General features: G+C 71.6%; 45 protein-coding genes and 5 pseudogenes (2 of these 50 cut by a window edge). 21 read left to right on the top strand and 29 right to left on the bottom strand.

All coding sequences use genetic code 11. From position 1 onward, the window contains the following. Positions 1 to 922: the 5' portion of an MFS transporter gene (locus ABD369_RS18525; protein ID WP_344637537.1), read on the bottom strand. The gene continues 473 nt to the left of window position 1, outside the view; 922 of the gene's 1,395 nt are visible here — the first part of the coding sequence; it begins with the start codon at positions 920 to 922; its stop codon lies off the left edge, out of view. A 649-nt stretch (positions 923 to 1,571) separates the two neighbouring features. Here ABD369_RS18525 and ABD369_RS18520 point away from each other — a divergent pair. Next, complete coding sequence (locus tag ABD369_RS18520) at positions 1,572 to 2,615, top strand: alcohol dehydrogenase catalytic domain-containing protein (protein ID WP_344637536.1); 1,044 nt, start codon at positions 1,572 to 1,574, stop codon at positions 2,613 to 2,615. Between the two features lie 81 nt (positions 2,616 to 2,696). Here ABD369_RS18520 and ABD369_RS18515 read toward each other — a convergent pair whose 3' ends face one another. Together ABD369_RS18515 and ABD369_RS18510 are read right to left on the bottom strand one after the other, a co-directional pair. Further along, positions 2,697 to 4,406: a peptidase M16 family protein gene (locus ABD369_RS18515; protein WP_344637535.1), complete on the bottom strand. Its 1,710-nt coding sequence runs from the start codon at positions 4,404 to 4,406 to the stop codon at positions 2,697 to 2,699. A gap of 28 nt (positions 4,407 to 4,434) precedes the next feature. After that, a complete protein-coding gene (locus ABD369_RS18510) occupies positions 4,435 to 5,361 on the bottom strand; it encodes a hypothetical protein (protein ID WP_344637534.1) in 927 nt (308 codons plus the stop codon). A gap of 179 nt (positions 5,362 to 5,540) precedes the next feature. On the opposite strand from ABD369_RS18510, the gene ABD369_RS18505 reads away from it, so the two are divergent. Further along, positions 5,541 to 5,981: a hypothetical protein gene (locus ABD369_RS18505; RefSeq protein WP_344637533.1), complete on the top strand. Its 441-nt coding sequence runs from the start codon at positions 5,541 to 5,543 to the stop codon at positions 5,979 to 5,981. Between the two features lie 264 nt (positions 5,982 to 6,245). On the opposite strand, the gene ABD369_RS18500 is transcribed toward ABD369_RS18505, so the two are convergent. The 8 genes and pseudogenes from ABD369_RS18500 to ABD369_RS18465 all read right to left on the bottom strand — a co-directional run bounded on the left by ABD369_RS18500 (position 6,246) and on the right by ABD369_RS18465 (position 12,350). Beyond that, positions 6,246 to 7,196: a 3-hydroxyacyl-CoA dehydrogenase NAD-binding domain-containing protein gene (locus tag ABD369_RS18500; protein ID WP_344637532.1), complete on the bottom strand. Its 951-nt coding sequence runs from the start codon at positions 7,194 to 7,196 to the stop codon at positions 6,246 to 6,248. An 18-nt stretch (positions 7,197 to 7,214) separates the two neighbouring features. Beyond that, a pseudogene (locus tag ABD369_RS18495) lies at positions 7,215 to 7,951 on the bottom strand (acetoacetate decarboxylase). A gap of 184 nt (positions 7,952 to 8,135) precedes the next feature. Next, positions 8,136 to 8,354, bottom strand: a pseudogene (locus ABD369_RS18490) (enoyl-CoA hydratase-related protein); the annotation flags it as partial. Positions 8,355 to 8,383: 29 nt separating this feature from the next. Further along, positions 8,384 to 9,601, bottom strand: a complete 1,218-nt coding sequence (locus ABD369_RS18485; RefSeq protein ID WP_344637531.1) for a CaiB/BaiF CoA transferase family protein — start codon at positions 9,599 to 9,601, stop codon at positions 8,384 to 8,386. 84 nt (positions 9,602 to 9,685) lie between these two features. Beyond that, positions 9,686 to 9,838, bottom strand: a pseudogene (locus ABD369_RS18480) (hypothetical protein); the annotation flags it as partial. A 435-nt stretch (positions 9,839 to 10,273) separates the two neighbouring features. Further along, the gene (locus ABD369_RS18475) at positions 10,274 to 10,615 is read right to left on the bottom strand and encodes a hypothetical protein (RefSeq protein WP_344637530.1); all 342 of its coding nucleotides are present in this window, start codon (positions 10,613 to 10,615) and stop codon (positions 10,274 to 10,276) included. Between the two features lie 365 nt (positions 10,616 to 10,980). Then, entirely contained in the window at positions 10,981 to 11,958 is a 978-nt protein-coding gene (locus tag ABD369_RS18470; RefSeq protein ID WP_344637529.1) for a M56 family metallopeptidase, read from the bottom strand. 11 nt (positions 11,959 to 11,969) lie between these two features. Next, positions 11,970 to 12,350: a BlaI/MecI/CopY family transcriptional regulator gene (locus ABD369_RS18465; protein ID WP_344637528.1), complete on the bottom strand. Its 381-nt coding sequence runs from the start codon at positions 12,348 to 12,350 to the stop codon at positions 11,970 to 11,972. Positions 12,351 to 12,499: 149 nt separating this feature from the next. Here ABD369_RS18465 and ABD369_RS18460 point away from each other — a divergent pair, with 149 nt between their 5' ends. The 3 genes from ABD369_RS18460 (at position 12,500) to ABD369_RS18450 (ending at position 17,760) form a co-directional block, all read left to right on the top strand. Then, complete coding sequence (locus tag ABD369_RS18460) at positions 12,500 to 13,261, top strand: ABC transporter ATP-binding protein (RefSeq protein WP_344637590.1); 762 nt, start codon at positions 12,500 to 12,502, stop codon at positions 13,259 to 13,261. A 3-nt stretch (positions 13,262 to 13,264) separates the two neighbouring features. After that, positions 13,265 to 15,817, top strand: a complete 2,553-nt coding sequence (locus ABD369_RS18455) for an ABC transporter permease (RefSeq protein ID WP_344637527.1) — start codon at positions 13,265 to 13,267, stop codon at positions 15,815 to 15,817. 329 nt (positions 15,818 to 16,146) lie between these two features. Next, entirely contained in the window at positions 16,147 to 17,760 is a 1,614-nt protein-coding gene (locus ABD369_RS18450) for a peptide chain release factor 3 (RefSeq protein WP_344637526.1), read from the top strand. Between the two features lie 171 nt (positions 17,761 to 17,931). On the opposite strand, the gene ABD369_RS18445 is transcribed toward ABD369_RS18450, so the two are convergent. The 4 genes from ABD369_RS18445 to ABD369_RS18430 all read right to left on the bottom strand — a co-directional run bounded on the left by ABD369_RS18445 (position 17,932) and on the right by ABD369_RS18430 (position 23,320). Beyond that, complete coding sequence (locus ABD369_RS18445; RefSeq protein ID WP_344637525.1) at positions 17,932 to 19,443, bottom strand: tyrosinase family protein; 1,512 nt, start codon at positions 19,441 to 19,443, stop codon at positions 17,932 to 17,934. A gap of 109 nt (positions 19,444 to 19,552) precedes the next feature. Then, positions 19,553 to 20,302, bottom strand: a complete 750-nt coding sequence (locus ABD369_RS18440) for a ZIP family metal transporter (protein ID WP_344637524.1) — start codon at positions 20,300 to 20,302, stop codon at positions 19,553 to 19,555. Positions 20,303 to 20,505: 203 nt separating this feature from the next. Beyond that, the gene (locus ABD369_RS18435) at positions 20,506 to 22,362 is read right to left on the bottom strand and encodes an ABC transporter ATP-binding protein/permease (RefSeq protein WP_344637523.1); all 1,857 of its coding nucleotides are present in this window, start codon (positions 22,360 to 22,362) and stop codon (positions 20,506 to 20,508) included. 31 nt (positions 22,363 to 22,393) lie between these two features. Next, entirely contained in the window at positions 22,394 to 23,320 is a 927-nt protein-coding gene (locus tag ABD369_RS18430) for an extracellular solute-binding protein (protein ID WP_344637589.1), read from the bottom strand. 337 nt (positions 23,321 to 23,657) lie between these two features. Here ABD369_RS18430 and ABD369_RS18425 point away from each other — a divergent pair, with 337 nt between their 5' ends. Beyond that, the gene (locus ABD369_RS18425; protein WP_344637522.1) at positions 23,658 to 23,939 is read left to right on the top strand and encodes a class I SAM-dependent methyltransferase; all 282 of its coding nucleotides are present in this window, start codon (positions 23,658 to 23,660) and stop codon (positions 23,937 to 23,939) included. A gap of 160 nt (positions 23,940 to 24,099) precedes the next feature. On the opposite strand, the gene ABD369_RS18420 is transcribed toward ABD369_RS18425, so the two are convergent. Next, positions 24,100 to 24,999 carry a helix-turn-helix transcriptional regulator gene (locus ABD369_RS18420; RefSeq protein WP_344637521.1) on the bottom strand — a complete coding sequence of 300 codons (900 nt, stop codon included), beginning with the start codon at positions 24,997 to 24,999 and terminating at the stop codon, positions 24,100 to 24,102. 114 nt (positions 25,000 to 25,113) lie between these two features. Between ABD369_RS18420 and ABD369_RS18415 the strand changes: the two genes are divergently transcribed. Next, on the top strand, positions 25,114 to 26,709 hold the full coding sequence (locus ABD369_RS18415) for an MFS transporter (protein ID WP_344637520.1): 1,596 nt from the start codon (positions 25,114 to 25,116) through the stop codon (positions 26,707 to 26,709). A 155-nt stretch (positions 26,710 to 26,864) separates the two neighbouring features. Here ABD369_RS18415 and ABD369_RS18410 read toward each other — a convergent pair. Further along, positions 26,865 to 27,248, bottom strand: a pseudogene (locus tag ABD369_RS18410) (enoyl-[acyl-carrier-protein] reductase FabV); the annotation flags it as partial. Positions 27,249 to 28,097: 849 nt separating this feature from the next. On the opposite strand from ABD369_RS18410, the gene ABD369_RS18405 reads away from it, so the two are divergent. The 9 genes from ABD369_RS18405 (at position 28,098) to lanKC (ending at position 38,181) form a co-directional block, all read left to right on the top strand. Next, positions 28,098 to 29,045, top strand: a complete 948-nt coding sequence (locus tag ABD369_RS18405; RefSeq protein WP_344637519.1) for an LLM class flavin-dependent oxidoreductase — start codon at positions 28,098 to 28,100, stop codon at positions 29,043 to 29,045. Continuing rightward, positions 29,042 to 30,034 carry a daptide biosynthesis RiPP recognition protein gene (mpaB, locus tag ABD369_RS18400; RefSeq protein WP_344637518.1) on the top strand — a complete coding sequence of 331 codons (993 nt, stop codon included), beginning with the start codon at positions 29,042 to 29,044 and terminating at the stop codon, positions 30,032 to 30,034. Before ABD369_RS18405 ends, mpaB begins: the two co-directional genes overlap by 4 nt. Continuing rightward, entirely contained in the window at positions 30,031 to 30,846 is an 816-nt protein-coding gene (mpaM, locus tag ABD369_RS18395; RefSeq protein ID WP_344637517.1) for a daptide-type RiPP biosynthesis methyltransferase, read from the top strand. The genes mpaB and mpaM overlap by 4 nt, the downstream gene beginning before the upstream one ends. Next, positions 30,843 to 32,114, top strand: coding sequence for a daptide-type RiPP biosynthesis aminotransferase (mpaD, locus tag ABD369_RS18390; RefSeq protein ID WP_344637516.1), 1,272 nt, complete (start codon positions 30,843 to 30,845; stop codon positions 32,112 to 32,114). Before mpaM ends, mpaD begins: the two co-directional genes overlap by 4 nt. Further along, positions 32,111 to 33,295, top strand: a complete 1,185-nt coding sequence (gene mpaC / locus ABD369_RS18385) for a daptide-type RiPP biosynthesis dehydogenase (protein WP_344637515.1) — start codon at positions 32,111 to 32,113, stop codon at positions 33,293 to 33,295. The genes mpaD and mpaC overlap by 4 nt, the downstream gene beginning before the upstream one ends. 104 nt (positions 33,296 to 33,399) lie before the next feature. Further along, positions 33,400 to 33,567, top strand: a complete 168-nt coding sequence (locus ABD369_RS18380; RefSeq protein WP_344637514.1) for a daptide-type RiPP — start codon at positions 33,400 to 33,402, stop codon at positions 33,565 to 33,567. Positions 33,568 to 33,661: 94 nt separating this feature from the next. Continuing rightward, positions 33,662 to 33,829 carry a daptide-type RiPP gene (locus ABD369_RS18375; protein ID WP_344637514.1) on the top strand — a complete coding sequence of 56 codons (168 nt, stop codon included), beginning with the start codon at positions 33,662 to 33,664 and terminating at the stop codon, positions 33,827 to 33,829. A gap of 109 nt (positions 33,830 to 33,938) precedes the next feature. After that, entirely contained in the window at positions 33,939 to 35,603 is a 1,665-nt protein-coding gene (mpaP, locus tag ABD369_RS18370; protein WP_344637513.1) for a daptide biosynthesis intramembrane metalloprotease, read from the top strand. A gap of 37 nt (positions 35,604 to 35,640) precedes the next feature. Continuing rightward, positions 35,641 to 38,181, top strand: coding sequence for a class III lanthionine synthetase LanKC (gene lanKC, locus ABD369_RS18365; RefSeq protein ID WP_344637512.1), 2,541 nt, complete (start codon positions 35,641 to 35,643; stop codon positions 38,179 to 38,181). 30 nt (positions 38,182 to 38,211) lie between these two features. Here lanKC and ABD369_RS18360 read toward each other — a convergent pair whose 3' ends face one another. From ABD369_RS18360 to ABD369_RS18345, 6 genes and pseudogenes are all read right to left on the bottom strand, one after another. Then, a complete protein-coding gene (locus tag ABD369_RS18360; RefSeq protein ID WP_344637511.1) occupies positions 38,212 to 40,749 on the bottom strand; it encodes a SpoIIE family protein phosphatase in 2,538 nt (845 codons plus the stop codon). Positions 40,750 to 40,938: 189 nt separating this feature from the next. Beyond that, positions 40,939 to 42,921: a potassium transporter Kup gene (locus tag ABD369_RS18355; RefSeq protein ID WP_344637510.1), complete on the bottom strand. Its 1,983-nt coding sequence runs from the start codon at positions 42,919 to 42,921 to the stop codon at positions 40,939 to 40,941. 653 nt (positions 42,922 to 43,574) lie between these two features. Next, positions 43,575 to 45,521, bottom strand: a complete 1,947-nt coding sequence (locus ABD369_RS18350; RefSeq protein ID WP_344637509.1) for a potassium transporter Kup — start codon at positions 45,519 to 45,521, stop codon at positions 43,575 to 43,577. A gap of 157 nt (positions 45,522 to 45,678) precedes the next feature. Further along, positions 45,679 to 45,924, bottom strand: a pseudogene (locus ABD369_RS41170) (IS30 family transposase); the annotation flags it as partial. 118 nt (positions 45,925 to 46,042) lie between these two features. Further along, positions 46,043 to 46,117, bottom strand: coding sequence for a 50S ribosomal protein bL37 (locus tag ABD369_RS41540; protein WP_486327263.1), 75 nt, complete (start codon positions 46,115 to 46,117; stop codon positions 46,043 to 46,045). A gap of 23 nt (positions 46,118 to 46,140) precedes the next feature. After that, positions 46,141 to 46,959, bottom strand: coding sequence for an SDR family NAD(P)-dependent oxidoreductase (locus ABD369_RS18345; RefSeq protein ID WP_344637508.1), 819 nt, complete (start codon positions 46,957 to 46,959; stop codon positions 46,141 to 46,143). 576 nt (positions 46,960 to 47,535) lie between these two features. Between ABD369_RS18345 and ABD369_RS18340 the strand changes: the two genes are divergently transcribed. Next, on the top strand, positions 47,536 to 47,715 hold the full coding sequence (locus ABD369_RS18340; RefSeq protein WP_344637507.1) for a hypothetical protein: 180 nt from the start codon (positions 47,536 to 47,538) through the stop codon (positions 47,713 to 47,715). A 29-nt stretch (positions 47,716 to 47,744) separates the two neighbouring features. Here ABD369_RS18340 and ABD369_RS18335 read toward each other — a convergent pair whose 3' ends face one another. Next, complete coding sequence (locus ABD369_RS18335; protein WP_344637506.1) at positions 47,745 to 49,292, bottom strand: Na+/H+ antiporter; 1,548 nt, start codon at positions 49,290 to 49,292, stop codon at positions 47,745 to 47,747. Between the two features lie 687 nt (positions 49,293 to 49,979). Between ABD369_RS18335 and ABD369_RS18330 the strand changes: the two genes are divergently transcribed. Then, on the top strand, positions 49,980 to 50,465 hold the full coding sequence (locus ABD369_RS18330) for a hypothetical protein (RefSeq protein ID WP_344637505.1): 486 nt from the start codon (positions 49,980 to 49,982) through the stop codon (positions 50,463 to 50,465). A 194-nt stretch (positions 50,466 to 50,659) separates the two neighbouring features. Next, positions 50,660 to 50,926: a metal-sensitive transcriptional regulator gene (locus ABD369_RS18325; RefSeq protein ID WP_344637504.1), complete on the top strand. Its 267-nt coding sequence runs from the start codon at positions 50,660 to 50,662 to the stop codon at positions 50,924 to 50,926. A gap of 126 nt (positions 50,927 to 51,052) precedes the next feature. Here ABD369_RS18325 and ABD369_RS18320 read toward each other — a convergent pair whose 3' ends face one another. Continuing rightward, positions 51,053 to 51,964, bottom strand: a complete 912-nt coding sequence (locus tag ABD369_RS18320) for a C1 family peptidase (RefSeq protein WP_344637503.1) — start codon at positions 51,962 to 51,964, stop codon at positions 51,053 to 51,055. Positions 51,965 to 52,715: 751 nt separating this feature from the next. Here ABD369_RS18320 and ABD369_RS18315 point away from each other — a divergent pair. Continuing rightward, positions 52,716 to 53,576 (top strand): NAD(+)/NADH kinase, encoded by an 861-nt coding sequence (locus ABD369_RS18315; RefSeq protein WP_344637502.1) that lies wholly within the window; start codon positions 52,716 to 52,718, stop codon positions 53,574 to 53,576. Positions 53,577 to 53,814: 238 nt separating this feature from the next. Here ABD369_RS18315 and ABD369_RS18310 read toward each other — a convergent pair whose 3' ends face one another. The 3 genes from ABD369_RS18310 to ABD369_RS18300 are packed head-to-tail and all read right to left on the bottom strand — an operon-like array spanning position 53,815 to position 56,108. After that, positions 53,815 to 54,834, bottom strand: a complete 1,020-nt coding sequence (locus ABD369_RS18310) for a HEAT repeat domain-containing protein (protein WP_344637501.1) — start codon at positions 54,832 to 54,834, stop codon at positions 53,815 to 53,817. 14 nt (positions 54,835 to 54,848) lie between these two features. Further along, positions 54,849 to 55,454, bottom strand: a complete 606-nt coding sequence (locus ABD369_RS18305; RefSeq protein ID WP_344637500.1) for a hypothetical protein — start codon at positions 55,452 to 55,454, stop codon at positions 54,849 to 54,851. Positions 55,455 to 55,487: 33 nt separating this feature from the next. Continuing rightward, a complete protein-coding gene (locus ABD369_RS18300; RefSeq protein ID WP_344637499.1) occupies positions 55,488 to 56,108 on the bottom strand; it encodes a hypothetical protein in 621 nt (206 codons plus the stop codon). Between the two features lie 291 nt (positions 56,109 to 56,399). Here ABD369_RS18300 and ABD369_RS18295 point away from each other — a divergent pair, with 291 nt between their 5' ends. Further along, positions 56,400 to 56,804 carry a hypothetical protein gene (locus ABD369_RS18295; RefSeq protein ID WP_344637498.1) on the top strand — a complete coding sequence of 135 codons (405 nt, stop codon included), beginning with the start codon at positions 56,400 to 56,402 and terminating at the stop codon, positions 56,802 to 56,804. Between the two features lie 406 nt (positions 56,805 to 57,210). On the opposite strand, the gene ABD369_RS18290 is transcribed toward ABD369_RS18295, so the two are convergent. Next, positions 57,211 to 57,513, bottom strand: partial view of a plasmid stabilization protein gene (locus ABD369_RS18290; RefSeq protein ID WP_344637497.1) — the 3' portion only. Its footprint extends 21 nt past the window's final position; only the last 303 of its 324 coding nucleotides appear in the window; its start codon lies off the right edge, out of view; its stop codon occupies positions 57,211 to 57,213.

The following is a 57,513-nucleotide window of genomic DNA, read 5'->3' as shown; positions in this document are numbered from 1 at the left end:
GGCGGGCGAGTTCGACGGGCACGAGCACCAGCGGTCCGAACAGCACCAGGTATCCGCACAGTCCGCCGAGCAGACCGGATCCGACCGGGCCACGGCGCAGCAGGTCCAGGTCGATCAGCGGATCGCGGTGCCGGGCCTGACGGCGCAGGAAGGCCCAGCTCGCGACGGCCGCGGCGGCGCCCAGGGCGGCGGCGGTCCATGCCGGGGTGCCGAGTCCGGAGACGACGGACAGGGCGAGCAGGGCGGAGGTGGTGGCGCCGGCCAGCAGGGCGACGCCGGCGGCATCGGTACGACGGACGCGGGCGCGTTCGCGGGTGCGGGGCAGCAGGTAGTGCCCGGCGATCAGGGAGAGGACGCCGACCGGGACGTTGATCCAGAAAACCCAGCGCCAGCCGAGGGTGGCGACGATGGCGCCGCCGACGGTCGGTCCGAGGGCGAGGCCGATCGCCTGGCCGGCGGCCTGGATGCCGAGGGCGGCGCGCATCCTGCCCGGCGGGGCGCTGGTGGTGACCAGGGCGACGCTGTTGGCCTGCATGAGCGCGGCACCGACGGCCTGCACGAGGCGGAAACCGACCAGGGCCGCCAGAGTCGGAGCCAGGCCGCAGGCGGCGGAGGCGAGGGTGAAGACGGCGAACCCGTACAGGTACATGAGCTTGCGGCCGTGCATGTCCGAGAACCGGCCGATCGGTACCAGCAGGGCCACGAGCGTGAGCAGGTAGGCGAGCGAGACCCACTGCACGGCGGCGAGCGTGGTGTGGAACTCGTCGCGCAGCGCCTGGTAGGTGAGGGTGACGATGCTGGCGTCGAGCTGGCCCATGAAGGCGCCGAAGCAGACGGTGAGCACGGCGAACCGCCACGCTCCCGCATGGCTGCGGACGGCCTCGGGTCGCGGGCGTTCGACGGTGAGAAGCGTACGGATCATCGGTGCGGCCGGTCGGGTGTCGGGGCGGCGTGAGCGGACCGCCATCGGCGTTCCCCCCTCGGCGAGTGCCCTGCGGGTCGGAGGTCGGTGGGCCTCGACGGCAGCAGGCTACCCCAAGGCATCTCACATCCTGATATTACATCGCCATCAGACATAATCGGAAGGGGAGGTAGTGGGGCGGGATCGCTCGGGAGTGACGGGCGCCGGGCGGGCCCGCCGCCGGCGCCTGCCGTGGCGCGGCTGCGAGCGGTCTCCGAGCCGGTCCACGGCGGTGGTTCCGCGGTGGTTCCGCCGCGCGCGGGACGCACCACAGTACATCGGTCACCGATTGAATTGGTGACCGAACCTCGTCGGCGCGCCCTGTCCGCCGGGACGCGCCGACGCCCGCCGGACGGGCGTGACCACGCGGGGTGCGGCGGAGGCCGCCGGGCGGGCAACGGCGCGTGCTGAAGGGGCAGCTCGATGGTCGCCGGGAAGGGGAGCAGTGCGACGGCCGGGCTCAGGACACCGGTGGCGTGCTGTGCGCTGCGGGCGCGCCGGTTCAGTCCCGGAGTCGGCCGAGCCATGGCACGCATCGCCACCCGGGGGAACCCTGGAACTGAGGGGGCGATACGCCGCCTGCTCGATGGCCGACGGAGGTGATCGGGGCATGAAGGCGCTGACCTATCACGGACCTGGCTGTCGCATCTGGGGCGAGGTGCCCGACCCGGTGGTCCGGGTGCCGGAGGACGCCGTCGTCCGGGTGGACGCGGTCACCATCTGCGGCACCGACCTGCACATCCTCAAGGGCGACGTCCCCGAAGTGACCGACGGCCGGGTCCTCGGCCACGAAGCCGTCGGCACCGTCGTCGAGACCGGCCAGGGCGTACGGACCGTGGCCGACGGCGACCGCGTGCTGGTCTCCTGCATCTCCGCCTGCGGCCGCTGCGCCTACTGCCGACGCGCCGTCTACGGCCAGTGCACCGGCGGTGGAGGCTGGATCCTCGGCCACCGGGTCGACGGCACCCAGGCCGAGTACGTCCGCACCCCGTTCGCCGACAACTCGCTGTACCGGCTCCCCGACAGCGTGGCCGACGAGAGCGCACTGCTGCTCGCCGACATCCTGCCCACCGCCTTCGAAGTCGGCGTCCGCAACGGCGGCGTCGAGCCGGGCGACACGGTCGTGATCGTCGGAGCCGGGCCCATCGGGCTCGCCGCGATCACCACCGCCCGTCTCTACAGCCCGGCCCGGATCATCGCCGTCGACCTCGCCGCGAGCCGCCTCGCCGCCGCCAAACGGGCCGGCGCCGACGCGACCGTGGACGCCGCCAGGGCCGACGAACGCACCATCCGGGCCCTCACCCCCGACGGACTCGGCGCGGACGCCGCCATCGAGGCCGTCGGAACTCCGGAGACCTTCGAACTCTGCACCCGAGTGGTGCGCCCCGGCGGCCGGGTCGCCAACGTGGGCGTCCACGGCAGACCGGCCACGCTCCACCTCGAAGACCTGTGGGTCAGGAACATCACCATCACCACCGGACTCGTCGACACCAGCAGCACACCGCTGCTCCTCGACATGCTCGCGGGCCACCGGCTGGATGTGGCGGACCTGGTCACCCACCGCTTCGGGCTGGACGAGATACAGGACGCCTACGAGATGTTCGTCGAGGCCGGGCGGCACGACGCCCTGAAGGTCGCCCTGTTCCGGACCTGACCGAGCCCCTCCGCGGGCCGGTGCCGGCCCCGCGGAGGAGCTTCCGGACGGTCGGGACGGCCGCCTCCGCCGCGAGGAGGATCACCCCCCAGCGGCCTTCCTGAGCCGCCGTCGCCGCAGCACGGAGCGGATCAGCGCGGCCTCCACCGCGCCCATCACGCCGTAGAGGACGTACGTGGCCGGGTCGGTGAGCATCGAGGTGTCGCCGGCCGCCCCCGCCACCGCGAAAGCGAGGATGACGCCCCAGACCCAGGCGGCGGCGGTGAACACGGTCAGCATGAAGCGCTGCACCTTGGTGAAGGGCGGTCCGGCCGGTGCGGCTTTCGCGGCCTGCGCGGCGGCGGTTCTGGGGGCGGCCGGGCGCTGCTGACGGGGCGGCATGCGGACCAGGGCGTGGGCGGGGACGGCGGCGTCGACCATGGCGAGGGACTGCACGTCGACGTCGAAGCAGCCGGGTTCGAGCTGGATGGTGATGCCGTCCGTGCCGATCAGCCGGCGGCCGCCGTCGGGCCAGTTGAGCACGGCCGCGCAGGCGTCGTACCGCACGGTGGCGGCGCCCTCGTCGTCGACCAGGCTGACGCCCTCGGGGCCGAGCACGAGATCCGGGGCGTCCTTCTCCCGGGAGCGGTGGCGCTTGCCGGCGACGGCCACCGACGAGGTGGTCGGCGCGGCGGTGTACCCGGCCCAGTCCGCGCGGCGGCCGTTCGGCACCCGCAACAGCCCTGCGGCGTGGGCCTGTCGGGCGACGGCGTGGACCTCCTCCGCGGTGGTGGACCAGAGTTCGGCGCGCAACTCCTCGATGGTGCGCGGCGGCAGTCCGCTGAGCAGGTCGGCGGCGAGGCCGGAGAGCCGGCCGGCCTCGGCGTCGGGCTGGGTGTACTCCTCGTCGACCCGCCTGCGCAGCGCGTCGAGTTCGTGCTGCGGCACGCCCACGGCGGCGAGGCGGGCGAGCACGTCGACGAAGCCGCCGAGCACGGCGTCCTGCTGCTCGGGCAGTGCGTCGGCGAGCGCGACCACGGTGGACCAGCCGTCGCCGCGGTGGGCCTGGGCGGCGGTGGCGGTGTACGAGTAGCCGCCCTCCTGCCGCAGGACGCGGAAGAACTCGCGGTCGAGGCAGGCCGCGTACAGCGCGGTGGCGGTGGACCGCGGCAGGACGGTCTCGAAGAGCACCTGCCCCTTGCCGCCGGAGAAGTACGCGGGCGTGACGGGAAGCGCGGAGGTGGCGGCAGGGACCGGCATCCGCCGACCGGGCCGCAGCGGCAGGCGCAGCCCCTGGGGCAGCCGCTCGCCGGCCACCCAGAGCGCGGCGTTGCCCTGGGTGAACCAGGTGTCGGCCCACTGCTGCACGGCCCGCTCGTCGACGCCGTGCAGCCCCCACTCCGGGTAGCTGCACAGACCGTGGCTCTGCGCGCCGTACCGCCACTGGCCGGTGGCCTCGGCGGCGCCAGGCGAACGGCCGGCCTCCTCGGTGCGCAGGATGTCCTTCTCGGTCTCCAGCCGCTCCATCGGAAGGGCGGTCAGCGACTGGCAGACGCTGAGCAGGAAGGAGCTGACGTCCGCTTCGGTGCCCTCCAGGTGGAAGTGCGTGTGCAGCGGGCCGGTGGTGCCGTTGAGGTGGTGGTCGGCGACACCGCTGCGGTACAGCGCGAGGTGCTCCACGAGGTGGGTGACGCCGTGCCGGGCCAGGGTCTCGTCGGCCCAGCCGACCCGGAAGACCAGGCCGGCGGCGAACCGTCCGGGGCGCTGGACGAAGACGGCGGGAACGCCGTCGACCTCGAACTGGTGGATCACGGTGGAGCCTCCGGCAGTGGGGAGCACGTCAGCCCTGGGCCAGGGCGCGGTCGCGGTGTTCGGTGAAGACGGCCTCGGCGTCGCCGCCGAGGAGCGCCCAGGGGTAGGTGTGGCCGTACGGGCCCATGGCGCGGAAGTGCGCGGCGGCGGCCCGCTGGTCGTCGGCGAGCGAGGCGAGCATGGCGAACATGCTGTGGGCGGTGATGAAGCCGTAGCGGGCCCGGCAGGCGGGGTGCAGCACCGAGGCGGCGGCCTCGGCGAGCTCCTGGCGCACCTGGGGGCGCCGCAGGTACTCGGGCCGGTCCTGCGCGGCGAAGCTGCTCCACCGATCGACGTGGTACATCGCCACGATCGCGCCGCCCAGCCCGCCCGGCGGGGCCTCGCGCAGGCACGCCTGGGCGAAGGCGTGCGCCGCCTCCCAGCTGCCGCCCCACTTGGGTAGCAACTGCTGGAGGCGGTTGCGCTGGCCGCCGTACGGCGAGGGGCTCGCCTTGGCGAGGTTGCGGTAGCGGCGCTCGGACTCGCTCTGGCCGAGTGAGAGGCCCATCGCGGTGGTGATCCGCATCGTCCAGGCGAGGGCATGGCCGGGGTCGAGCGCGGTGGCCCGGATGAGCAGCTGCTCGGCCTGGTTGAGGTGGGCCCGGAAGCCCGCCCACCCCTCCGGGGTGACGCCCTTGGCGGGGGCGTCGGTGCGGGCGTCCCAGGCGAGGTGGGTGTGCCGGCCGGCGAGCAGGGCGGTGGCGAGCAGGTTGTGCGGCTGGTACTCCAACACCCGGCCGAGCAGCTGTTCGACGCCCGCGATCTCGCTGAGGGTGTCGGCGAGGACGACGATGCCGTAGGGGTCGGGTTCCTCGGCGAACAGGGTGTCGATGGCCTGCCAGTCACCGGCCACGGCGGCGTGGTGAAGCCGCGTGAGCTCGGGGACGACGGCAGCCGGGTCGAAGACGGGGCGCATGGCGGCGATCGTAGAGGCCTCGATCCGAAGAATAGTTCGGGTGAAATTCGGTCATAGTCGGGCAATGGCACCGTCTTGTGCCAAGTTTTTACGGAACCGTTCCCTCCGGTTGTGTTTGATCTGCCTACGCTTCCGACGCCTGATCGGACATCAGTGCGATCACCGACCCAAGGAACAACATGAACAACAAGCGTCGGCAGCAGCTGCTCGAGGTCGCCAACCCCCTGCTCACCGCCGGCGAGCAGGTCGAGCTGGCGACCCTCGTCAAGGTCGGCTCCGTCTCCGTGAAGCGCAAGATCGCGACCGCCGCGGTGGTCGGCGTCCTGACCGCCGGCACGGTGATCGCGACGGCGAGCCCGCGCCCGATGTACCTGGCGATGACCAATCAGCGCATCCTCTTCTTCGAGGTGGACGGACTGACCGGCAAGCCGAAGAAGCTGCTGATGGTCGTGCCGCGCGAGCTGGTCACCGCGACCCCGGTCGCCAAGGCGCTGCTCGGCCTCGGCCGGGTCACGCAGCTGGAGATCGACGGCCAGGAGCGGGGCCTGAAGGTGCTCTTCCCGCCGGCCACCAAGGCCGATGCCGCCGGTTTCGTCGCGGCGCTCGGCACTGCGGTCTGACCCCGTCCCGCCGCGCCGCCACCGGGCGGCGCGGCGGGTCCGCGGCCTGAGCGCCGCGGCAGGACGGAGACGTCCAGGACCGTGAAGTCCCGGTGGACGGCGCCCGATTCGCATCGATCGCCGCGAGCCGGCGCGATGCACGGGCGGACGGCGGGTGCCCGGTCGACGGCAGAGCACCGGATGGCGCGCCGGCCCGGTCCCGGCCTCGTAGTCCGGCCGGGCGCTGCCTGAGACGGCGCCCGGCTCGTTCGGGTGCGGTCCGGCTCAGGCCAGGCCGAGGGCGCGCATCACCTTGATCTGCGCCTCGTCCCGGGCGGACTCCAGCTCCTCGACCGACGCGCCGAAGTCGGCTTGTTCGGAAAGGAGTTGGACGGTTGCCTGGTCGGGTTTCGGGGTGCCGAGGTCACGCCACATGCCTTCGAGGCCGGGGCCGAGGTGTTGCAGGAAGTGCGGCAGGCCACCGGGGCCGCCGCCGAGATGGAAGCTGCGGAAGGGGCCGGCGACGGCCCAGCGCGGACCGATGGACGAGGTGACGATCTCGTCGAGCTCCTGCTCGGTCACCACGCCCTTGACGACGAGGTCGACCGCCTCGCGGAAGAGCGCGGCCTGCAGCCGGTTGGCGACGAACCCCGGCACCTCCCGGCGCAGGACCTGCGGCTTCTTGCCGAGCGCCGTGTAGAAGGCGACCGCGCGCCGCACGGTGTCCGGATCGGTCCGCTCACCGGGGACGACCTCGACCAGCGGAACGAGGTGCGGCGGGTTGAAGGGGTGGCCGATGACCAGCCGTCCGGGGTGCTTCATCGCCTGGGCGATCTCGGTGGCGCGGATGCCGGAGGTGGAGCTGAGCAGCAGGGTGTCCGGACGGGCGGCCTGCTCGATGCGGCCGAAGAGCTCCTGTTTGAAGTCCAGGCGCTCGGGTCCGTTCTCCTGGACGGCGTCCGCATCGGCGACCGCCCGGTCCAGGTCGGCCTCGAAGCGCAGGTTGCCCTCGAGGCCTGCGGTGGGGAGACCGAGCGCGCGCAGGCCGGGGACGGCCTGACGCAGCTGGTCGTGGACGACCCTCTCCACGTCGGGGAGCGGGTCGTTGACGGTGACGGTCAGGCCCCTGGCGAGGAACAGGGCGGTCCACGAGGCACCGATGACCCCGGCGCCGATGACGGTGACGCGCCGGACGGTCTCCGGAGGGCCGGCGGTGGCGGCGGGAGTGTCGTTCATGGTGGCTCCAGGGGGACTTCACCGGGTGAGGTAGTCGTGTACGGGCTCGGGCGGCGGAAGGGTGAGGTCGGTCAGGACGTGGTCGGCGGAGAGGACTTCCAGGACCGGGAGGTCCGCCAGCGGCGCCAGTGCGTGCTGGAACAGCTGCAGCCGGGCGGGACCGGTCCACGCACCCCTCACGGTGATGTCCTCGATCCGGAACCGGACCAGTTCGCAGATCCGCGGCTCGCCGGTGTATCCGGGCAGATCTTCAGCATGAAGGTGGGACAGCAGATCCCCTCCCGGGCCCGGTCCGTGTCGAGCGGCGCGTGCTTGTAGCCCATGGTGGCGGTGGCGACCCGCAGCGAGCCGTAGTCGAGCGTGCCGACCAGGGTGTCGGAGTCGACGGCCAGTCTCGGTGCACCGAGCTTCTTCGGGTAGACGCTGATCTCCCGGCCGCTGGCGATGGCCGGGAGGCTGTCCACGTACATCGCCAGGACGTACTCGCCGCGCTCGCCCTGGTACTCGACCGAGAGCAGCTGGCCGGACTCGGTGTAGTCGCCCAGGCCCGTGGTGTCGGGCATCCGGATGACCTCGAAGCGCACGGTCGGCTCGGCGATCCGCAGGGGTTCGGGGACGAGGCGTTCCAGCGGACGCGGGTCGGTGCGGTAGGTGATGGTGAAGTACTCCCGGTCGGTGAAGCGGTACGGGCCGGGAGGGTAGGCGGGGGCGTTCAACGGGGTGGTGAGCTGCTGGGTCACGTCTTGGCTGCGCATGGTCCGACCTGGGTTTCCTCGCGTGGGACGGACGGCTGCGCCCGCAGGCGCAGCCGGTGGCGGCTGGCGGGGGCGAGGTCAGCGGCGCTGCCAGTGCGGCTCCCGCTTCTCCGCGAAGGCGCGGGCGCCCTCCTTGGCGTCCTGGGACGCCAGCACGGGTACGACGATCCGGTCATGCCGCGAATGCCTTGAGGTCCATGCCCGCGCTGAAGACGCCGCCGGCGCCGGTGAGGACGCCGACCATGAGGTCGTCGCGGGCATCGAGCTGGTCGAGGGCGGCGGCCAGTGCCCGGGCGGTGGCGCCGTCGATGGCGTTGCGTGCCTTCGGCCGGTCGATGGTGATCACGAAAGTGCCGTCGTGTTCCTCTGTGCGCACCGTGGCGCTGTCAGCGGCCTCAGTCATGACGAGGACTCCTTCTCTTCTTCCTGGGTTCAGGCGATGGCTTCCGCCTTGCGCAGGTCCTCGATGCCGGCGTCGTCGAAGCCGAGGTCGCGGAGCACGGCCTCGGTGTGCTCGCCGAGGTCGGGGGCGGGCCGCGGGGGGACCTTCCGTTCCTGGTCCAGCCGCACCGGGCTGTCGATGGTCAGGTGGGGTTCGGCGCTGCCGTCCTCGATGGGTACCAGGACCTGGTTGGCGAGGAGTTGGGGGTCGTGGGCGCACTCCTCGAGCGTCTGGACGATTCCGTAGGTGAGGCCCGCGGCGTCGAGCAGCTCACGCCACTCGGCCAGGGGACGGCTCGCGAACGTCCGGTCCAGCACTTCGACGATCTCGGCGGCGTTGGCGCGGCGGCTCGCGGTGTCGGCATGGTGCGGGTTCCTCGCCGCCTCGGGCTGGCCGATGGCCTTCAGGAACAGCGGGACCTGCTTGTCCTCGTTGGCGAAGGCCAGCAGCAGCCAGCGGTCGTCCGCCGTCCGGTACACGTTCGCCAGCGCGTTCGGCGGGTGGAACCGGTCGACCGGGCGGGGATTGCGTGCACCGACCAGCATGGCCTGGAGCCATACGCCCGCCGCCCAGGCGCCCTCCGCCAGCAGTGACGCGGTGACCCGCGCCCCCTGGCCGGTCCGCTCACGGCGGTAGAGCGCGGTCATGATCCCGGCGTACAGGCTGATCGCCGTCGCGTGGTCGCCGGCCCCCGACACGTTGATCGCCGGCGGCGCGTCCCGCTGGCGGGTCACGTCCATCAGGCCGCTGCGTGCCCAGTACGCCGTCACGTCGAAGCCGGGAAGGTGCGCGTCCGGGCCCACCTCGCCGAAGCCGGTGACATCGGCGTAGATCAGCCGCGGATTCCAGACGGCCAGATCCTCGTACTCCAGACCCAGCTTGGCCCGCGTCCGTGGCGGGAAGTTGGTCACCAGCACGTCGGCCCAGTTCACCAGCCGTTCGAGCACGGGCCGGGCGCCGGGCGACTTCAGGTTGAGCGTGATGCTGCGCTTGTTGCGATTGTCCAGCTGCCAGGCGTAGTTGACCCCTTCGACCTGGGGGTTGGGAGGCACCCGGGTGAGCGCGCGGTAGGTGTCACCGACGTGCGGTGGTTCCACCTTGACGACGTCGGCGCCGAAGTCGCCGAGCACGGTGGCAGCGGCGGGACCCGCGATGAAGCTGGCGAGATCGACGACGTGCAGCCCCTCCAGCAGGGGTGTGTTCTCCATGACCGATCCTCTCCTCCGGAGGGCTGCGGTACGGCGAGTGCGCTCGCACCCGCGGCGGTCGGCGTCGGTGCGGGGCGTCCCGGCTCAGCGGCTGGGAGCCATCGGCGCGAAGGCGTTGTACCCGGTGATGTCCCGGCCGACGATCAACGCCTGCACGGTGTCGGTGCCCTCGTAGGTGTCGATGGCCTCGATGTCGCACAGGTGCCGGGCCACGTGGTAGTCGAGCACGATCCCGTTGCCGCCGAGAAGTCGCGGACCCGCTGGCGAAGGGCCCGCTGCTCGTCCGTCAGGAGTTCCCCCAGCAGGTAGTAGTCGGAGTGCTCCGGTCCGCCCAGCACCGGCGGCTCAACCTGCCCGTTGCCGCTCGGGACGGCTGCACCCGGGACGCCCTGCCCCTGGCCGGCTCCGGTGGCGTGCGTCGAGTTCATGGCCTGCGCTCCCTCCGGTTCAGGATCGGATTGCGCCACGTCACACAAGCTAGGGGCAGGCGGACGGGCGGCCATCGGGCGCGGGACACCATGTTCCGGCCCGGGCTGGTGCGCACGGACCAAACCGCCAGGTGCGGTGCCGGGATCCGAAGACCAACCCGCGAGCCCCGCAGCGAACAGCACTGCGAGGCTCGGTGTTGCTGCGGTCAACGGATCGCCCTCGATGGTTTCGCCGCGCCGCTACCTAGCACTGCGGAAGCGAATTGGAGCTGAGATTCACGAAGTCACGGGGAATGTAATATCCGCCGGAGCTGGACATCTTGAAGAACGGGTACTGATGCGTAGGGTTCGTCCAGCAGGCGAAAGAAATCTTCTGATCCTTATAGGCCATTCCCATCTTCTGGCTGTCGAGGGATGGTCTGAAGTAAATGCCAGTGTCGCGTATAATCGTCCCCTCGACGCTCGCAGGGGCTTGGGGAGCGGCGAGAATTTCCGCCGCAGACGCAGGTCCAGCGGCCAGCAGGCCTATCGATGCCACAGTCACGATTGCAGCAGTGGCGGGGAATGCGCGAAGGTTCATGTTCATCACGGACACCCTTTGAGCTGGGGGAGACCTTCTTTCCCTGGGTAGCAGACGGTGTCAGGTGCCGCAATCCGGGCTTCAGATCGTGATGCCGGATTACTCCGAGCCCTTCCGATGGCCGGGGGAGAGCCCCCGAGCAATGACGTTTTCCCAACCGGATTCCCTCAGTCACCCCGCCGTCACCAACCTAGCCGCCCCGACCAGCGAGATCGTCACCCGGACACTTCTGAATGCTCCGTAGGCTCCGGACACCTCGTGCCCGAGACTGAGCGCACCGGCGGGCGAACGCCGGTGGCCGCCCGCCCGGCGGCTCAGCGCCCGCCGACCATCGCCGAGGTGCCTTGAACTTCCCCGAGGGCGCGGCGGGTTCAGCCGCGGGACACCGCTCTCTTGGTCAGCTCCAGGAGTGATTCGAGGTCGTGTGATGCCTCCGCGGCACACAGGCCGGTGGCGATGAGCAGGACGATCAGGGCGCTTGAGGACAGCAGGTGCCCGCGGCGGCGCGGGGCGAGCAGGGCGGTGACGCGACGGGGGACCGGACCGGTGCCGCCCGGTCGCAGGCGGTCGAGGACGCCCCGGGCCGCCGCCGCTCCGAGGAAGCCGAAGAGGGGCTGCCGGTTGCGGGCCCGGGTCCGCTTGGCGGCGATGGCTGCCTTGCCGATGGTGCGGGCGACCCGTTCGCGGCTGCCGGTCGCGGCGGCGGCGCTCTCGTCGGCCCAGCGCTCGACGGTGTAGCCGACGGTGTCGGCCAGCGGCCGGAGCAACGGGTTCGCGGCGGCGGCGAGTTGGGCGAAGGCGACGAACAGGTAGTGGTGGTGGCCGAGATGGGCGCGCTCGTGGGCGAGCAGGATCTCGCGCTCGGCGGGGTCGAGGGCTTCCAGCATGCCGGTGGAGACCACGATCCGGCCGGGCCGTCCGGGGAGGGCGTACGCCTCGGCGGCCCGGTCCTCGACGACGACGAGCTGGTCGCGGCCGGGCAGGCAGGCGGCCTCGGTGGCGCAGTCGGCCAGGGCGCGGGCCCGGCGCCACAGCAGGCGGCCCGCCATGGCGGCCGCCACGGCCAGGAGCAGGCCGGCGAGCACGGCGGTGGAGAAGGCGGCGGGGTCGTGGCTCTGGGCCGCGTGCGCGGACCAGTGGTCGTGTGCGAGCCTGGCGAGCAGCGGGATGCGGATCAGCCCGGTGATCGCGAGCATGCCCAGGACCGCCGTGCTCCCGGCGGCCAGCACCAGTGCGCCGACGGTCAGCAGCCAGGTCGCCTGACGGGGCGGCAGCCGCTCGCCGGCTGGGCGGGCGATCAGCGCCGCCAGCAGCGGGAAGAGGAGCGGCAGGTAGACGGCGACGCGCATCCGGGCGGCTCCTACTTCCCCGTGTCCAGCAGCCGGCGCAGCAGCTCCTCGTCGTCGTCGGACAGCTCGTCGACGAAGTGGGTCAGGACGGCCTCGCGGTCGCTGCGCCCGTCCAGGAGCTTGCGCATCTGGCGGGCGGCGAGCCCTGAGTCGTCGGCGACGGGGGAGTAGGCGAAGGCCCGGCCGCGCTTGGTGCGCTGCAGCAGGCCCTTGGAGTGCATGCGGGACAGGGCCGTGACGACGGTGGTGTACGCGAGCCGGCCGTCGAGGCGTTCGCGCACCTCGCCCGGGGTCAGTGCCCCGGGGGTCGCCGCGTGCAGCGCGGCCAGGACTTCGGCCTCCAGCTCGCCCCTGGCCCGGCCCTCGGACGTGCCGGGTTCGTGTACGCCCATGGATTTGATCGCCTCCTCCGCCATCTTCTACCTTCTCGTAGAAGTTCTACGATCTCGTAGAAGTTGCTGCCTGCCCAGATTCTGTCATGCCCGCACACCCCGGGCCGGCTCAGGGCGGCGAACCCAGGAGGATCTGCGTGAGCACAACAATGGCGGTCGACACCCCGCCGCCGGCCGCCGCGGCCCGCGCCGAGGGACTGACCAAGGCGTACGGCTCCGGCGAGACCCGGGTGGTGGCCCTGGACGCGGTCAGCGTCAGCGTGGCGCGCGGCGAGTTCGTCGCGATCATGGGTCCGTCGGGTTCGGGCAAGTCCACCCTGATGCACTGCCTGGCCGGCCTGGACACCGCGACCGGCGGGCAGATCTTCATCGGCGAGAGCGAGATCACCCGGCTCAAGGACAAGAAGCTGACCCAGCTGCGCCGGGACAAGATCGGCTTCATCTTCCAGGCGTTCAACCTGCTACCCACCCTGACCGCGCTGGAGAACATCACCCTCCCCATGGACATCGCGGGCCGCAAGGCGGACCCGGCGTGGGTGCGGCAGGTGATCGACACCGTCGGCCTGGGCGCACGCCTGAAGCACCGCCCGACCGAGCTGTCCGGCGGCCAGCAGCAGCGCGTCGCGTGCGCGCGGGCGCTGGCGGGCAAGCCGGAGATCATCTTCGCGGACGAACCCACCGGCAACCTGGACTCCCGGGCGGGCGGCGAGGTGCTCGGCTTCCTGCGCGGTTCCGTCGACGACCTGGGCCAGACCATCGTGATGGTCACCCACGATCCGGTCGCCGCCTCCTATGCCGACCGGGTGCTGTTCCTCGCCGACGGGCGGATCGTCGACGAGCTGCTCGACCCGACGGCGGACTCGGTCCTCGACCGGATGCGCAAGTTCGACGGCGCCGGACGGAAGAGCTGACCGATGTTCGAAGCAAGCTTCCGCAACTTCCTGGCCCACAAGGGCCGGATGGCGCTGTCCACGCTGGCCGTGCTGCTGGGTGTGGCGTTCGTCTCCGGCACGCTGGTGTTCTCCGATACCATCAACGTCGCGTTCACCGGCATCGCCGGCTCCACCGCAGCAGACGTGACGATCAAGCCGAAGCAGGCGTTCACCCCGGAGGTGGAGGACCGCGGTCTGTCCGGCGAGGTGCCGACCCTGCCCGCGTCCGTGGTGGCGAAGGTCTCCACCGTCCCCGGAGTGCGGGCCGCACACGGGCAGGTGAGCCTGCAGACCCTGACGGTGGTGGACCGGGCCGGCAAGCCCGTCGGCGCGACCACCGGCGCACCCACACTCGGACAGAACTGGTACGACGATCCCCAGGTCCGCCTGGTCCAGGGCCACGCCCCCACCGGAGCCGGCGAGTTGGTGATCGACCAGGCCAGCGCGGAGCACAAGGACATCCGCCTCGGCGACCCGCTGAACATCCTCACCCCGACCGGATCCACCCCGGGCACCGTGGTCGGCATCGTCGCCTTCAGGAGCGGCAACCCTGGCGTGACGATGGTCTACACCGACACCGCGACCGCCCAGCGGCAACTGCTCGGCAAGCCCGGCCAGTTCACCGGAGTCACGGTGGACACCACCCCCGGTACCAGCCACACCACCGCGCAGACGAGGATCAAGGCGGCGCTCGGCGACGGCTACTCGGTGGCCACCAAGGAGGAGCAGGCGCAGACCGCCGCACAGCAGATCAGCTCCTTCCTGAGCGTGGTCACCCTCGCCCTGCTCGGCTTCGCCGCACTCGCCGTCCTGGTCGGCGCCTTCCTGATCCTCAACACCTTCGCCATGCTGGTCGCCCAGCGCACCCGCGAACTCGGCCTGCTGCGCGCCCTGGGCGCCGGACGCGGCCAGGTGATGCGCGCGGTGCTCACCGAGGCACTGCTGCTCGGCGTCATCGGCTCGACCCTCGGACTCGGCACGGGCATCGGCCTCGCGACCGGACTGAAGAGCCTGATCTCCGGCTTCGGCGTCGACCTGTCCGGCACCGCGCTGGTCATCAACCCGCTCACCCCGGTCGCGGCCTACGCCGTCGGCGTCCTCGTGACCGTCGTCGCCGCGTCCCTGCCGGCCCGCCGTGCCGCCCGGATCTCCCCGATGGCCGCGCTGCGCGAGGCGGCCGCACCGCCCACCAGGCCGCTCGGCCCGCGCACCGCGCTGGGCACGGCGCTGCTGCTCGCCGGCGGCGCCGCCCTGGCCGGGGCGGCCGAGTACCACGACACCCTGGTGACCGGCGCCGGCCTGCTCGGCGGCGGCATCCTCGCCACCCTCATCGCTCTCGTGATCCTCGGCCCGGCGCTCTCCAGAGCGGTCGTGTACGGGCTCGGTGCGGTCTATCCGAGGCTGTTCGGCGCCGTCGGCCGGATGAGCCGCCTGAACGCCGTACGCAACCCGAGGCGCACCGGCGCCACCGCCGGCGCGCTGATGATCAGCCTCTCCCTGGTCGGCGCGGTCGCCGTCCTCGCGGCCTCGCTCACCACCTCGGTCGACCGGGACGTCGACAGCACCTTCGGTGCCGACTACGTACTGTCCGGCAACGGTGCCACCCCGATCGGCCAGGAGGTCACGGCCAAGGTCAGGGCCATCCCGGGCATCCAGACCGTCACCCGGCAGCGCTACGCGGTCGCCCACCTGAACGGGTACCAGCTGGTGCTCTCCGGCGTGGACGTCGCCACCGTCGACCGGGCCGTCAAGCCGCAGTACCTGACGGGTTCCACCGCCGATGTCGCGGCCGGGAAGCTGATGGTCGACCAGACCACCGCGAACGCCGACCACCTCGCGATCGGCTCCAAGGTCGAACTCCACTTCCTCAACGGCAACGTGGGCACCCTCACCGTCGGCGCGATCTCCAAGCCCCCGGCCGGCGCGGGCAAGGACGGCGGCAGCTGGGAGATCTCGCTGGACACCCTCAACAGGTTCGCCCCCGAGGCCCGGGACTTCACCCTCTACCTCAACACCGCGCCCGGCGCCGACCGGAAGCGGGTCCAGGCCGCGCTGGACGCCGCGCTCGCGGGCTACCCGCAGGTCAGTGCGCAGAGCCAAGCCGACTACAAGAAGCAGATCACCGGCCAGGTCGACACCGTCCTCTACCTCGTGTACGCCCTGCTCGGCCTGGCGATCGTGATCGCCGTCCTCGGTGTGATCAACACCCTTGCCCTGTCGGTGATCGAGCGCACCCGGGAGATCGGCCTGCTCCGGGCGATCGGCACCTCGCGCAGCCAGGTCGGCAGGCTCATCCGGCTGGAATCCGTCCTGATCTCCGTCCACGGCGCCCTGCTCGGCCTCGGTCTCGGACTGGCGTGGGGCATCGCCGGGCAGAAGGTGCTGGCCCTGTACGGGATCACCGCACTCAGCATTCCGTGGACCACCATCCTCGCCGTGCTCGCCGGATCGGCGCTGGCGGGCCTCGCCGCGGCGGTCCTGCCCGCCACGAAGGCTGCCCGGATGCCGGTGCTGGGGGCCGTCGCCACCTCCTGAGACCGCCGGTCGGCCCCGCACCCCGGACAGCCGGGGCCGACCGGCAACCCGCGTCGGGGGCCGCCCCCTGAGGGGGAGCGGCCGACCTGTGGACGCGACGATCCGGGGAAGTCAGGGGCGGACGCGGGGTGGGTGGGGCCGGCCGGCCCGGCGTCCCCGTACCCGGACCCGGGGTCGGGCGGGCCGCAGGCCGCGGTCGTCCGGGGCCCGTGGTGGGGAACGCCGTCGGTCCGGCTAGAATCGCTGTTCAGCCTGTGCAATCAAGAGGCTCGGCCCAGCAGGTGCGCGGGGCTTCACCGGCCTGGCACCTCCCCGCATCCGAGGAAGACGTGAGTAGCGAACAGTCCGCCCCCGTCCTGCACGTCCTCAGCGAGGCCGGCCGCCGCCGGACCTTCGCCGTGATCAGCCACCCGGACGCCGGCAAGTCCACGCTCACGGAAGCCCTGGCCCTGCACGCGCGGGCGATCACCTCGGCCGGCGCGGTCCACGCCAAGGGCGGGCGGCGTGGCGTGACCAGCGACTGGATGGAGCTGGAACGCGAGCGCGGCATCTCGGTGACCTCGGCGGCCCTCCAGTTCGAGCACCGCGGCCAGGTGATGAACCTGGTCGACACGCCCGGTCACGCCGACTTCTCGGAGGACACCTACCGGGTCCTGGCGGCCGTCGACTGCGCGATCATGCTCGTCGACGCAGCCAAGGGTCTCGAGGAGCAGACCCGCAAGCTCTTCGCGGTCTGCCGTCATCGCGGTGTCCCGGTGATCACCTTCATCAACAAGTGGGACCGCCGGGGCCGTGACGCCCTGACCCTGCTCGAGGACATCGAGACCCACCTGGGCATCACCCCGGTGCCGGTGGTCTGGCCGGTCGGAAACGCGGGCGACCTGCGCGGCCTGGTCGAGGCCGGGAACACCGAGCAGATGCTCCGCTACACCAAGGTGCCCGCCGGGACGCACGCGGCGATCGAGGAGAAGCTCACCGCCGGGCAGGCCGCCGAGCAGGAGGGCGAGGCGTGGGAGACCGCGCTGGAGGAACTGGAGCTGGTGCTCTCCTCCGGCCCCGGCTACGACCAGCAGGCATTCGAGGAGGGCAAGATCAGCCCGGTCTTCTTCGGTGCGGCGCTGACCAACATCGGTGTGAAGCTCCTCCTGGACGCCGTGGTCGACCTGGCCCCGTCGCCCGGGCCGCGTCCGCTCGCCAACGGTGGCGTCCGCGAGGTCGGGGAGGAGTTCTCGGGCCTCGTGTTCAAGATCCAGGCGAACATGGACCCCGCGCACCGCGACCGGATCGCGTTCATCAGGGTCTGCTCCGGCGTGTTCGAGCGCGGCATGAACGTGACCCGGGCGGCCAGCGGTCGCTCCCTGACCACCAAGTACGCGCACACCGTGTTCGGGGCCGAGCGCACGGTCGTCGACAAGGCGTACCCCGGCGACGTGGTCGGCCTGATCAACGCGAGCGCGCTGCGCGTCGGCGACACCCTCTACACGGGCGGGAAGGCGGAGTTCCCCGGACTGCCGGCCTTCGCCCCCGAGTACTTCGCGGTGGCCCGTCCGAAGGACATCAGCCGTTCCAAGCAGTTCCGCAGGGGCGTCTCGCAGCTGGACGAGGAAGGCGTCGTCCAGGTGCTGGTCTCCGACCGGCGCGGTGACCAGGCGCCGGTGATGGCGGCGGTCGGCCCGATGCAGTTCGACGTCGTGCTGCACAGGATGGAGCACGAGTTCTCCTCCCCGATCACCCTCGACCACCTCCCGTACCGGCTGGCCCGCGTCACCGACGCCGCCGGCTCCGACGCGCTGGCCAAGGACCGTCTCACCAACGCCGAGGTCCTCACCCGCCGCTCGGACGGCGTTCTGCTGGCCGTCTTCGCCGACAAGTGGCACCTGAACTCCTTCCAGCGCTCCAAGCCGGACGTCCTGCTCCAGCCGCTCATCGCCACCGCGGACTGACCGCAGCCGCCCGCCCCAGTACGCCGCCTGGGGGCCGTCACCACCTCCTGAGACCGCCCGTGGGCCCCGCACCCCCCAAACGCCCCTCGGCGGTCCGATGACTCAGGGACATCGGACCGCCGAGGGGCGCTGTCGTCTCCGACACCCCGGTGCGTCAGGTCCTACCCGGCGTCATTCGTTGGTCAGCACCACGCTTCCGTAGCGCGGGCGGGATCCGGGCGGGGGGACCGTCAACGCGGCGGCCAACTCGGGAGGCGCCTCGAGAGGCACGGGTGCCAGGACGACGGAGGGAACGCTGGTGCCGTCCCACAGGCCCTGCTCGCGCAGCGCACGGAGCTGGTCGGTCACGTCGAAACTGAAGTCGAATCCGCGGCCGCCGTGGTGGTGGATGTCACCGCCGATCGCGCCGAAGAAGTCGAGGTGGCCGACGAAGTACGGGCTGTCCGGGGCGAGGTCTGCCTCCCGGTCCTGGTCCGCGCCCAGCAGGACCCGGAAGGTGGTCCCGGGCGACTCGTCCGCGCGCACGTCCCTGATGGTGAGCACGACGCGTTGCCCGTTCCGCGCGCTCTCGGCCTCGGCCATGCTGCTCAGTGCCCGGGTGGCGCTGGTCTCGGGCTGGACCGGGACCGTGACCGGCTCGGGCCCCAGTTCCCCTCCTCCCGCGGTGCCGAGTACCTGGCCCGTGGGGCCGGGGTTGGCGGCGACCAGCACCACAGCCTTGCGCTCGGCCTTCACCGGGTCCTCCCAGACCTCCAAGTCCTCGTACTTGTAACCCAGTTGCTTCTCGGTGTCGAGCATGCTCTTGGCGGAGATGGTCTGCTTCTTCGCGGTGCGGTCCCAGAAGGTGAACGGTTTGAGGAGCCAGTCCTCGGTCTCCGGGTTCTTGCGTCCTCCGCCCTTCGCCAGCCAGGCGGGCCAGATCCGGTCGATGTTGGCGTGGTGGAGCCAGAAGATGGGGTCGCGCGGGGAGATGAAGACGCCCATCCAGCCGCCCACGAAGAGGTGGATCTTGTTGTGCGGCACCGACTCCAGGCAGCCGAAGTCCCCCTTGTCATGCGGTAGTTCGGCGCCGGTGTCCTTGCTGCCGAAGTGGTCCGGCCGCACGCCGGGGTACCTCAGGGAGCGCATGGCGTCGGTGGGATTGACCAGCTCCCAGGCGACACCGAAGCCCTGGTTGGCCGTGCTGTTCCGCTTGATCATGTCGTACAGCGGGTTGTCGACCTCGACCCCCAGCGCGTAGTGGGGGATCTTCGGAGTCCGGAACGCCTCCGGGAGCTTGCGGAACTCCTTCGAGGCGTCGTTCAGCGGATCGTGGTTCGCCACGCGGGTGTAGTTCCAGTACGGAAGTGCCCAGTTCTCGGGCCCGCCGAGCTTCTTGACGACCGAGCGTACGATGTCCTCGAAGTAGTACAGATAGCCGCGGTGCCAGGGCAGGAAGAACCATCCACCGTGCGGACAGTGGTTCCAGTCCGGGTTCGGCTTGGGCGGGGGGCTGTCGGGATCGGGGCTGCCGGAGCCGTGGATGTTCGCCTGCCAGCGCCAGCTGCGCGGGTCCTCGTCGTAGTCGTTCATCATCACGCCCACCGCGTGGGCGTACCAGAAGATGTCCGAGTTCACGTCCCAGCCGCTGGGCCCGGCCTTCATCTTGGTGACGTCACGTCGTATGCGCACGCTATTGGTCATGGCGATCTCCTCTTACGAAGTTGCTCACACGGAGCTTGAGTTGGGCGGCGGACAGACTGTTCGGGATGGTGCGGCAGCGGGGATGTGCGGCGGAACGCCGGATGGCCCGTCAGTGCAGCAGCAGGACGACCACGGTGGTGACGGCCAGTGCCGCACCGAGGGCCAGCGCCGCGAGCGGGCCGCCCTGCTGCGTCGCCAGGTGCCGCCGCCGGGCCAGGGCGGCGGCCGCGGCCGCGCCGCGCAGCAGCACACCCGCGGCCGCGGCCACCAGCAGCGCCTGGGCGCTCTCCGGTAACCGGGCGACCTCGGTGACCAGGCCGCCGAGGAGCGGGCCCGCACAGGCCAGCGCCAGCCAGGGGGCCAGTCGCCGTCGTCCCTCGGCCTCCAACAGGGCCGTCAACGCCAGCCCTTCGCCGGCGGAGTGTGCAACCAGGGCCGCGACGACCGGGAGTGAGGGGAGCAGGACCACCGCCATGCCCTCGATCACCCGGTGCAGGACGAGGGCGGCCGCCGTGCCCACGCCGTGCGGCCGCCGCCCCCGATCGCACCGGGCGAGCAGGGTGCCGCAGGCGGGCACCACGACGCACCCTCCGACGACCATGGCGGGCACCGTCCACAGCGGAAGCCCCGTCTCACGTGCGTCGTCAAGTGCGTGCGGCAGGAGGTCGACCGCCGCCATGGCCAACAGGACTCCGCAGGCCGCGGGCAGCAGAACCATCCCGTGCCGTGGCCAGTGCCGAACGGACCAGGCGCCGGCCAGCGTCCCGAGGGTGATCAGCAGTAGCCCGAGGTAGGCCCCGGGTGCGAAGCCCAGCAGTGAGACGGCCGACAACGTCCCGGGGGTCGTCGCAGCTCTCATGGAAGTCCTCTCGCACGACCATCTGCATGCATACTTACCTGTGATGTGGATCCTTGCCATCCAGCGGCCCCATCGTGACGCTCAGTTGCGTCTTCGATGGACCGTCACGCATCGCCGAGCACGGCGATCCGGGTGGTGAGGAACGTCCACCGTGCGCGCCACAGTGCCGGGCAGGCCGGGCGGCGAACGCGTACCCGGTGTCGTCACCACCGATTGCGGGGCAGAGTCGGCCAGACGGTGATGGCCTCGGGCGGCAGGTGGATCCGGCAGTCGCCGGTGGTCGCGGGTACGGCCGGTGTGGTCACGGCGATGCTCAGGGAGTGCCCGTTGGCCAGTACGGCGTGCATCTCGGTGACGGCGCCGACCTGCACGGTGTCGAGGATGGTCGCCGGGTGGCCGCCGGTGTTGGTGAGGCGGACGTCCTCGGGTCGGATGCACCAGGTGACCGGCGTGCCGGCGGGCAGGTCAGTGGCGGCCACGGTGATGCGGGTGCCGTCGACCACGAGGGTGCGCGGGTCGGCGAGGCGTCCGGTGTGCAGGTTGCGGATGCCGAGCAGATGCGCGGCTTCCGGGGTGGCGGGGTGAGCGAAGACCTCCCGCTGGTCTCCGGCCTGCAGCAGCCGGCCGTGGGCGACGATGAGGATCTCGTCGGCGAGCAGGGCCGCGTCCTCCGGATCGTGGGTGATGATCACGGTCGTGGGAGCGGTGCCCTGCTGCAGCCGGCGCAGCTCCCAGCGGAGTTCGTCGCGTACCGGGGTGTCCAGGCCGGTGAACGGCTCGTCGAGCAGGAGTAGCCGCGGGTCCCGCGCGAGGGCGCGGGCCAGGGCGACGCGCCGGCGCTGGCCGCCGGAGAGCTCGTGGGGCAGGCGGTGCTCAAGACCGTCCAGGTGGAGCTGGCGCAGCCAGTAGACGGCCAGGGCGGGGTCCGTGTCGGGGCCGAAGGTGATCTGGTCCCAGACGGCCAGGTGCGGCAGCAGGCTGGCGTCCTGCGGCACGTAGCCGACGCCGCGGCGTTCGGGTGGCAGTGCCGTGAGGTCGTCCTCGTCGAGGCGGACGTAGCCGGCCTGCGGAGTGGCGAGCCCGGCGACCAGGCGCAGCGTCAGTGACTTGCCGGACCCGGACGGGCCCAGGATGGCCAGGTGGCGGCCCTGGGCGGCGTGTGCGATCCGCAGTTGGAAGGTTCCGGCCCGTGCGCGCAGGTCGAAGGTGAGGCGTGAGCTGGTCCGGGCACGGGGGGCCCGGGGCGGGGGCAGCGCGGTTCGGTGGCGGCGGTGTAACCGCAGGTGCGCGGTGTAGTGGCTGACGGCCAGGACGGCCACGGCGGCGACCAGGCTCACCGCGACGGGCAGCACGGTGGTGTCGAGCCCGGCGCTGCCGAACTGGACGTAGGTGTACACCGGCAGCGAGTAGGGGTGGTAGGCGAGGACCACGGTGGCGCCGAACTCGCCGAAGGCGCGCAGCCAGGCCAGCAGCAGCCCGGCCCGGATGCCCGCGGCGGCGCCGGGCAGGGCGACCCGGGCGAACCGGGAGAGGCGTCCGTGGCCGAGAGTGGCGGCCACGTCCGCGAGATCCGGGTCGAGGGCGGCGAAGGCTGAGCGCGCGGCGACGATGAGGAAGGGGGCCGCCACGAAGACCTGTGCCAGCACGATCCCGGCCGCGTGGTCGGTGAGCCGGCCGCCGAAGAGCCGTCCGAGTGGGGCGTAGGGTCCGACGACGTACAGCAGCAGGATGCCGCTCATCAGCGGTGGCAGGGCCAGCGGGAGCTGCACCGCGATCCCCAGCAGGGTGGCGATCCGGCCGTGGACCTGGGCGAGCAGGTAGGCCAGAGGTACCCCCAGGACGGTGATGATCGCGGTGGCGACGGTCGCGGTCTCCAGTGAGACGGTCAACGCGTCGCCGATGCCGGGCGCGGTCAGCACACCGGGAGGCGCGTTGGTCGCCCGCGCGACGAAGGCGCCCAGCGGTGCCAGCAGGTACAGCAGGAGGAGGGCGCCGAGCCAGGGGAGCGGCGTGCCCAGGAAGCGCACCTGGTCGCGGGGCTGCGTCGGTCGTGGACTCACCGTCCGGCTCCTTCCTCGGGCCCGCGCGCCGTCAGCCGGTGGTCCCCGGCTGCGCCAGTTCGGAACGCAGCGACGCCGGGACGGCCGCTCGGTCGCCGGAGACGGTGGGCGGTGAGAGGGTCACGTTGTGCGCGGCCAGGCTCGCCCTGCCCCGGTCACCCAGCAGGTATTGAACGAAGGCGGTGGCGCCCGCGGGGTCGGGTGCGCGGCCGACCACCGTCACGGTGAAGTGGGCGGCGACCTTCACCTCGCCGAGGTCGACCGCGGGTACGTGCTGCTCGACCGCTTCGTTGCTGTAGAAGAAGGCGGCGTCCAGTTGTCCCGCTTCCAGCCGTCCGTCGAGCTCCTGTTCCGGGAAGACCTGGGAGGACTTCTCCACCGAGGAGGCCAGGCCGGGATCCCGGTAGATCTCGGACGCCTGCTGGAGGGCCTGTACGGCCAGTTCTCCCTTGGGATCGAGCTTGGGGTCGGTCCGGCCCAGCCGGAAGCCCGGTTCGGTGATCACCTGGTACCAGGGTTTCGTCTTCAGCTCGGCGGCGAACGGGCTGTGCGGGTTGTAGGCGATCATCACCGGTGCGCTGCCGAACGTCACGTACCAGGACACCCAGTCGCCGTTGGCCGCTCCCGCCAGGGAGTCGTTGACCTTCGGGCTGGCGCTGACGAAGACGTCGGCCTGGCGTACCTTGCCCTTGATCTGGTTGGCGAGCTCGGTGGAGCCCCCGCCGACCCCCTGGTACCGGTAGCCCGTCGTGGCACTGAACTTCGGGCCGAGGTCGTGCTCCATCAGGTTCTGCAGCGACCCGCAGTACAGCACCTGAACGGTGCCGTGGCCGCCGCCGGCCGCCTGGCCGCCCGTCCGGTCGCCGCCGTCCCCGCTGCAGCCGGCGACCAGGGCCACGGCCGCCGCCAGCACACCCGCCACCCGCAACCGCGTCCGCCGCCGAGCCGGCACTGCCATCCGCACGAGCCGTCACCCTCTCCGTCCACCGCGGGGGAAGAGCACGCACCGATCGGAACACAGCGGTCCGGCCGGCATGCTCCGGAGGGCGGCTGCCGGACTTGGTGACGCTGCCGCACGCCGACCAGGCTCCGGGGATCGCGCTGGAACGCGCGCTCCGCTCCATGGGTACTGGCCACCCGGACCCGCGGACCTGCGTGGGAGCCCCGGGCGCGTTTCACGTACCTCGGCCCCGGACGGCCCGGGACCGAGCCGACCAGGAAAGATCCGTCGAGCACCACACTATCCGCATCCGCGTTGGACCACCTCGTTCGCATCCGCGGACGCCGGAGCGGCCGTGGTCGGCGAACTCTCGGCTCCGGGCAGCAGGCTCTCGACGGAGCGCGGCCGCAGTGGGCGCACCGTGGTCGACGACCCGTCCGTCGCGCACATCACCCCGCTTTGGAAGGGCGGTCGCGGAGCGGGCACCGCCGACTGGCTCGCCGAGCACGGCTGGCGGACCGAGATCCATCCGCTGGGCGAGGTGGCGGCCCGGTACGGACGGGCGGTTGTCGGCCCGGCCCACACGGGTTTCCTCACGGCCGTGCGGGAAGGGACCGCCGCCGCGTCGGGACGCTGAGGAGTCCTCCGCCTTTCAGTCAGCCCAACCGGCTCCGGATCACCGGAGGGCGCCCGAGGCACCTCATCCGCCGCACCGTGGACCGGCGCAGCATGCGGACGCACAGCCGCCACAATCGGACAACTCCCGTTCCCTGCAAGGCCGTAAGAGCCGGCTTTGATCAGGTCAGCTCGGTGCTCCGCCGCGGCTGGGCAGAGCCGGCCGAGTCGGCGGCGGTGTAGCTGTCGAGGAAGGCCAGAGCCTCCTCGGCGGGACTGCCGGGCGGGGCCGTGTAGATCACGAGGAGGTGGTGGGCGGCGCCGGGGGCCCGGAAGGTCTGGTAGTCGAGTGTCAGGTCACCGACGGCGGGATGCCGGAAGTGCTTGAGCCCGTGGGTCTTCTCGTGTACGTGGTGGCCGGCCCAGAGCTTGCGGAAGACCGCGCTGCCCAGGGAGAGTTCGCCGACCAGGCGGACGAGTTCCGGGTCGTGCGGCCGGCGTCCGGCGGCCATGCGCAGGATGCCGACCGTGGTCCGGGCGGCTTCGTCCCAGTCGAGGTGGACCTCCGGTGCGTCCGGGTCCAGGAAGATCCGGCGGGCCATGTTGCGCTCTCGTGGCGCGAGGTTGGGGAAGTCGGCGATCAGTACGGCCGCCAGCCGGTTCCAGGCCAGGACGTCGTTGCGGTCGTTCATGATCAGGGCGGGGTTGGCCGGGATGGCTTCGACGACCTGACGCAGTGCGGGGCGCAGCACGGCGTCGCGTCCGGTGGCGGCCGCCCTCGCCACGGCGCGGCGGGGCGGCCGGGCCAGGTCGTACAGATGGGCGCGCTCGGCGGGTCCGAGCCGCAGAGCTCTGCCGAGCGAGTCGAGGACCTCGTCGGAGGGGCGGTCGGCGCGGCCCTGCTCCAGGCGTATGTAGTAGTCGGTGCTCAACCCGACCAGTTCCGCGACCTCTTCGCGGCGCAGGCCGGGTACGCGGCGGCGGCCGGTCGGCGGCAGGCCCACGTCGGCGGGTGACACCAGGGCCCGCCGGGTCCGGAGGTAGTCGCCGAGGCTGTTGGCGGTCATGAGGGTGTCGGCCATGGGCCCCAGTATGGGGGCCGCCATCGGGGGCGCGGCGGCCGGAAGGTGGCCCTGTCACTCCCAGGGAACGGCGGTCTCTTCATCCGGCGATCACGCCGGCGAACGATCGGGGGCATGACCACATCCCCCTCTTCCGAAGTCTCGGACCGCCCTGGTCCGGAGCGCACCCGCGGCACGGGCGGTGCCGAGGCCGCACCCTCCTCGGCATCGGCACCGCACCGAGGTGTGGACGGTGGTGAACGCGGCTACTGGGTCACGGTGGTGGCGGTCGCGTGTGCCGCCATGCTGCTGCCGTTCTCGGTGACCGGGGCCGCGGTGGCACTCCCGAGCATGGCGGCGCACCTGGGCGCCTCGGCGGACACGGCCCAGTGGATGCTGAACGCCTTCAACGTCACTTTCGCGGCCCTGCCGCTCGCGGCCGGCGGCCTCGCCGACCGGTTCGGCAGGCGCCGGGTGCTGCTGACCGGTATCGCGCTGGTCGGCGGCAGCTCCCTGCTGGTCGCGGTGGCGGCCTCGATGCCCGTGGTCGACGCGGCCAGGGCGGTCCAGGGGTGCGGGGCCGCGGCCGTCCTGGCCTCGGGAGCGGCGGTGCTCGCCCACGCCACCTCAGGACGGCGCAGGCAGCTGGCCTTCGGGATGCTCGGTACCTCCTTCGGTACGGGCCTGGCGATCGGACCGCTGGCGGCCGGTGCGCTGGTAGACGCGGCGGGCTGGCGGTCGGTGTTCCTGTTGGTCGCGGCGGTGTCCGTACCCGTGTGGCTGTGCGCGACCCGGGCTCCGGAGTCCCGTGACACCGACCAGCCCGCCTTCGACCTGGTGGGGCCGGTCTGCTTCACCGCCGGACTCGCCGCGCTGTCCTCCGCGTTCGTGCGGGCCGGCGGTGCCGGCTGGACGGCGTGGAGCACCCTGCTGCTGCTCGGCACCGCCGTCGTGCTGATCGCACTGTTCGCGGTGGTGGAGCTCTGCCTGGCCGAGCGTGCGATGTTCGACGTCCGGCTGTTCCGCAGGCCGGAGTTCCTCGCCGTGGTCTGCCAGCCGTTCACGGTCACCCTCGGCTTCGTCGTGCTGCTGGTCTACCTCCCGGCCTACCTGCAAGGAGTGGGCGGCCGAAGCGTCCTGAGCAGCGGTCTGATTCTGCTGCCGATGACGACGCCGGTACTGCTGCTGCCGCTCGCCGCAGGCCACCTGGCCGCCCGCAGCTCCGTGCGGGCGGTGCTGACCGGCGCTTCCGCACTGATCGCGGTAGGCGCCCTGCTCCTGGTGACCGTGCACAGCGACGGATCGTGGACGGCCCTGGCGCTGCCGCTGCTGCCCTTCGGTATCGGCGTGGGTCTGGCGTTCGGTGTGATGGACAACGCGGCCGTCAGCACCGTCCCGGTCCAGAGGGCCGGGGCCGCCGCAGGCATCTTCAACACGATGCGCATCACCGGGGAGTCCGTCGCGGTCTCCGGAGCCGCAGCCCTGCTCACCACGCTCGCCGCCGCCCGGCTGAACGACAGCGGCCTCTCCTCCGGCGAGGCGGCCCGGATCGCCGGGCAGGCCGTCCAGGGTCACGTCGCCGAGGCGCACCGGGCGGCCCTGGCCGCGGGCCTCACCAGCGCCGTCCACACCCTCGGCCTCGCACTCGCCGCCCTGTCCGCACTCGGCGCCGTCCTCACCCACCTCGCGCTGGCACCCACCACTTCGCGGCAGGAGAGGACGAGGGGCTGAGGCTCGGTCAGGCGCGAGCCCGGACAGGCGCCGGGCGCGGGTGGAACGCCCCCATGGCGCGGGACGCCCGGACTTGCGTGAGACCCGCATGCCAAGGGCGTCTCACACGAGTCCCGGCCCGTACGCATCGAGGGCGGCGGTGAACGCGCCGGTTCATCGGCGACCTGGTTCTTCATCGCGTCGGAGAACGCGTCGCCGTTGAGGAAGACCATGTCCCGCCCCGCGGCGCGGGCGAGGCCGGCGGTTGCCGCGGTGCGGTACCAGCCGGCCGTGGCGGTGCGCCGCGGGCCGGGTGCCTTCTCGAAGCAGACGCCGATGCCCCGGATGCCTGCGCGCTTGAGTCCGGCGAGGGTGGCAGCGAGGCCGTACCCGGCTGACGAGCCGATGACCACGGCGACCGGCCCCTCATCTCCGGGCTCTTCGTTGGGGGAGGGAATGTCCCGCCACATGCCGGCCACCAGCTCGTCGCAGCCCGCCGGGTGTGAATCGAGGAAGAGGAAGCCGCGGCTTCGGGGGGTGATGACGCGATCGTTCGCCAAGGGAGTCCTCCTACTGGCCCGGACGGGACGCGACGACCAAGCCGGCTGTCGCGTCCTGCAAGTCTTGTGTGTTGTGGACACGGGCAGTGATCTCATCGGGCACAACAATGCCGTGGCGGTTTTGGAGTGTTTCCATCACTCCGAGGAGCGCCGAGCTGTCCGGCTCCAGGCCGCGTCGGTCCGGGCGCTCATCCCGCGGCCTTGACGGCATGGTGCGTCGGCAGTTGTTGTCTTTGATGGTGCATCAACAGAATAAGTGGGCCGTGCCGATGTGGTGTTGATGGAGTGACGGACCGTCGGCGGAGACGGGATGCAGCTCCGACCGGTGCGACAGCCTGCCGATTGTGGCGCTCACCGTGGACCGTCATGGTTCGTCAACATCCGGGCCGGCGCCCTGATGTGGCGGATTCGAGGAGGAATTCAAGAGATCGCGCCAGGCTGGCAGGCCGCCGTTTCAGCATGATCGCTAGCCTGTGCTAACGTCTGACGCATTGTTATGCATGCATCTGTTCACGGGGGTATCTGATGCAGCTCGCACCAAAAGTAGGTTCTGCCGCAGCCTTCGAGCCGGCAGCTGTCAAGCGAAGCCGACAGCAGGCCATTTCCTTCCCGCTCTCCGCAGCTGTTTCTTCCGTCGAATCCGGCCGCTGACACCTGCTGAAGCGGTCGGCCGCAGAATCGGCCACCGACTGCCGTGTTCAGCGAACACCCGCTCCGGTCGGTGCCGGATCGGGTCGCATCTCGCCGCCCTGCGGTCCGCCATTCTCGGTTCCCTGTCGCCGGACCGGCAGACGATCCATTCTTGCCCGGAGTAATTGAGTGCCATCCTTCTCGATCCTTGTTCCATTTGTGCCGCGCCGACCGGAACAGCTGGCCACATATGCGGCGCTGGTGCACTGGACCCGGGCCGAACGCCTGTGGCAGGGGCAGTCGTTGGCGGTCGAGGCGCACCAGGGGTTCGCGCACGCGGCGGGGACGGGTTTCGGCGTGCCGACGGGGCTGGGCGTCAGCCTGATGCCGCTACGCCACCCCTATGAGGCGGCCATGCAGGCCCGCTCGCTGGCGCTCTCCACCGGGCACCCGGTGCTCGCGGGCTTCGGCCCCGGCGGGCGCTCGCTGCAGAGCGCCATGCGCGGCGAGCCCTACGCCAGTCCGCTGACCGCGGCCGAGGAGTACCTCACCATCGTCCGCGGCCTGCTGCGCGGGCAGTCGCTCGACTTCAGCGGCGAGTACTACCACTGCCAGGGCGCGCTGCTGCCCTCTCCGTCGCCGGAGGTGCAGGTCGGGCTCGGGGTGCTGCGACCGGGTATGGCGCGTCTCGCCGGCCGTCTCGCGGATGCCGCCATCACTTGGCTGACTCCCGCCTCCTATCTGCGCGAGACGGTGCTTCCCGCGCTGCGCGAAGGCGCCGAGGCGGCGGGACGGCCGCTTCCCAGGCTGGTCGCGATGGTGCCGATGGCGCTGCCGCTGCCCGACGTGGACGCCGAGGCCGTCGCGGTCGCCAGCAACGGATCGCACCTGCAGGCGCCGCACTACGCCGACATGCTGAAGCGCGCCGGAATCGACGTCAGCGGCAGCGACCCGCTGGTGAACGCGCGAGCCCTGATCGAGGGAGGCGCCTTCCTGGCGGGCGAGGTCGACGAACTCGTGGCGCAGATCGAGGAGTTCTGGAATTCCGGTGTGGACGAAGTGGTCATCAACCTGACCGGAGTCGCCAATATCCGCGGGCCGCAGGCGGCCATGCGTCAGGTCAAAACGATCGTCACTGCGCTGAGTGGCATGGAGGAAACGCGATGAGCGGCGAGAAGCGCGATCTGATGGCTTGGGCCACCGGCAGGCCGGGCCGGAGCCGGGTCATTGTCCTGGAGGACACCCGGCATGTCGGGACGGTGCAGGAAATGCTCGGCGCGGAGTCCGAGGGCCGCAGCCACCTGATCTTCGCTCCGGGCGAGGGGACGGAATCCGACGAGAACGTGGTCGGTTACGGCGGCTCCTTCGCCGAGTGCAACGCCGAAGCATCCCTGGGCGACGACTTCTATCTCCAGGTACAGAATTACAGCATCAGCCAGTACGTTTCGACGATGGGGCCGACACTGGTCCGCATCGCCGACGAAGCAGATTTCGAGGTCTGGCTGAGCGACGCCGACACCGCTCGCGAGAAGGGCGAATTCGCGGAGTTCCTGGCGGATCCCATGCTGCTGCTCGCGGATCTCCCGGGGCTGGGCGCGCCGCTGGACGGAGCCGGTCCGCGTCATCGGCTCTACGTCCGGGCCGACGGCGAGGTGACGGTCTCACCGTACGGTTCGGCGCTGGGCAGGGTGGGCGACGACCTGAAGGACCTGGAGGCCGCCTGGCGACAGGCGAACGCTGCCGGCGCGCACCCCTGCGCCGTCACACTCGCCACCGCGGTCCCCGAAGCCCTGCGCGCCGCGGCTCTGGAGAGCCGTCCGTGGCTCGCCGAGTACCTCCTGGCGGTGGACGCCCTGCGGGACCTGCGATCCCGCGGCGTCCTGCGGGCGCACGTCTCCGGCTTCGGCGGACGCCTGCGGCCGGAGAACCGCACCACCGAACAGGTTCAGACGCAGCACGTGCTGCTGTGGACCGACGAGTCCGCCTACCTCCACACCTCGGAGGGATCCCGGACGTTCGCCCTCAACCGTGCGGCGGGAGAACTCGCCGAGTTGATCCTCTGTCAGGGGTCCGTCGACGCGGCCGCTCAATACGCCGGTCGGCCAGCGGTCCTGAAGGTCCACGAGTTCTTCGAGCGGGCGGGAGTCGTCCTGTGAGTGCACAGCTGAGGGCCGCCGTTCCCGGCCAGGCCGGTGCGCTGCTGGCCGAACTCGGCGACAAGGCCGTGGTCCACGACCTGTACGACGAGGTGGGCGCACTGGTCTACCACGCGATCGCGGGCGACGACACCTTCGAGGTGCGCGAGCTGGTCGGTTCGCTGCGCTCGACCACCGGCCCCATCCTCGAGCTGGCCGCCGGCTCGGGTCGGCTGACGCTGCCACTGCTCACCCTGGGATGCGAGCTGGTCGCCCTCGAACTGGCGCCGGGCATGATCCGGCTGCTGGAGCAGCGCCTGCGGACCGTACCCGCCTCGCGCAGCGACCGCTGCACCGTCGTCGCGGGCGACATGAGCGACTTCGACCTGGGCCGAACGTTCGGTGCGATCGTGCTGGGCACGACCTCGATCTCGCTGCTGGACGCGGCCGGCCGGGCCGGCCTCTACCGGTGCGTGCGCCGCCACCTCGCGCCCGGGGGGAGGTTCCTGCTCACCGCGGTGGACGTGCCGGGCTTCGGCTGCTCCACCACCGAGCAGGTGCTGGACGTCGACTGCGCCGACGGCACCCGGTTGCGCATGCACGAGCACTGGACGGAAGGTGCCGACGTGCGCACGGTCACGATCTTTCCGCGTCCCCTCGAGACGGCGGAGCCGCCGATCACGGTGTGCACCACCCGGATCGGGGTCTTCCCGGCGACGCAGTTGGAGACCGAACTCGCTGCGGCCGGACTGCTGGTGACGACTCGCCAGGCCCTTCCGGCGACCGCCAGTCACCACCACGACGTGCTGCTGGTCGCGGAGGTGGCCGGATGAGCGCCCTGTGGCCCGCACTGCTCGCCCCGAGCCGGCACGGCCGTGACGATCTGTGTGCGGTATCGGCCCACGGCGTACGAGTGCGGTTCGCGGACGGCCGTGAACTGCTCTGCGGCTCCAGCGGGTTGTGGAACACCGCACTCGGGTACGGCAACGAGGCCATCGCCGACGCCATCGCCCGGGCTGTCCGCGACGCGTCGTACCTGAGCGTCTTCCGCTACGAGAACACCCATGCCCGCCGAGCCGCCGAGGCACTGGTCGACCTGTGCGGCAGCGACCACTTCAGCCGGGTGCTGTTCTCCACCTCCGGCGGCGCGGCCAACGACCTGGCGATGAAACTCGCCCGCCAGTCGCAGGCCCTGCGCGGCGAGGCGCAGCGCACCCTGGTGGTCGGCCTCCGTACGAGCTACCACGGCCTCACCTTCGGGGGCTTCGCGCTCTCCGGCAGTGACATGGGCCAGCGGACTTACGGGGTGGACCAGCGGCTGATCCGTCACATCAGCCCCAACGCGGTCGACGAGCTGAACGCTCTGTTCGCCCGCCAGGGCGGGCAGATCGCCGCCGTGGTCGTCGAACCGGTGCTGGGCAACGGTGCGGTGCCGCTCGACGAGGAGTTCCTCGCGGAGCTGCTGCGGCTGCGCGAGGAGCACGGCTTCCTGCTCGTCGCCGACGAGGTCGCCACCGGATTCGCCCGTACCGGCCCGTACTTCGCCTCCAGCCGGTGGCCCGTGCGGCCGGACCTCCTGATTCTGTCCAAGGGGCTGACCAACGGCACCTGCGCCGCTGCCGCGGTCCTGGTCGCCCACCAGGTGGATGCGGCCTTCACCGACGCCGACGCGGTGTTCGTCCACGCCGAGACCCAGGCCGGAACTCCGATGACCTGCGCGGCGATCGTGGCCACACTGGCGGAGATGCGGCGGCTGGACGCGGAGGCGCTCAGCCACCGCCTGTCCTCCCGTCTGGACGTCGAGTTGAAGTCCCTGAGCGACCGGCTGCCCTTCCTGACCACCACCGAGGGCGTCGGCTGCTTCCGCTACCTCGGCTTCGGTACCCCCGACGGCGGTCCTCTGACGGCGCAGCAGGTCGCAGACCTGGTGGCGGCCATCCGGGAGGCCGGTGCGATCGTCCACCCCGGCCCGCAGGGCGTTCAGCTCATCCCGGCGCTCACCTACACCGACGAGGACCTGGACGAACTGCTGGACTGCGTCGCCCGCGGCGCTGAGACGTTCTTCGCTGCCCTCGGCACATCGGCGGGAGGCGGCCGGTGACCGGCGGATGGCAGCAGCCCACCCGGGTGCTGTACAGCGCGGCGGAGTTCGCCTCGTGGGCGGCCGAGCAGGAGCCCGGGACCGCCACCACCCTGCTGGTGGACGCCCGGCTCACCGACAGCGCGATCACCTCGCTGGTGGCACGGGCGCTCGGGGTGCACGAGGTGATCCCGCTCGACGGGCCCGGCGAGGTGGACACCGTCGTCGACCTCGCCGACCGCCTGCGGCACGGCCCCGGCCGGCTGGTCGCCGCCGTCGGAGGTGGCAGCCTCCTGGACCAGGCGAAGCTGGCGACCGCACTGGCGGGTGACCGCGGTGTGCTGTCCCGGCTGACCGCCCCGCAGCGCAGCGGGCTGATCCTGCTGCCCCGGCACACCTCGCGGCCGCTGTCGCTGCTGGCCGTTCCCACCACCCTCGGCACGGGCTCCGAGGTCAGCCAGGTCGCCTGTCTGCGCACCCCGCAGGGCAAGCGGCTGGTGGCGGGCCGTTCGCTGCTGCCGGAGCTGGCCGTGCTCGATCCGCTGGCCACCAGCACGCTGCCGGCCGAACTCGTGGTCGAGGGCGTGCTGGAGGCGCTGTTCCGGGTGGCCGGGGTCTACGCGGGCGATCTGCGGGACCGTCCGGTCGAGGACGCGCTCGCCCTGACGATCGCCGGCCAACTCCTGAACCTGGGCTACCGGGCGGCCGACGACGGCGGGGACGACCAGGTGCGCGGCGCGATCGCCCGGCTCAGTGCCCTCACCCAATGCGACTGGCTGCAGCTGGACCGCGAGCCCTTCGCCCTGCGGGGCTGGTACATCGCCAACGAGTTGTCCACCTCCCTCGGCGTCCGCAAGATGACGGCCGTCGCGGCCCTGCTCCCCTCGCTGTTCCGGCGCATCGCCGCCGGCGACCGGCGGCTCGGCTCGGCCGAACGGCTCGAACGTCTGTGGCGCGGGCTGCGTCCGGCCGCCCCCAGGCCGCTGCCCGCCGATCCGTCGGCCGGCATCGCAGCCCTGCTGGAGCACTGGGGCGTCGAGCGTCGTCTGACGGCGCATCCCGCCGACCTGGGCGCGATCGCACAGCGCACGGTCCGCGCCTGGGGAGCAGGACTGCCCGCCCTGGGCGAGCTGACGCTGGGCGACGTCCGGGCGGTGCTCGGCGACGCCGTAGCCACCACACCCGGACCCGAGGCGGGCTGAGCAGCCCGCAGCGGCGCCTGACCAACAGCTTCCGGTCCACGCCCGAGCGCGGACGCGGACCGGACCACTGACCGTTTCCGAGCACCGGAGAGGAGGAGAACACAATGCAGGAGAACATCAACAGCTCGCTGGAGCTGGAGCTGGGCATGCAGGACCTGGAGCTCGACATGCAGGAGCTCGAGGGCATGGACGCCCCGTTCAACGTCAACTGGAGCAACGCCGTGTGGAGCGTTGCGACCGTCAGCATCGGCAGCATCATCGTCGCGACCTGACGGCATGACACCGGGACCGCCGCGGGATGCCCGACGTCCCGCGGCGGGCCACGGAGTCCGACCGTTCCCGACCGTCGGAGAGGAGGAGAACAGAGTGCAGGAGAACATCAACAGCTCGCTGGAGCTGGAGCTGGGCATGCAGGACCTGGAGCTCGACATGCAGGAGCTCGAGGGCATGGACGCCCCGTTCAACGTCAACTGGAGCAACGCCGTGTGGAGCGTTGCGACCGTCAGCATCGGCAGCATCATCGTCGCGACCTGACGGCATGACACCCGGCGGTGCCGGGCCGCGGCGGAGCCCTCCCCGCGTCCCGGCACCCGCTCCCGTCCTCGGCCGCAGCCGGGTCCCGGAGCGACCTGAGGGAGAGACCTTGACCAGCGATACGGCCGTCGCCCCGCAGGAGGGGAACGGAACGGGCGGCGAGTACGTCAGCCGCCCCCGGCTTGCCGACGACGTGTTCGTCCATCCGCCGATCAGTGTGGACGCACCGTGGATCATCCAACGCGGCGAGCACTACCTGCGGGTGGGTGCCGACCTGGCGCGGCTGGCCCAGGCCGCCGACGGCACCCGGGGACACGAGGAACTGGCTGCCGTCCTCGGCGCTCGCTGGACCACCGCCGCGGTGGACACGGGTGTGCGCAAACTGGTTGCGGCGAAGGTGTTCCACGGCGGTGCCGACATGCATCGCAGCGCGCCCCGGCGCCTTCCCCGCCTGAAGGTCGTACCGCCGTTGACCGTGCAGCTGACCGTCGTCCACCCGCAGCGGCTGCTGTCCGGCGTCCTTCCCGCCATGGCCCTCCTGGGGCTGAAGCGGTGGGGCGTCATCGGCGCGCTCCTCGCCGCCGGCGGCCTGGCGGCGCTGGCGGGGCTCGGCCCCGAACTGTCCGGGCTCCTCGGACGACCACTGCCGCTGAGCGTGTACGCCGGCGTCATCGTCGCCATGCTCGTCGCCAGCGCACTGCACGAGCTGAGCCACGCGGCGGTCCTCGCCTACTACGGCGGACGGCCGAGCCGCATGGGCGTGATGCTGTTCTACCTCTCGCCCGCCTTCTTCTGCGACGTCTCCGACGGCTGGCGGCTGTCCCGCAACGAGCAGCGCGTCCGGGTCTCCCTGGCCGGCATCGCCACCCAGTGGGTCATCGCCGGCTCCGCGGCGCTGGCCGCGCTCGTTCCGCCGCCGGGCCGGTGGCAGGACGGCCTGCTGCTGTTCGCCACGGCCTGCTACCTCGGCGGAACGGTCAACCTGCTGCCGGTGGTCCGGCTGGACGGCTACCTGGCCCTGATGAGCCACCTGGACATCCCGCACCTGCGCGACCGGGCGATGGCCGATGCCCGCCACCGGATCGCACGACTGCTCTACGGTGGCCGCTACCGACCGGAGCTGCCGCAGCTGCGGTGGGCCGTCGCTTTCGGCCTCGCCTGCATGGCCGCCCCCCTGTTCATCGTGATCCCAGCGCTGGGCAACTTCGCCTCGCTGCTCCAACGGATGGGCACCGCCGGAGCGATCCTGATGGTGTGCGCATCGGGCTACCTGATCTGGCTACTGGTACGCGGCGTGGTGCGCACGGCCGTCGAAGCCCGCACGGCCGGCGCCACCCGGTGGCGGATCGCCCTGTCCGCCACCGCGGTCACAGCCGCCGTGGTCTGCGCCCTGCTGTTCGTCCGCATTCCCTGCACCGTGGCCGGCGGCTACACCGTACGTGACGGCGGGCAGGTGGAACTGCTCCTGCCGTCCTCGGTCGACCGTTCCGTCATCCACGCGGGAACGGCCGTACACCTCTACCGAGCCGGGTTGATGGGACGCACCACGACGGGCGAGGCCGTGATCGGGTCCGAGCGGAGCACGGCCACCACCGCGCCGCTCTCGGCATTCGCCCCCGTGACCAGCACCACCCTGTCGCTGCCCGCTGCTGCTTACCCGCTCATCACCACCCGGCCCCCTTCGGACCGGACCGGCAACGCCCAACTCGCGCTGGGGAAAAGCACGCTGGCCCACTGGCTGTACGACACCTATCTGGCTCCCTGCTGGCGCTGAGCCGCTCCGCCACCCGACCTGACCCTGGAAGCACACGGTGTTCCTCCACTACCTCCAGCACTGCCAACCGGACAGCCCGTACTTCGACCTCCCGTCAGAGGACCATGCGGCGGCCGACTATCCCGCTGTCCGCGAGCCGCTTCCCGATGGCTGGACCCGTGAACTCAACCCCCACTGGTCCTTCCACGTCCCCCACGGCTGCCGGCTTCCGCTGCAGGGCTGGAAGATCCACGTCTCGACGGTGCCGGACCGGGCCGAGCCGGTCCTGGCGATCGTGCGCGCCTTCTGCGAGGCCCGGCGGATCCCCTTCAAGTTCATCCGCAACCCGCACGTCCTCACGAACCGAAACAGCAAGTACGGCGACCGCAGCAGCAGCGGCAAGTTCATCACCGTCTACCCGCTCGACGAGCAGCAGTTCACGACCATCCTCACCGAGCTCGGCGAACTGCTCGACGGCGAGCCGGGGCCGTACATCCTCAGCGACCTGCGCTGGCGCAACGGCCCCCTGTACGTGCGCTACGGCGGTTTCGTACTGCGCTGCATCACCGACGCACGCGGCCGGCAGATCCCCTGCATCGAGGACCAGGACGGTCGCCTGGTGCCTGACAAGCGCGGCCCCGGCTTCCACCCGCCCGCCTGGGTGACCCTGCCGGAATGCCTCGACGAGGCCGTGGCCGCCCGCAGCGCCGGCACCACCCGCGCCCTGCCCTTCAAGGTGCGCAAGGCCCTGCACTTCTCCAACGGCGGCGGAGTCTACGAGGCGACGGAACTGGCGACCGGTCGCACCGTTCTCGTCAAGGAAGCCCGGCCGCTGGCCGGCCTGGACGGTCAGGGAACGGACGCGGTCACCCGCCTGGAGCAGGAGCGCTGGGCACTGCAGACGCTGGCCGGGATCCCGGCCGTTCCGGAGCTCATCGACTATCGCAAGGGCCGCGAGCACTACTACCTCACGCGTGAACTCGTCGACGGGGTCGCGCTGAACCGCGGCGGCGGGATGGCCAATCCATGGGTGGAGGGCACGCTCGACGACCGAAGCGGCCACCGGTACACCGCCTGGGCGCTCGACGTCCTCGCGCAGACCGAGCAGACGATGGACGCCATGCACGACCGCGGCGTCGTCTTCGGTGACCTGCACCCCGGAAACGTTCTCGTCCGGCCCGACGGCACCGTCGCGTTCATCGACCTGGAGACCGCCACCCCGATAGCGGCCGCAGCACCCCAGGTCATCGGTGTCCCCGGGTTCCGCGCCCCGAACCACTACCGCGGTGCGGCGCTGGACCGCTACGCCCTGGGCTGCCTCCGGCTGGCCCTCTTCGCGCCGATGACCGCCCTGCTCGACCACTCACCGCAGAAGCTGGACCAGCTCCTCGCCCTGATCACCGCCCGCTTCCCGGTCCCTGACGACTTCGAGCAGCAGGTACGCCGTGACCTCGGCGCCGGACCGGACGCCGGACCGGCCACCGACCGGATCCGGCCGACGACTTCGCCGTCGGAACCCACGGCGGCGGACTGGCCCGCGCTGCGGGACGCCATCGCGGGCGGCATCCTGGCCAGTGCGACCCCCGACCGCACCGACCGCCTCTTCCCCGGTGACATCGAGCAGTTCACCACCCCGGGCGGTGGAGTGGCCTTCGCCCACGGCGCGGCCGGAGTGCTGTGGGCCCTGGCCGAGACCGGGGTCGACGTCCCCGACGCCCACATCCGCTGGCTGGAGGACGCCGTGCACGCCATGGCCGAACCCCGGCTCGGCTTCTACGACGGCCTCACCGGCATCGCCTTCGCCCTGCACCGGCTGGGCCGCACCGACCGGGCCCGCGAGATCCTGGACCGGGTGGTCGGCTCCGGCCCAGACGGCCTGGACCACAGCTTGTTCGCCGGCCGGGCCGGCATCGGACTCGCCCTGCTGCACTTCGCCGAGTGCACCGGCGAGAAGGAACTGCTCGTCCACGCCCGGGCACTCGGCGACCGGCTGACCAGTGCCACCGGGGCGGCCAAGCCCGGACTGCTGCACGGACGTTCGGGGGCCGCGCTCTTCCTGCTGCGTCTCGCCGAGGCGACCGGCGACCAATCGCTGCTGCCGGCTGCGGCCGAAGCGCTCCGGCAGGACTTCGCCGACCTCGGCCTCCCGGCGGCCGGACCCGACGAGCGGCCCGAAGCCCGATGGCGCATCCCGTACCTTCGCGCCGGCAGCGCGGGCCCGGCTCTGGTCGCCGCTCAGTTGCTGCCGCACCTGGCCGAGCCCGATCCTCACCTCAGCAGGGCACTGGAACGCAGCCACTCCGCGCTGACCAGGGAGTTCCACCCGCGGGTCGGCCTGTTCACCGGCCGGGCCGGCGCGGTGGTGGCCCTGCGGCAGCTGCACCGCGGCACCGCTGACGACACCGAGGCCATGCACCGCCACCTCGCCGCCTTCGACTGGCACGCCATCCGCACCGGGCAGCACACCGCCTTCCTCGGCGAGCACTCCCTGCGCCGTTCCACCGACCTCGGCACCGGAGCGGCCGGGGTGCTCCTCGCCCTGGACGCCGTGCTGGGCACCGGGGCCGCCAGCCTGCCGTTCCTGGCCGGCCGGGGGTGAGCCGGGCCGTCCGGCAGCCGGCCCGGGAGCTCATCCGGGCCGGTACTCGGTGAGCAGCAGGGCGATGTCGTCGGAGCGGAGCGGCGAACGCCGGGCCTTGCGCAGCAGGTGGTCGGCGAGTTCATCGAGGCTGCCGGCGCGGGCGTGGGCGAGTGAGGCCCGCAGGTGGTCGATGCCCAGACCGACGTCGCTGCCGCGCTCCTCGACGAGCCCGTCGGTGTAGAGGGCGAGGATCGATCCCGGCGGAAGGTCCACCCGGGTCTCGGGGTAGGTGCTGGCGACGTCGACGCCGAGGAGCGGGCCGCCTGCCAGGTCCAGCACGTCGGTGCCGCCGTCGGGGCGGCGCAGCAGCGGCGGGCAGTGCCCGGCGCGGACGGCGTGGGCACGGTCGGTGCTCGGGTCGATGCGGATGTAGCAGCAGCTGGCCAGCAGCCCGGGGTCCAGGTCGGTCAGCAGCCGGTTGGTCCCGGCCAGGACTGCGCCGGGGGAGTGGCCGGCCGTGGCGAAGGCCCTCACCGCGCTGCGCAGTTGGCCCATGGTGCCGGCGGCGGCCACGCTGTGGCCCTCGACGTCCCCGACGACCAGGGCGACCGCGTCCTCGGTGGGGATGACGTCGTACCAGTCGCCTCCGATGTCCATTCCGCTGGTGCCGGGCAGGTAACGGCCGGCGGTGCGGATACCGGGCAGGTCGGGCAGCCGGTGCGGCAACAGCGCGGTCTGCAGGCCGTGGGCGAGGGCGGACTTCGCGTCGTAGAGGCGGGCGCGTTCGAGTGCCTGGGCGATCAGTCCGCCGAGCGCGGTCAGCAGGCTCCGGGCCTCGGGGGTGAAGCGGTGGATCTCGTCGAAGCCGAGGATGCAGGTGCCGACGGGACGGTTGGAGGCGATCAGCGGCAGGTACGCCCAGGCCCCGGTACGGTCCAGGGAAATCACCGGCGGGACTTCGGTGAGATCCTGCTGTGACTCGATGAACCTGGGCAGCCCGGAGCCCGGCGTCCGCGTCCCGGGTAGCGGGGCACCGAGCGGTCTGCCCTCCAGCCAGCGCAGGAAGTGCTCGTGGCGGCTGGTGTGGAAGAGCAGGCGGAGCCGGCCGTCGTCGATCACGTAGATGGCCAGGTGCTGCCCGCCGAAGGCCGGCAGGAGCTGGTCGGCGACCACATCGCACACCTCACCGGTGGTGACGGCCTCGGTCAGCGCGCTGCCCAGCTGCAGCACGTGGTAGATGGCGCCCAGCCGCGCCGGTACGGCCTGGGCCGCCGGGGGAGGGCCGAGCGCGGTGAACGCGGGTGGGGAGACGGACCGGGTCTCCCGCCCGGGCGCCACCGCGGGCCCGTCCGGGGCCGCCGACGGGTGGGGTGGCCCCGAGGATGCCACTCGGCCGGTCACGCCGTTCGCGTCCGGGTGGAGGGCGAAGGCGAGCCACCGGTCCGGCGGGCGGCAGGCCAGGAAGTCGGTGGGCAGCTGCGAGACCATCGCGGCCCGGTGCCGGTCCTCGAAGGCCGGATCGGACAGCCACGGCAGGACGTCCCACAGGCGGTGGCCGAGCAGCTCCCGGCCACTCACGCCGAGCAGCGGCTCCAGACTGCGGTTGGCGTAGGTGATCCGCCCGTCCGGGTCGAGGGCGAACAGCCCGTCCCGCAGCCGTTCCACCGCGGTGACCGCCGCAGCGCCGGGCCCGGCGTCGAGTACGCCGCCGATCAGGTGGGCCCGCGCCTCCTCCCCTGGAGCCTCGGGCACCCGGCCCCAGAGCTCCACGGTGCGGTACCCGTCGCCGGCCCGGACGCGCAGCCGCCTGGCGAGGACCCGGCCGTGCGTGACGGCCGCGCGGGCGGCGGCCCGGAGCGAGGCCCGGTCGCCGGGGTGGAGCCGGGAGGCCAGTGTGTCGGCCCGCCCGTCGAAGGCGCCGGGCGTCAGCCCGAAGATCGCGCACAGCTCCTCGTCGGCGGCCAGGGCGCCGGTGTCCAGCCGCCAGTCGAACAGGCCGACCCGTACCGCCGGTGCGTTTTTCGGCGCCGGGATCTCGACCGGGACGGTCCTGGTGCCGCATTCGAGGGTGTCCCCGCGGGCCCGTAGCGCGGCGAGAGCGGTGCCGAGGCGGTTGGCGACGGCCCGCAGGTGGCGGAGCTGCGATTTGGAGAGCCCCGGGTGCCCGGGCGGTGCCGCCCACACCACCGCGAGCGCTCCCAGGCTCTCCGGCCCCGCCCGCACCGGTACCGACGCCGATCCGAAGGCGTACGGCAGGGCCACCGCGAACTGGGGGAAGCGGCGCACCGCCTCGTCGGCGTTGGCCAGGTGGACCGTCCGTCCCGACCGGTAGGCCACGGCCACCGGGATCGGGCTGTTCACCGGGATGAACCGCCAGCCGCCGATCAGGGAGGGCGGTGTACCGCAGGCGGCGGCCAGCACGATCGAACGGCCGTCCCGGGAGCGGAGGAAGACGCTCCCGGCGTGGGCGCCGGTCTCCCTGACCGCCCTGACGGCGGCCGCCACCAGCACGTCCTCGCGCTCCGCCGCCATCAGCTCGGCCACCGCGGTCTCGGCAGCCCGTCCGGGACGGCGAGCACTTCTCACGACATCCGGGCTCGTCGCCGTACCGTTCCCGACGTGCGGGCCTGCCCGCTCCGCCGGCTCGGGCCGACCCATGCTTCTTCCTGTACGTCCGGTTGCTGCCGGTGTCAAGGCGGGCCACGCCGGACCGGGTCCTCGACCACCGCACAATGCAGGTCAGGAACGGTCCTGACCTGCAACGTGCTCACCGCCTCACATCGAGACCTGGGCGCCCATGATGACGCAGCGGTCGCTGGGAAGCCCGAAGTACGTGACGGGGCTGCTCGTGTTGTTGGCGATGGTCAGGAAGAGCTTCTTGCGCCAGCGCCGCATGCCCGGCTCGTCGGTCCTGATGATCGTCATCCGCGACAGGAAGTAGGACACCTCGTCGACCTGCAGCCCGTGGATCTGGCCCGCATCCGGGAGCTGTGAGGCGAGCCGCAGGACCTGCGGGATGTTCGGCTCGTCCATGAAGCCGAAGCGCGCGGTGAGGTGCGTGATGCCGTCGTCGTTGTGGCCGAGGTCGTCGAAGACGCATCGCTCCGCCTCGGGGACGTGCGGCACCCGTTCCACTACGGCCGACAGGATGACCACGTTCTTGTGCAGGGTGTGGTTGTGCTCGACGTTGGCGCGCAGTGCCAGCGGAGTGGTCTCGGCGTTGGCGTTGAGGAACACCGCGGTGCCGTCGACCCGGTGCACGGGCGGGTCCATCGCGTCGACCTCGTCGACGAACGCGCGCAGCGGGCCCTCCAGCGCCGTCCGGTTCGGGGTGACGATCTGCCGTCCCCGCTGCCAGGTGATGAGGATCGTGAAGACCGAGAACGCGACCAGCAGCGGCAACCAGCCGCCGTGCGTGACCTTGGTGAGGTTCGCCGCGAAGAACGCGATCTCGCTGGTCAGGAAGACGACGGCGCCGAGCACGATCATCCAGACCGGCTTGCCCATCATGATGCGGGCAACGGCCAGGAAGAGCACGGTGTTGAGCACGAAGGTGGCGGTGACCGCCACGCCGTACGCGGAGGCGAGCGCGGCGGATGAGCCGAAGCCCAGCACCAGGGCCACGACCGCGCCGAACAGACCCCAGTTGATCATCGGTGCGTAGACCTGGCCGACCTCGTGCTCCGAGGTGTGCCGGATCGTCAGGTGGGGGAGGACACCGAGCTGCACCGCCTGGCGGGTGACGCTGAACGCACCAGAGATGACCGCCTGCGAGGCGATGACGGTGGCCACGGTCGCCAGGATCACCATCGGGAACTGCGCCCAGCCGGGCATCAGGAGGAAGAACGGGTTCGCGATCGCCGACGGCGAGCGCAGGATGAGCGAGCCCTGGCCGAGGTAGTTGAGCGTCAGGGCCGGGAAGACCAGGAAGAACCAGGCACGGTGGATCGGCGCTCGGCCGAAGTGCCCCATGTCTGCGTAGAGCGCCTCGGCACCGGTCACGGCCAGCACGACCGAGGCCAGCGCGACGAACGCGATCATCCCGTGGTCCACGATGAACTGCAGGCCGTACACCGGCGACAGCGCCTTGAAGATCGCGGGGTGGCTCGCCACCTCGAACGCGCCGGCTGCGCCGATGATGACGAACCAGACCGTCATGATTGGGCCGAACAGGTTGCCGACCAGATTGGTGCCGTAGCGCTGGATCGCGAAGAGCAGCACCAGCACCGCGATCGTCACCGGGACCACGAAGTCGCTCAGACCTGGTGCCGAGACCTTCAGTCCCTCGACCGCCGACAGCACCGAGATCGCTGGCGTGATCATTCCGTCGCCGTAGAACAGCGACGCCCCGAAGATCCCGAGCGCCACCAGGATCACCTTGGTGCGCACCGACTTGAAGGACAGCTTCTGGACGAGGGCAGTCAGCGCCATGATGCCGCCCTCGCCGCCGTTGTCGGCGCGCAGGATGAACGTGACGTACTTGACCGACACGATCAGTGTGATCGCCCAGAACACCAGCGAGATGACCCCGTACACCTGGTCCGGAGTCGTCCCGACCGCGCCGTTGTCGGCGGTGAAGACGGTCTGGATCGCGTAGAGCGGGCTGGTGCCGATGTCACCGAAGACGACACCCAGCGCACCGAGAGTCAGGGCTGCCGTACCGGGGCGGATGCGGCGGGGTCTGTTGCCGTCGGGCGCGCCGCCGGGTTCGGGGGAGGCAGGACTGTCAGGCGCGCTCTTAGCGGGTTCTATACGCATAATGAGCGACGATGATACGCATGGCGCGATCGGGCGACGGAGCCCTGGCGCCCCCCAGAACACAGCAGGAGCCGTTGTTTCGGGACGGCTGTCGGACCTGGCGGAGATGCACATCGACGCAGGTCAGCTGCTACGGTCCAGTCGTCCCTTAGTGGTTGTGCCTTCTGGACGACGTCGGGACGCCAACAGGACAAGGCCCAGCGGAAGCCGGCTGGCCCGTCATCCGTTAACGCTTCTCTAACACTCCTTTTTACGATTCTTTGACGGGTGGCGATCCATGCGTCGCGGAGGGCACGCTCGTCGGTCTCCGAACGGTAGCCGGTGGACGACTCTCGGTGCTCGGCGGAATCACCTCTGATCCGCACCAGGGACGAGGGGAGCCCATGGGGAACGTCGATGCGCGTGGTCGGCTCGAGGACGGGATCACCAATGGTCGTCTCGCATTCAGGCACCACACCCTGAACCGGTATCAAACCCCTGAACGGGTGGAGTCCCCACACCGCTTCCTGGACGCAACCGCAACCGCAACCGCAACCGCAATCGTCGACCAGGTACTGCGACATCCCGGCCTCCAGCGACGTGCCGCGCACCAGGACACCGACCCGCGCCGCGTACTTGGCGAAGTGGATTGCGGCCTGGCCAGGGAGGCGCGCCTACACCTCGATGTGCGAGCCCATGATGACCGTGCCGTCGCGGGGGAGACCGAAGTACTCGGCGGCGTCGGCGGTGATGTACGAGGTGGCGATGAACAACCGCTTGCGCCAGGGCGCCATCGTCGGCGCCGTCCCGCGCCTGAGCTCGATCTTCGACAGGAAGTAGGAAGCGTGCTCCAGCTGTAGCCGCCCTTCGGTTTCGGCTGGCTCCAGCAGCGCCAGCGCGCCGGGCACGTCCGGTGTCTCCATGTAGCCGAACCGGGCGGCGACGTGGATGATCCCGTCCTCGGCATAGCCGAGGTCGTCGACGACGATCCGCTGGTCGGCCGGGACACGGGGCACGGGCTCGGTCTCGATGGACAGAATCACGACCTGGTCGTGCCGGACGTGGTTGTGCTCGACGTTGGCCCGCATGGCCAGTGGCGCGGTCTGCTTGCCCCGGTTGAGGAAGACGGCCGTGCCGGACACCCGGAGTGCCGGCATCTCGCCGGTGTGCAGCTGGTCGACGAACTCGCGCAGCGGGCCTTCGTGTCGTGCTCGCTCCGCGGTGACGACCTTGCGGCCGCGTTGCCAGGTCGTCATGACGGTGAACGCGGTGAGGCCGATCAGCAGGGGCAGCCATGCGCCGTGGAGAAGCTTGGTCGCGTTGGCCGCCACGAACAGCAGGTCCACGGTGAGCAGCACGGTCGCGCCGACGGTGACCAGCCACACCGGCGTGCCCCACCTCGCGCGGGCGACGTAGAAGAACAGCAGGGTGGTGATGGTGATGGTTCCGGTGACCGCCATGCCGAACGCGAAGGCCAGCGCCGTGGAGCTGCGGAACGCGAAGACCAGGGTGAGGACCGAGACCATCAGCAGCCAGTTGATCCAGGGCACGTAGATCTGACCCATGGTGGACTCGGAGGTGTACGCGATCCGCAGCCTCGGCAGGTAGCCGAGCTGAGCGGCCTGGGAGGCGACCGAGTACGCGCCGGTGATCACCGCCTGGGAGGCGATCACCGTCGCCGCCGTGGCGAGCACGACCATCGGCAGCCGTCCCCACGCGGGAGCGAGCAGGAAGAACGGGCTGCTGATGTGCTTCGGATCGGCGAGGATCAGCGCGCCCTGGCCGAGGTAGCTCAGTACGCACGCGGGGAAGACGAGGATCAGCCAGGCGCGGGTGATCGACCGGCGGCCGAAGTGCCCCATGTCGGCGTAGAGCGCCTCGGCGCCGGTGACCGCGAGCACGACCGCGGCCAGGGCGAAGAACGCGGTGCCGAGATGGCCGACCAGAAACCCCAGGGCATAGCTCGGTGACAGCGCTCTGAGGATCTCCGGGTGGTCGGCGATGCCTGCCACACCGCACGCGCCGATGGCCGCGAACCACGCGATCATCACCGGCCCGAACACCCGGCCCACGGCTGCCGTCCCCCTGCGCTGTACCAGGAACAGCACCACGATGATCGCCGCGGTGCCCGGCACCACGGCGCTCTCCAGCGACGGCTCGACGACCTTGAGCCCCTCGACTGCGGACAGTACCGAGATCGCCGGGGTGATCATGCTGTCGCCGAAGAAGAGCGACGCCCCGAAGATTCCCAGCGCGGCCAGCGCGGCGGTGGTCCGGCGGCCGCGCCGTGAGTCCGACCGCCGCAGCAGGGTGATCAGTGCCATGATGCCGCCCTCGCCGTCGTTGTCGGCGCGCATCGCCAGCAGCACGTAGGTGACCAGGACGATGATCACCACCGACCAGAACACGAGCGACACGACCCCGTACACGTTCTGTGTGGTGACCGGGACGGGGTGCGGGTCGCTCGGGTTGAACACGGTCTGCAGGGTGTAGATGGGGCTGGTCCCGATGTCACCGAAGACCACGCCGAGAGCACCGATGACCAGTGCGACGCGCGCCGTGTCGTGTTCGCTCGAATGGCGAGCCTCCGGCGGCCGCGGTGTGGAACCGCTATCGGCCATGGTGGTGGTCCTCCTCCGGGCGAGCTGCTCCGCTTCAGGGCTGGTTCCTTGCGGCGGACGATACCGATCACATGGCGCAACCGTCGGCAGGCGTGCACAGCTTCATCCCGATCGGTGTCCGTTGCCTGGCTCATGATCAGCGAGCGCCCGGCGGAGGTTCCTCGCGCAGGCATCGGGACGGCCCGGACGCGGCGGGCGCCCGCTCGGGTCGAGCGGGCGCCCGGAACCTGTTCGGGTCCACCCGGCCGCTGCGCCACTCGCGACCGGTGCGCGGGTGGACGCCCACGAGCCGGGACGCCTCTTTGCTGCTGTTGCCCTGCACGAGCCGGAAGTGTTCCTCCCGCTCGGCACGGAGCTTCCCGGGCCCCTGCGGCTTCCGGTCCCGGCGGATCTCGAAGTCCATCGCATCCCCTGAACCGGGATGTTGCGACGAACGCTCGAACCCAAGCGCGGGGTTCCCGGGGCTTAGGTGGTGGTGAACCCGGCGCCGGTGGCACGCGGCGCCGGGTGGCTCGGGACGGTTACTGGCCGGACTTGCGGCCGTGGTTCGCCTTCTTCTTGCGGCGGGCTTTCTTCTTCCGGGCGCGCTTGGACATGGCTCTCCTGATCTTCGGGGGATTCAGGCCCTGGTGGCGGTCAGCTGGTCGGCGAGCTTGGCGAGGCGTCGCTGTGAGCGCTCCTCGTGGACGGCGACGGCGGTGGGCGCGATGTCACCGCCGTCGTAGTACTCACCGTTGCTGAGCGGAACCGTGGGCAGGCAGAGGCGGACGACCGCGGCCGCTCCCTCGGCCGGCGGCGCGCCGACGCGCCCGTACAGCGGGAGCAGAGCGGTGTCGCACAGGCCGGGGTTGACGCTGACGGCGGTGATGCCGGAAGCCTCGGGAGCCATGTAGCGGGTGGCCATGCTCAGCGCCAGCTGGGACTGGGCGTAGGCGGCGACCCGGGAGTACTTCTTGACCCGGTTGGGGTCGGTCCAGTTCATCGAGGCGGTGCGGTGCAGGGAGGAGGAGACGTTGATGACCCGGGCGCCGCCGGCGGCCGCGAGCGGGCTCTGCAGCAGCTTGGCGAGCAGGTGGGCGGCGAGGAAGTTGACCTGGAAGGAGACCTCCACTCCGTCATCGGTCAGGGTGCACCGCTCGGGGGCCATGATCGCGGCGTTGTTGATCAGGAGGTGCAGTGCGGGGAAGGTGCCGGTGATGGTGTCCGCGAGGTTCGCCACTGAGGCGAGTCGGGTGAAGTCGGCTGCGACCATGTGGAGTTGGCTGCGGGACGCGCCCCGTGCCACCAGCCGTTCGAGGGCGCGCTCGCCCTCGTCCGCGGTGCGGGCGTGGACGATGACGGTGGCCCCTTGATCGGCGAGCAGCCGGGCGGCCTCCCACCCGATGCCGGAGGAGGCTCCGGTGACGAGGGCGGTGCGGCCGGAGAGGAATGCGGACATGTTCCATCCATGGGTGTGCGGGCACGCCCGGGGTGTCGGAGGCGCACGAGCGCGCGCAAGGCCGGGTGCCGGAGGTGCGGGAGGTGAAATCGGAAGGCCCGGACGGCTTTTGACCCCAGTGGCCGGGCGGCGGGAAGCGCAGACGCCGCTGCCGTCGTCCGTCTGCGCTGAGCGCTCGGTGTGCCGCTGCGGGGAGGCCGCGGCGCTACCGGAGGGCGCTGGTGGCCGTGGCGGCAGCGCGCGTCCGCGGATGCGGCGGACGGTCGTGGTGGCGTGCCGGACGGTTCATGTCGTTCATTCAAATCCAAAGGCAGCGGAGGGACAAGGGAGAGGCGCCCGCTCTGATGATTCCTTGATGCGCCGGTCAGAAGAGGAACTGAACGACCAGCAGGTCGATCAGCTTGATGCCGATGAACGGCAGGATCAGTCGACCACGTTCGAGCCCAGCTGATCGACCTGCTCCAGCTGCGCGGCTGCCGCTTCGAGTACGGCCCGTTCCTCGGCCACCCGCCGCGCCTGGAACACGACGGCTCGATCGCCGTCGGATGCAGGGCCGGGGCCACCGATGTCCTCGGGATGCCCGCCGAGGAGGTGGAGCTGCGGCTGTTCGACAACGGCAGATACATCGGGCGCTTCATGCTCGACCCCGTGCCGGGGAGCATGCCCGGTCGGCAGGTGCTGCTCGTCGCGGTGACCCTGGCCGACCAGGCCGGTGCGGCGCTGGACTCCGTATCCCGGCCCACGGCGGCGGCCTGAATCCCGTGCCGCGTTCGGGGCATCCGTTCCTACGGGCTTCCGAGTGCGGCTTCCTCCCGGTCGAGGTCGTGCTGCAGGCGTCTGCGGGTGGTGTCGCTGACGAGGTGCTCGTCGTACAGACGGTGCAGTTCGGCGTTCTGGACGGCTATCACCTCACGCCGCAGCTGGCGGTAGGTGGCCTCCGCGTTGCCGCCGTCCGGGCCGTCCGGGCTACGGTCGAGCCGGGCGCTCAGGTTCCGCCGGACCCGGTCGACGACCATCTCCGGTACGGCCTCAAGGGTGGCGAGGTGTTCGACGTGGTCGAGCCCGGAGCGGTTGAGGGAATCACGGGCATCGGCCTCTTCACGTGCGGTGTGCTCGGGCTCCAGTGCCAGCCCCGAGCGCCCGACCACCGCCGCCAGCGTCAGACCCTGCACCACCAGGGTGAAGACGACCACTGCCGTCGTGAGCACGAGGATCAGCGGGCGTCCGGCCAAGGCGGTGCCGCCGGTCCCGGTGAGCGGGATCGACAATGCGGCGGCCAGCGGCATGACGCCCCTGGTCCCGGCCCAGGTCACCACTCCGGCCACCCGCCAGGACAGCCGCCCCCGGCTGGGCTTGACCGTGCGGGTCAGCGGCAGCGTCCACAGCACCCGCACGGCGATCAGCACGACGGCCAGAGCGAGCGCCTGCAACGGCCACTGCCCGCTGCCCTTCGGCAGCCCGCGCACCAGCTCGGGCAGCTCCAGGCCGACGATGCTGAACACGACGCTCTCCAGCAGAAACACCACCACGGCGTAGACCGCGTGCAGCTGCAGCCGGATGTGGGCGTCGGTCAGGCGGTGGCTGGAGCGACCCAGCAGCACGCCGGTGACGACCACCGAGGTGACGCCGGAGGTGTGCGCGGACTCGGCCAGCACGTACGCCGCGTAGGGAGTGACCAGGGCGATCACGGTCTCCAGCACCGGATCGGTGGTACGCCGCCTGACCAGCGTGACCAGGCCCGCCACAGCGGCGCCGATCACACTGCCGCCACCCCCGAGCAGCAGCAGCTCCCAGCCCGCCGCCGGCAGGTCCACCGCGCCCCCGGCCACCACGGCCACGCCGACCGCGACCTTGAACAGCACCAGCGACGTCGCGTCGTTGAACAGGCTCTCCGCCTGCACCAGCACCTGAACCCGGCCTGGCAGGGCCAGGCGCCGCCCGAGTGCCGTGACGGCTACCGGATCCGTGCTGGACAGCACCGCGCCTAGGACGAACGCCATCGCGGGCGGCAGGCCGGTCACCGCGACGGCGACGAAGCCCACGGCCGCCGCAGAGGCGAACACCAGCCCGAAGGCGAGGATCGTCACCGGCCGCCACACGACCCGAAGGTCGCGCAGCGACAGCTCCTCTGCCGACGAGTACAGCAGGGGCGGGAGTACCACCAGCGCGATCGCCTGTGGCGGGACGTGCAGCGCCGGCACACCGGGTATAAGCGCCACCCCCAGTCCGACCAGGACCAGAAGCGACGGAGCGGGCACACGCAGGCGCCCGGCGAAAGTGGACACGGCGGTCGCCAGGACCACCAGGAGGAGAACGATTCCCACGGCGTGCATCTACCGAAAGACCCCATCACGACGAGCGGGGTCACCGCCGCCCGTCGCTGCAGTCGTCCCCCGAGCCGACCAGGCTTCCCGGCACACCTTGAATAATTTTATCGGGACATTAGCACTGATCGACAGATTTTCGTGGGCGCCGTCTGCAACGGGGGAGCCGCAGCGGTCGGTCGGCGATCGCGCCGACCGACCGCTGCGGCTGCTCATCACGTCAGCTGGCCGGTTGTAGCTGAAGGACGCTGTCACGATCGGCACCGCACCCGGTCAGTCCAACGCCGACCTCGACCTTCTCGGGCTGTGCGAAGCCCCTCCGAAGTACGGCCCAGCCACCGGACTGCGGACATTGCGGACGGGCCTTCCGAAGAACCAGGAAGCCGGGGGCACCAGGTGGACGGGCGGAGCACACCGTGAGCAGCGACCGACCCGCCTGACCGGTGGTAGTCGAGCCCGACGACACGCGACCCGCCGGGTGCGCGCGTCAGGATGCCGCTAAGAAACCGCACGCGGACACCGACGGACAGGACAGACCCAGGTGACCCGCCTACTGTCGGGGCCGTGGAACGCAGGAACCCTCCCCGACCTCTCCCGGCAGCCGGTAGTGGCCAGCGCCGCGACAGCCAACCGGAACCGGTCGTCAGCGACCGGCATTGGCCTGCCGCCTCACGCTGTGCCATTGGCAGCGGCGTCATGTTCCTCGTGCTGGCGGTACTGGTCGACTGGGAATCGGGCGGACTGACGCCGGAGCGCGCCGCACTGTGGGCGCTGTTGGGGGGCGCTGTCTTCGCGCTTCTCCTACCGCCCCGGGTGGTCGCAGGCGAAGGATGGCTCGAGGTGCGCACCCTGGCTCGCCGCCGTCGAGTGCGCACCGATGCCCTGGTGACGGTCCAGCACTCGGGGGCGATTGCCGCGCGCCTGATCCTCTGCGATACCTTCGGTGGCCGGGCCGAGGTCGACCCGCGAGTTCTCGCGGCCAACCCGCTTCTGTGGCACCGTCTGGACACCGACGCCGGCCGCGCACGGCGGCGCGGCACGCTGCGGGCGGGCGTGGACGTGCTCCGCCGACTGGAGGAACAGATCTCCGGCGACCAGGCCTGGGCAGTGTTCACGTTCTCCGGCCTCATACAGCGGCCCGGGTCCGGCAGCGGTACCCGACCGGGTTCCTCCGATGCCTGAGTTCTCCCGATAAATGCTGCGACCGGCCCCGGCCCGGCCGGCCCGCCATCGAGGACACCCTGGCCGCACTCCGGGGATGACCGCTGGCCGGGCCCGCGCCGTCCGGTGGATCGGCCAGCGGTCCGAACGCCCGGCCGTAATACCCCCTGAGGTATGCTGATGGGATACCGGGACCAGTCCAGCGGAGGTGGCCCATGCAGGTCGACGATGATGCGGTCGGCGCGGTACTGAACCGACTCCGCCGTGCGCAGGGGCAGCTCGCGGGCGTCATCGCGATGATAGAAGCCGGTCGCGACTGCAAGGACGTCGTCACCCAGCTGGCCGCAGTCTCCCGCGCCCTGGACCGTGCCGGATTCAAGATCGTCGCTAGTGGCATGCGCCAGTGCATGGCCGCCGCCGACGGCGACACCCCGCCGATGACCGAGGCCGAACTCGAGAAGCTCTTCCTGGCCCTGGCCTGACGCCCGGCACCGGGGAGCCGGGCGCGCCGTTCAGCAGTCCGCCGCTCGGTGCCCGGGCGGCGGGCGGGGCCAGGAGGGCGGATGGTGGGCGGGGCCGAGTGGGCCCCGCCCTGGCCGGCCGGTGGATCAGCTCTGGACGAGCTTGCCCATGGCGTGGACCTCCTGGACGTCGCCGGTGTCGAAGAAGCTCCACGGCACGGTGACGAAGCCGCCGTCGCCCCAGCTGCTGCCCCAGCTGTTCTCGATCTTCACGCCCTGGTCGTTGTAGCCGACGATGGTCACCTCGTGGCCGCCGACGATCGGGTCGCTGTCGGAGTCACCGGGCAGGTAGCTGTAGTTCGAGGCCGACTGGGCGTTCAGGTCCATGAAGCTCTGGTGCACCTGGAAGCCGATCGGCACCGGCATGCCCCGGGATATCGCGTTCTCGATGGCGCTCCTCGCCGCCGAGCCGCTGGTGGGCAGCTCGGTGAAGCCGGACAGCTTGTACCGCGCGGCGTTGGCACGCTCGTTGTCGTCCGGCTGGGTGGTGTAGTCGGAGTCGCCCTGCCAGTAGTCGGACTTGGTGTCGATGCCCTGCTGCTGCTCCATGGGCAGCGCGACGCTCGCGTAGGTGCCCGTGTCATTGCCCTGGGCGATCTGCGAGTAGATGAACATCGGGGCCATCGGGGTGCCGCTGATGTTCTGCTCGTTCATCAGGATCCCGTAGCCCGTGTAGCCGGTGGCCCAGGTGACACAGGCGCCGACCTGGCCCTGGTCGCCGGGCGAGAGCGCGTACCCGCTCAGGTCCGCGCTGGCCGGCGCGGCGCCGGCCCGGGCGAACGGGGCGAGCGCGTCCGCAGCAGCCACCGCGGAGGGGTGGGCGGCGCGCTGGTGGGACTTGAGCGCGGCGAGGTCGAGGCCCAGGCCGTGCCGCAGGTGGTGGGAGTGGTGGGCGGCCGGACGCTGGACGTCGGGCGTCGCCGCCGTGGCGGCGGTCGTGGTCGTGAGACCGGCGAGGGCAACGGCGGTGGCGATGCCGATCGCTCTGGTGATGCGCATGCAGAGGCTCCTAGGGGGTTACCCGGCTGGGTCCCAGCGGGCACGCCGTGCCCGCCGCGTTGGGGGTGCGGCGGGCACGGAGAAGCGAATGGTGGGGGTGACCCGGATGACTGTTCGTCAGGCGGGCTGCGGATCACCGTAGATGACCGGGCATGCTCCTGTCATGGGGGGTTCATGACAACGTCGTGAACCTGACATTCCTGAATCGGCGGCGGGCCGCCCTGGTAAGGCCGCAGGCCCACTCGCAATTGGGCGCGACCCGGTGGTTGCCGGATGCCGAGGCGAGGCCGGCGGTCGCGCCGGTCCGCACATGGGCTACGTTTTTACTGGTGTGGCGTTCTCATGGCCGCGGAACTCGGGTCGACCAACTTGCTTGATGGACAGGAAAGTTGGTCGAAGCCCGGGCCGGGATGAGCCGGCCGGGCAGCTGTCGGAGCTGCTGGCTCGGGTCCGAGCCCATCGGGGTGGGGCGGGTGGGTCCACGCCACACTCGCCACGGCGCACCGGCCGCTGACCGCGTCCCGGTTCCGCTCGTCGGCACCGCTTCGTCACCGTCCGTGGCGTCGGCTGGAGGAATGGCCACAGAGGTACCGCCACCGGCTCAGGGCCCGGTGCGGGCAGGAGTGCAAGGCCTCGTACCCGGTGGTCCGGCCCGCATCCGAGTGCTCCGCGTCCGGCTTGTCCCGGCCGTCGCCGCGTGCGTCACTGGGAGCACGGGTCGTCCAGCAGGCCGAGACGGGAGGGGCCGCCCATGGGAGCCGTCCGCACCGTCGGGGTGGTGCTGCACCCCGAGCGCGACTGCGTGCGCGTGTTCGAGGCGATCTCCGGCTGGGCGCGGGGGCGCGGAGCCACCGTGATCGCCTCCAAGGACGAGCTGGCTCGGCTGGCCGGCCTGGCGGTCCCGGTCGATCCCGAGTACCTGGCTCAGCACTCGGACCTCATCGTCAGCCTGGGTGGGGACGGCACCATGCTGCGGGCGATGCGGATGGCCGCGCGCGGCCACGCCCCGGTCCTCGGTGTCAACCTCGGCCGCCTGGGGTTCCTGGCCGAGATCGACGTCCCCGAATTGCCGCAGGCGCTGACGGCCATCGACGAGTACCGCTTCACCATCGAGCCCCGCTCAGGGGTGAGAACCGTCATCGCCGGTCGGGAGGCGACGGCCTTCAACGACATCGTGCTGGTCCGTCGGCCCGGATGCCGCACGGCGGCCGTCTCGCTGCAGGTCGACGGACGCCCCTTCGTCCGCTACGTCGCCGACGCGGTGATCGCGGCGACGCCGACCGGGTCCACGGCGTACAGCTTCTCCGCCGGAGGCCCACTGGTCTCCCCGAACACGGAGGGCATGCTGGTGGTCCCGGTCGCCCCGCACTCGGCGTTCAACCGGGCGTTGTTCCTGTCGGCCGGCGAGAACCTCACCCTGGAGATCCTGCCCACCAGCGGCGAGCTCTCCGTGGAGGCGGACGGCGAGCTGGTGGGGGAGGCCCACCCCGGCGATGTGATCGACATCGTGCAGCTGCCCGCCGCCGCCCGGGTGGTCCGGCTCGGCGGAACCACCTTCTACCAGCGCGCCCAGCGCAAACTCCGGCTCACCGGCTCGGTGGAGGCGGAGTGAGGCGGTCCGCACGGCGCGGCCACCGGGCGCGGGCGGACCGCCGGGCAGTGCGCCCCGGAACTCGGCGGCGCCGGGCCGTCGCGACGGGCGGCGGGACGACGCCGGCGCCGTCCTCGGTGGTCAGCGGCTGGCCTCGACCAGGCGGGCGACCAGCCGGACCAGGGCGGCGGCGCCTCCTGCGGCCACGGCGGCGAGCCGAGCCAGCAGCCGCATCAGCGGGGCTGTCCAGAGCCGGAGTTCAGCCGTCGGAGCCGGCGGGGAAGTCGGACGAGACCAGTCCGGCAGCGCGTGCGGGGTCGCCGTCCGCGCGGTCGAGCAGCAGCGGTACGGAGTACTCCGTCGGCCCGGCGGGGGTCGCAAGGCCGAGGGACAGGCCGGGGTCGAAGCGCTCCATGGACACGCTGGCGCCCAAGTCGGGGCGGAGCCGGTGGAGTTCGCACACGAGGTCCCAGGCCGAGGCGTCCAGCCGTGCCCGGCGTACCGGGTCGCAGGCGTGCACGGCCTCGGTGACTCCGGGGCTGCCCGGGTCGTAGTCCAGCAGATACGGCAGCAGTTCGGGACTGCCCATGATCTGTGCCGCGCTGAACGTGAGGTGGTGTGCGCCCTCGGGTTGGTCGAGCAGCTCGGCCAGCAGCGGGACGGCGCGCGGGTCGTGCCGTCGGGCGAGTCCGTGGATGCCCTCCTCGCGGGTGTCCATGTGCTCGTCGGCCGTCCGCTCCCAGAGTGCGGACCGGATCGCGGGGCTGTCGGTACAGATCTGGAAGCCCAGTGTGAAGGTCGCCCAGTTGCGGACCTCGGGGTCATCGTCGCGGGTGAGTTCGACGAGTGCTCGGATGTCCGGTCCGTCCGGCCGGTCGGTTGAGACCCCCGCGAAGGAGATGGCCGCCCGCCGGCGGACCTCGGCGTCGGGATGCCCGGCGAGGGAGACCAGGACGGGCACGGCGCGCTGGTCGTACGTCAGCTCGATCGCACGCGCGAGGGACCACAGCACGTCAGGGTCGGTCTCGTGCTCCGCGAGCGCGACCAGCGCGTCCACCGTGGCGGCGCGGACGGTCCCGTCCTGGTCGCTCGCATGTCCCAGCAGGTCGCAGCCCGTCGCACGCTCGACCCGGTCGCCCGAGCCGATCAGTTCCAGGCCGAGCCGCAGCGACCGCTGCCCGTCGGCGGCGGCCCGTCGCAGCAGCGCCTCGTACCCTCCCCACTCACCCGTCGTCTCGGCGTCCCGCGCAGTGGCCAGCGCCTGTCGGACCAGTTCCACGACCGGCTCTCCCTTCAGCTTCGGACGATTCGGACCGCTCCGCCTCGGCGTCTGCTGCGGCGATGGCGCCAGCGTTCGGTGCGGGACATGCCTTCGAGTACGGTTCGGTCGTGCTCGTCCGGCGGCAGTCCCAGCCGGGTACGGACCGCTAGCCGGCCCTTGGCCACGAGGCTGAACGGGCGGATCGCCGACCGACCGGCCGGTGGGGCGTCGGGCTGGTCCAGCGCGAGGACCAGCAGCAGGGCCGCGTCGTAGTCGGTCAGGGCGTGTTCCAGCCGGCCGGCCCGGACCAGGTATCCGGCGAACTCCTCGTACGCCTCCCAGTCCTGTTCGGCGGCGGCCCGTTCCTCGACCGCGCGGGCCGCGGCCCGGCCCTGCTCCTCCCGGCCGACCCTGAAGAGGCAGTAGGCGAGCAGCGGGTCCGCCGCGCACTGTGCGGGGTCGGGGCTCTGCTCCGCGACCAGGTCCAGCAGGTCGAGCGCCCGCTGGTGCTCGTCCGCGTCGGACCAGAACTCGGCGGCCTGGTAGAGGTGGTTCAGCCGGTCCGCACCCTCGCAGCGTGCGGCGACCTCCTCCTCGTAGCGGGCCTCGGCCGCCCAGTCCCACTCGGTGCTTCCCACTGTGCTCTCTCTTCGGTTCCGGGTGACGTTCCGTCAGGTCGTACTGCGCATCCCGCGCAGGCGGTCACGCAGGGTGCGCCGGGACGCGGGCTGCTCGGCGGCGAGCTCGCGCTCGGCGGCGAGGTCGTGCTCGTCCCGGGGGAGGCCGAGCTGTTCGCGCAGGCGGCGGCGGTCGATGCGGATCCGGGCGACCGGCGAGGTTTCCCGAGGGTGGCGCGTCACCGCCGGTTCCCGGTCGCCGCCGTCGAGCAGCAGGTCGAGCGCGGCGGTGTAGTTCCGCTCCGCGCGCTCCAGTTGGCCGGCGCTGTCCAGGTAGTCGGCGAGCCGCTGGTGGGCGGCGGAGCTGTGCCTGGCGCGGGCGTGTGCCTCGGCGGCGTCGACCGCGGCCCAGGCCTCCTCGGTCCGGCCCACGGCGAACAGCGAGTACGCGTACGCCGGGAGCGCCCAGTCCAGTTCGGGGTACTCCCGGCGGCTCTCGATCACCTCGGTGAACAGGGTCAGTGCCCGTGCGTGCTCGTCGTCCTCGGCCCAGTGCTTGGCAGCGTGTGCGAGGAGGTCCAGACGCTCCTCGCCGTGACTCGCGGCAGCCGCCTCCTCGAGTTCGAGGGCCATCTCGGCCTGGGTGTAGGAGAACGTGCCGGAGCGCCTCGTCATGTCGTCTCTCTCGCTTCGGTGGTCACGCCGCTCTGATGTTACTCGGCCGTAAGCAGCGTCGGCCGTGGGGTGGTCGGCGGCGCGCGGTCCTGAGTGCTGGAGTGCTGTCCGGGACCGATGTGGGAGACGAAGAGTAAGGAGGCCTTAGGGCTATGAGAACCAACTCGCTTGGGAGAGAACGGGTTTCGGACATCGTGAGGCTCTGGGCGACACCGTCGCAGCCTCCGTCCCACGTCGGCGGGAGCGGCGATCGCCGCGTCGGGTGTCCGTGCGGTGGGCTACCTTCGGCGCATGGAATCCGAGCCCAGGGTCTTCCCGCCCCGTCCGATCCGAGGTGTCCGGGCGCGGTATGCCCGCCAGGCCGGCTGCCCCTCCGACTTCGCGGACGTCACCGTGGACTTCGAGCCCTGGGAGGAGGGTTTCGCGTTCGAGGCGGCCGACAGCGCCGATGTGACGGAGGGCTCCTGCCGGGAGCAGCTGCCCGGGTTCCACGCGGCCCTGGCCGCCGGTATGCGCGAGGAACTGGCCGACCAGGGAGACGGTTTCGCCGTGGCGGTGGCCGTCGTGCTGCGGAGCGTCCGGGTGCACGATGTCGACTCCCACGACCGGTCGTTCCACATGGCGGGCCGCCTGGCCGTCCGCGAGGCCCTCGCCCAGGCCTACGGTCCGCCGCCCCTGCCCAAGCACCGCGCCTGATCCGCTGCGCGCCGCCCCGGGTTCCGCGATCGCGAACTCGCCCTGGGCGACGCTGACTTGTTCGGCCTCGACCAGGTGCCGGCCGGTGCCGACGACAGACCGCCCGGCCGTCATGAACGCCTCGCTCTGCGGTCGTGCGAGGCGTTCACGATGGTCGGGCGGCGTTCAGTCGGGCGGTTCCTCCGGGCGGGGATGTACCGGATCCGGCGGGGGCTCGGGCTCCCCGCCCGGCTCTCCCGGCTCCTCTCCGGGCCCTGTCGGCTCCGGCGGCACCGGAGAGCCGGGTGGTTTCGGGGGGTCGGGCGGCACCGGCGGGGCGGGTGGCTCAGGCGGGGCGGGCGGAGGCGGTGGCGCGGGCGCGACATCGGGGTCCGGCGGTACGGGTATGGAGGCCATCGTGCTCCTCCTAGCGGCCGAGAGCGTTCGCGAGCTGCTTCTTGTTCATCTTGGAGCGGCCCTTGACGCCGCGCTGCCTGGCCTCGTTGTACAGCTGGTCGTACGTGGGGCCCCGGGCTCCGCTGCGCGAGCGCAGGCCGCCGCGGCGGCCGGAGGAGATGTCCTCGATCGAGGTGCGGCTGGCAGTCCTGGACTCGCCGTGCCGGGCGCGTTCCTTGTTGACGGTGCGGGCCGCGATCTCCTCCGCGGTCTCCTCGTCCCGGCCGCGATCGAGCAGGCCCTCCTTGATGTGCTCATACTGGCGTTCCCGCTT

The organism is Kitasatospora cystarginea (assembly GCF_039533515.1).
GTDB lineage: Bacteria > Actinomycetota > Actinomycetes > Streptomycetales > Streptomycetaceae > Kitasatospora > Kitasatospora cystarginea.
The sequence above is the reverse complement of the archived record's forward strand: the minus strand, read 5'-3'. Positions and strand labels throughout refer to the sequence as shown.

Excerpts from the sequence above, each read along its gene's own strand:
- ABD369_RS18335 (WP_344637506.1), bottom strand. The coding sequence starts at position 49,292 with ATGCACGCCGTGGGAATCGTTCTCCTCCTGGTGGTCCTGGCGACCGCC.
- ABD369_RS18380 (WP_344637514.1), top strand. The coding sequence starts at position 33,400 with ATGCAGGAGAACATCAACAGCTCGCTGGAGCTGGAGCTGGGCATGCAG.
- ABD369_RS18420 (WP_344637521.1), bottom strand. The coding sequence starts at position 24,999 with ATGGCCGACACCCTCATGACCGCCAACAGCCTCGGCGACTACCTCCGG.
- ABD369_RS18325 (WP_344637504.1), top strand. The coding sequence starts at position 50,660 with ATGCAGGTCGACGATGATGCGGTCGGCGCGGTACTGAACCGACTCCGC.
- ABD369_RS18300 (WP_344637499.1), bottom strand. The coding sequence starts at position 56,108 with ATGACGAGGCGCTCCGGCACGTTCTCCTACACCCAGGCCGAGATGGCC.
- ABD369_RS18445 (WP_344637525.1), bottom strand. The coding sequence starts at position 19,443 with ATGACCAATAGCGTGCGCATACGACGTGACGTCACCAAGATGAAGGCC.
- ABD369_RS18465 (WP_344637528.1), bottom strand. The coding sequence starts at position 12,350 with ATGGGCGTACACGAACCCGGCACGTCCGAGGGCCGGGCCAGGGGCGAG.
- ABD369_RS18520 (WP_344637536.1), top strand. The coding sequence starts at position 1,572 with ATGAAGGCGCTGACCTATCACGGACCTGGCTGTCGCATCTGGGGCGAG.
- ABD369_RS18510 (WP_344637534.1), bottom strand. The coding sequence starts at position 5,361 with ATGCGCCCCGTCTTCGACCCGGCTGCCGTCGTCCCCGAGCTCACGCGG.
- ABD369_RS18475 (WP_344637530.1), bottom strand. The coding sequence starts at position 10,615 with ATGAACATGAACCTTCGCGCATTCCCCGCCACTGCTGCAATCGTGACT.
- ABD369_RS18500 (WP_344637532.1), bottom strand. The coding sequence starts at position 7,196 with ATGAACGACACTCCCGCCGCCACCGCCGGCCCTCCGGAGACCGTCCGG.
- ABD369_RS18460 (WP_344637590.1), top strand. The coding sequence starts at position 12,500 with ATGGCGGTCGACACCCCGCCGCCGGCCGCCGCGGCCCGCGCCGAGGGA.
- ABD369_RS18295 (WP_344637498.1), top strand. The coding sequence starts at position 56,400 with ATGGAATCCGAGCCCAGGGTCTTCCCGCCCCGTCCGATCCGAGGTGTC.
- ABD369_RS18485 (WP_344637531.1), bottom strand. The coding sequence starts at position 9,601 with ATGGAGAACACACCCCTGCTGGAGGGGCTGCACGTCGTCGATCTCGCC.
- ABD369_RS18415 (WP_344637520.1), top strand. The coding sequence starts at position 25,114 with ATGACCACATCCCCCTCTTCCGAAGTCTCGGACCGCCCTGGTCCGGAG.
- ABD369_RS18350 (WP_344637509.1), bottom strand. The coding sequence starts at position 45,521 with ATGGCCGATAGCGGTTCCACACCGCGGCCGCCGGAGGCTCGCCATTCG.
- ABD369_RS18320 (WP_344637503.1), bottom strand. The coding sequence starts at position 51,964 with ATGCGCATCACCAGAGCGATCGGCATCGCCACCGCCGTTGCCCTCGCC.
- ABD369_RS18430 (WP_344637589.1), bottom strand. The coding sequence starts at position 23,320 with ATGGCAGTGCCGGCTCGGCGGCGGACGCGGTTGCGGGTGGCGGGTGTG.
- ABD369_RS18440 (WP_344637524.1), bottom strand. The coding sequence starts at position 20,302 with ATGAGAGCTGCGACGACCCCCGGGACGTTGTCGGCCGTCTCACTGCTG.
- ABD369_RS18330 (WP_344637505.1), top strand. The coding sequence starts at position 49,980 with ATGTTCCTCGTGCTGGCGGTACTGGTCGACTGGGAATCGGGCGGACTG.
- mpaD (WP_344637516.1), top strand. The coding sequence starts at position 30,843 with ATGAGCGCCCTGTGGCCCGCACTGCTCGCCCCGAGCCGGCACGGCCGT.
- ABD369_RS18505 (WP_344637533.1), top strand. The coding sequence starts at position 5,541 with ATGAACAACAAGCGTCGGCAGCAGCTGCTCGAGGTCGCCAACCCCCTG.
- ABD369_RS18345 (WP_344637508.1), bottom strand. The coding sequence starts at position 46,959 with ATGTCCGCATTCCTCTCCGGCCGCACCGCCCTCGTCACCGGAGCCTCC.
- ABD369_RS18355 (WP_344637510.1), bottom strand. The coding sequence starts at position 42,921 with ATGCGTATAGAACCCGCTAAGAGCGCGCCTGACAGTCCTGCCTCCCCC.
- ABD369_RS18340 (WP_344637507.1), top strand. The coding sequence starts at position 47,536 with ATGCCCGCCGAGGAGGTGGAGCTGCGGCTGTTCGACAACGGCAGATAC.
- mpaB (WP_344637518.1), top strand. The coding sequence starts at position 29,042 with ATGAGCGGCGAGAAGCGCGATCTGATGGCTTGGGCCACCGGCAGGCCG.
- ABD369_RS18315 (WP_344637502.1), top strand. The coding sequence starts at position 52,716 with ATGGGAGCCGTCCGCACCGTCGGGGTGGTGCTGCACCCCGAGCGCGAC.
- ABD369_RS18470 (WP_344637529.1), bottom strand. The coding sequence starts at position 11,958 with ATGCGCGTCGCCGTCTACCTGCCGCTCCTCTTCCCGCTGCTGGCGGCG.
- ABD369_RS18455 (WP_344637527.1), top strand. The coding sequence starts at position 13,265 with ATGTTCGAAGCAAGCTTCCGCAACTTCCTGGCCCACAAGGGCCGGATG.